This is a genomic window from Candidatus Poribacteria bacterium (assembly GCA_016866785.1).
In the GTDB taxonomy this organism is placed as follows: domain Bacteria; phylum Poribacteria; class WGA-4E.
In genome coordinates this window covers 1-46,418 of sequence record VGLH01000013.1, presented here as the reverse complement: position 1 = coordinate 46,418, position 46,418 = coordinate 1, and the positions used below count along the sequence as shown (strand labels likewise).

36 protein-coding genes and 1 tRNA gene are annotated in these 46,418 nt (G+C 65.1%); 18 read left to right on the top strand and 19 right to left on the bottom strand.

Features of this window, described 5'->3' with window-relative positions:
- The first annotated feature begins 1 nt into the window (after position 1).
- Genes FJZ36_03605 through FJZ36_03595 form a run of 3 tightly spaced genes read left to right on the top strand, consistent with a single transcriptional unit; the run spans position 2 to position 4,209 of the window.
- The gene (locus FJZ36_03605) at positions 2–2,269 is read left to right on the top strand and encodes a valine--tRNA ligase (protein ID MBM3213985.1); all 2,268 of its coding nucleotides are present in this window, start codon (positions 2–4) and stop codon (positions 2,267–2,269) included.
- 58 nt (positions 2,270–2,327) lie between these two features.
- Positions 2,328–3,278 carry a hypothetical protein gene (locus FJZ36_03600; GenBank protein MBM3213984.1) on the top strand — a complete coding sequence of 317 codons (951 nt, stop codon included), beginning with the start codon at positions 2,328–2,330 and terminating at the stop codon, positions 3,276–3,278.
- 58 nt (positions 3,279–3,336) lie between these two features.
- Positions 3,337–4,209, top strand: a complete 873-nt coding sequence (locus FJZ36_03595; protein MBM3213983.1) for an ATP phosphoribosyltransferase — start codon at positions 3,337–3,339, stop codon at positions 4,207–4,209.
- On the opposite strand, the gene FJZ36_03590 is transcribed toward FJZ36_03595, so the two are convergent.
- From FJZ36_03590 to FJZ36_03575, 4 genes are all read right to left on the bottom strand, one after another.
- Entirely contained in the window at positions 4,199–5,647 is a 1,449-nt protein-coding gene (locus FJZ36_03590) for a divalent metal cation transporter (protein ID MBM3213982.1), read from the bottom strand. The two genes, FJZ36_03595 and FJZ36_03590, sit on opposite strands and share 11 nt — an antisense overlap.
- Positions 5,648–5,686: 39 nt before the next feature.
- Positions 5,687–6,616 (bottom strand): hypothetical protein, encoded by a 930-nt coding sequence (locus FJZ36_03585; GenBank protein MBM3213981.1) that lies wholly within the window; start codon positions 6,614–6,616, stop codon positions 5,687–5,689.
- A 29-nt stretch (positions 6,617–6,645) separates the two neighbouring features.
- Positions 6,646–8,046, bottom strand: coding sequence for a hypothetical protein (locus FJZ36_03580; protein ID MBM3213980.1), 1,401 nt, complete (start codon positions 8,044–8,046; stop codon positions 6,646–6,648).
- A gap of 72 nt (positions 8,047–8,118) precedes the next feature.
- On the bottom strand, positions 8,119–9,483 hold the full coding sequence (locus tag FJZ36_03575) for a DUF4159 domain-containing protein (GenBank protein ID MBM3213979.1): 1,365 nt from the start codon (positions 9,481–9,483) through the stop codon (positions 8,119–8,121).
- A 58-nt stretch (positions 9,484–9,541) separates the two neighbouring features.
- Between FJZ36_03575 and FJZ36_03570 the strand changes: the two genes are divergently transcribed.
- From FJZ36_03570 to FJZ36_03560, 3 genes are all read left to right on the top strand, one after another.
- Positions 9,542–10,438 (top strand): bifunctional 5,10-methylenetetrahydrofolate dehydrogenase/5,10-methenyltetrahydrofolate cyclohydrolase, encoded by an 897-nt coding sequence (locus FJZ36_03570; protein MBM3213978.1) that lies wholly within the window; start codon positions 9,542–9,544, stop codon positions 10,436–10,438.
- 275 nt (positions 10,439–10,713) lie between these two features.
- Positions 10,714–11,757 carry a hypothetical protein gene (locus tag FJZ36_03565; GenBank protein MBM3213977.1) on the top strand — a complete coding sequence of 348 codons (1,044 nt, stop codon included), beginning with the start codon at positions 10,714–10,716 and terminating at the stop codon, positions 11,755–11,757.
- A 4-nt stretch (positions 11,758–11,761) separates the two neighbouring features.
- On the top strand, positions 11,762–13,903 hold the full coding sequence (locus FJZ36_03560; protein ID MBM3213976.1) for a hypothetical protein: 2,142 nt from the start codon (positions 11,762–11,764) through the stop codon (positions 13,901–13,903).
- Position 13,904: 1 nt separating this feature from the next.
- On the opposite strand, the gene FJZ36_03555 is transcribed toward FJZ36_03560, so the two are convergent.
- Positions 13,905–14,744, bottom strand: coding sequence for a hypothetical protein (locus FJZ36_03555; GenBank protein MBM3213975.1), 840 nt, complete (start codon positions 14,742–14,744; stop codon positions 13,905–13,907).
- Positions 14,745–14,850: 106 nt separating this feature from the next.
- Between FJZ36_03555 and FJZ36_03550 the strand changes: the two genes are divergently transcribed.
- From FJZ36_03550 to trxA, 7 genes are all read left to right on the top strand, one after another.
- Positions 14,851–15,729 carry an alpha/beta hydrolase gene (locus tag FJZ36_03550; protein MBM3213974.1) on the top strand — a complete coding sequence of 293 codons (879 nt, stop codon included), beginning with the start codon at positions 14,851–14,853 and terminating at the stop codon, positions 15,727–15,729.
- Between the two features lie 96 nt (positions 15,730–15,825).
- Positions 15,826–16,713, top strand: a complete 888-nt coding sequence (locus FJZ36_03545) for a phytanoyl-CoA dioxygenase family protein (protein ID MBM3213973.1) — start codon at positions 15,826–15,828, stop codon at positions 16,711–16,713.
- Between the two features lie 55 nt (positions 16,714–16,768).
- Positions 16,769–17,731 (top strand): hypothetical protein, encoded by a 963-nt coding sequence (locus FJZ36_03540; GenBank protein MBM3213972.1) that lies wholly within the window; start codon positions 16,769–16,771, stop codon positions 17,729–17,731.
- Between the two features lie 33 nt (positions 17,732–17,764).
- Entirely contained in the window at positions 17,765–18,703 is a 939-nt protein-coding gene (locus FJZ36_03535) for a metallophosphoesterase (protein MBM3213971.1), read from the top strand.
- A 172-nt stretch (positions 18,704–18,875) separates the two neighbouring features.
- Positions 18,876–20,696 (top strand): caspase family protein, encoded by a 1,821-nt coding sequence (locus tag FJZ36_03530; GenBank protein MBM3213970.1) that lies wholly within the window; start codon positions 18,876–18,878, stop codon positions 20,694–20,696.
- A gap of 8 nt (positions 20,697–20,704) precedes the next feature.
- Complete coding sequence (locus tag FJZ36_03525) at positions 20,705–22,366, top strand: DUF4384 domain-containing protein (protein MBM3213969.1); 1,662 nt, start codon at positions 20,705–20,707, stop codon at positions 22,364–22,366.
- A gap of 252 nt (positions 22,367–22,618) precedes the next feature.
- Positions 22,619–22,945 carry a thioredoxin gene (gene trxA, locus FJZ36_03520; GenBank protein MBM3213968.1) on the top strand — a complete coding sequence of 109 codons (327 nt, stop codon included), beginning with the start codon at positions 22,619–22,621 and terminating at the stop codon, positions 22,943–22,945.
- A gap of 123 nt (positions 22,946–23,068) precedes the next feature.
- Here the strand turns inward: trxA and FJZ36_03515 are convergent, their stop codons facing one another.
- The 6 genes from FJZ36_03515 to FJZ36_03490 all read right to left on the bottom strand — a co-directional run bounded on the left by FJZ36_03515 (position 23,069) and on the right by FJZ36_03490 (position 27,873).
- The gene (locus FJZ36_03515) at positions 23,069–23,818 is read right to left on the bottom strand and encodes a phytanoyl-CoA dioxygenase family protein (GenBank protein MBM3213967.1); all 750 of its coding nucleotides are present in this window, start codon (positions 23,816–23,818) and stop codon (positions 23,069–23,071) included.
- Between the two features lie 25 nt (positions 23,819–23,843).
- Positions 23,844–24,173 carry a hypothetical protein gene (locus FJZ36_03510; protein ID MBM3213966.1) on the bottom strand — a complete coding sequence of 110 codons (330 nt, stop codon included), beginning with the start codon at positions 24,171–24,173 and terminating at the stop codon, positions 23,844–23,846.
- 113 nt (positions 24,174–24,286) lie between these two features.
- Positions 24,287–25,264 (bottom strand): hydroxyacid dehydrogenase, encoded by a 978-nt coding sequence (locus FJZ36_03505; GenBank protein MBM3213965.1) that lies wholly within the window; start codon positions 25,262–25,264, stop codon positions 24,287–24,289.
- Positions 25,261–26,601, bottom strand: a complete 1,341-nt coding sequence (locus FJZ36_03500) for a replication-associated recombination protein A (protein ID MBM3213964.1) — start codon at positions 26,599–26,601, stop codon at positions 25,261–25,263. Before FJZ36_03500 ends, FJZ36_03505 begins: the two co-directional genes overlap by 4 nt.
- Entirely contained in the window at positions 26,588–27,145 is a 558-nt protein-coding gene (locus FJZ36_03495) for a hypothetical protein (GenBank protein MBM3213963.1), read from the bottom strand. Before FJZ36_03495 ends, FJZ36_03500 begins: the two co-directional genes overlap by 14 nt.
- The gene (locus tag FJZ36_03490; GenBank protein MBM3213962.1) at positions 27,142–27,873 is read right to left on the bottom strand and encodes an endonuclease III; all 732 of its coding nucleotides are present in this window, start codon (positions 27,871–27,873) and stop codon (positions 27,142–27,144) included. Before FJZ36_03490 ends, FJZ36_03495 begins: the two co-directional genes overlap by 4 nt.
- An 84-nt stretch (positions 27,874–27,957) precedes the next feature.
- On the opposite strand from FJZ36_03490, the gene FJZ36_03485 reads away from it, so the two are divergent.
- A tRNA-Arg gene (locus FJZ36_03485) sits at positions 27,958–28,033 on the top strand.
- A 520-nt stretch (positions 28,034–28,553) separates the two neighbouring features.
- Here FJZ36_03485 and FJZ36_03480 read toward each other — a convergent pair.
- Positions 28,554–29,090 carry a response regulator gene (locus FJZ36_03480; protein ID MBM3213961.1) on the bottom strand — a complete coding sequence of 179 codons (537 nt, stop codon included), beginning with the start codon at positions 29,088–29,090 and terminating at the stop codon, positions 28,554–28,556.
- A 174-nt stretch (positions 29,091–29,264) separates the two neighbouring features.
- On the opposite strand from FJZ36_03480, the gene FJZ36_03475 reads away from it, so the two are divergent.
- Entirely contained in the window at positions 29,265–31,709 is a 2,445-nt protein-coding gene (locus tag FJZ36_03475; GenBank protein MBM3213960.1) for a hypothetical protein, read from the top strand.
- Here the strand turns inward: FJZ36_03475 and FJZ36_03470 are convergent.
- Entirely contained in the window at positions 31,700–32,857 is a 1,158-nt protein-coding gene (locus FJZ36_03470; GenBank protein MBM3213959.1) for a hypothetical protein, read from the bottom strand. The two genes, FJZ36_03475 and FJZ36_03470, sit on opposite strands and share 10 nt — an antisense overlap.
- Positions 32,858–32,933: 76 nt before the next feature.
- On the opposite strand from FJZ36_03470, the gene FJZ36_03465 reads away from it, so the two are divergent.
- Positions 32,934–34,085 (top strand): ISAs1 family transposase, encoded by a 1,152-nt coding sequence (locus FJZ36_03465; protein ID MBM3213958.1) that lies wholly within the window; start codon positions 32,934–32,936, stop codon positions 34,083–34,085.
- Here FJZ36_03465 and FJZ36_03460 read toward each other — a convergent pair.
- Positions 34,072–35,754 (bottom strand): hypothetical protein, encoded by a 1,683-nt coding sequence (locus FJZ36_03460; protein MBM3213957.1) that lies wholly within the window; start codon positions 35,752–35,754, stop codon positions 34,072–34,074. The genes FJZ36_03465 and FJZ36_03460 overlap by 14 nt on opposite strands.
- A gap of 227 nt (positions 35,755–35,981) precedes the next feature.
- Between FJZ36_03460 and FJZ36_03455 the strand changes: the two genes are divergently transcribed.
- Both FJZ36_03455 and FJZ36_03450 read left to right on the top strand, forming a co-directional pair.
- On the top strand, positions 35,982–36,509 hold the full coding sequence (locus FJZ36_03455; GenBank protein ID MBM3213956.1) for a response regulator: 528 nt from the start codon (positions 35,982–35,984) through the stop codon (positions 36,507–36,509).
- A 235-nt stretch (positions 36,510–36,744) separates the two neighbouring features.
- Positions 36,745–37,662, top strand: coding sequence for a pentapeptide repeat-containing protein (locus FJZ36_03450; GenBank protein MBM3213955.1), 918 nt, complete (start codon positions 36,745–36,747; stop codon positions 37,660–37,662).
- Positions 37,663–37,684: 22 nt separating this feature from the next.
- Here FJZ36_03450 and FJZ36_03445 read toward each other — a convergent pair whose 3' ends face one another.
- The 5 genes from FJZ36_03445 to FJZ36_03425 all read right to left on the bottom strand — a co-directional run bounded on the left by FJZ36_03445 (position 37,685) and on the right by FJZ36_03425 (position 45,325).
- Positions 37,685–42,625, bottom strand: a complete 4,941-nt coding sequence (locus FJZ36_03445) for a hypothetical protein (GenBank protein ID MBM3213954.1) — start codon at positions 42,623–42,625, stop codon at positions 37,685–37,687.
- A 90-nt stretch (positions 42,626–42,715) separates the two neighbouring features.
- The gene (locus tag FJZ36_03440; GenBank protein ID MBM3213953.1) at positions 42,716–43,183 is read right to left on the bottom strand and encodes a helix-hairpin-helix domain-containing protein; all 468 of its coding nucleotides are present in this window, start codon (positions 43,181–43,183) and stop codon (positions 42,716–42,718) included.
- A 12-nt stretch (positions 43,184–43,195) separates the two neighbouring features.
- The gene (locus FJZ36_03435) at positions 43,196–43,714 is read right to left on the bottom strand and encodes a hypothetical protein (GenBank protein MBM3213952.1); all 519 of its coding nucleotides are present in this window, start codon (positions 43,712–43,714) and stop codon (positions 43,196–43,198) included.
- On the bottom strand, positions 43,711–44,553 hold the full coding sequence (locus FJZ36_03430; GenBank protein MBM3213951.1) for a DUF1028 domain-containing protein: 843 nt from the start codon (positions 44,551–44,553) through the stop codon (positions 43,711–43,713). Before FJZ36_03430 ends, FJZ36_03435 begins: the two co-directional genes overlap by 4 nt.
- Positions 44,378–45,325: a carbohydrate kinase family protein gene (locus FJZ36_03425; GenBank protein MBM3213950.1), complete on the bottom strand. Its 948-nt coding sequence runs from the start codon at positions 45,323–45,325 to the stop codon at positions 44,378–44,380. The genes FJZ36_03430 and FJZ36_03425 overlap by 176 nt, the downstream gene beginning before the upstream one ends.
- Between the last annotated feature and the right edge of the window lie 1,093 nt (positions 45,326–46,418).

Sequence of the window (46,418 nt, the reverse complement as noted above, 5' to 3'; positions counted from 1 at the left end):
CATCGGGCAACTGAAGCGCCTGGGCGCCTCCTGCGACTGGGAACGCGAGCGGTTCACGCTCGACGACGGCTCCGTTCGCGCCGTTCGTCGGGCGTTCAAGACGCTCTACGACGCCGGTCTGATCTATCGCGGCGAGGAGATGGTCAACTGGGTTCCCAGCCTGCAGACCAGCGTCAGCGACCTGGAAGTGGAGCACGAGGAACGCCCAGGGAAGCTGTACCACGTCCGGTACCCGTTGCGTGACAGCGAGAAGGCTCTGATCGTAGCGACGACGCGCCCGGAGACGATGCTGGGCGACACGGCAATCGCCGTCCACCCCGACGATCCGCGCTACCAGGACGTCATCGGCAAGGTCGCCATCCTGCCGTTGGTGGGCAGGGAGCTCCCGGTCATCGCGGACGAGTACGTGGACCGCGAGTTCGGCACGGGAGCCCTCAAGGTGACGCCGGGCTCCGACCCCAACGACTACGAGATCGGCAAGCGTCACGGGCTGCCTCGGCTGAACATCCTCAACCCCGACGGAACGATGAGCGTCGAATGTGGTGCCTACGCCGGGCTCGACCGCTTCGAATGCCGTCAGCGGATGGTTCACGACCTGCAGGAGCAGGGGTACCTGCTGCGGATCGAAGACCACGTCCATGCGATCGGCGTGCACGAGCGGACGAAAGAGATTGTCGAGCCGGTCGTCGCCCGTGGCTGGTTCATGCGAATGAAGCCGCTGGCGAAGCGCTCGATGCAGGCGGTGCGCGACGGCGAAGTCCAGTTCGTTCCCGAGAACCAGACGGCGACCTTCCTCAACTGGATGGCGAGCGTCCGAGACTGGCCCCTGTCGCGGCAGCGCTGGTGGGGTCATCCGATCCCGGCGTGGCACGCTCCGGGCGGCGAGGTGTTCGTCGCCGAGAACGCAGAGGACGCACGCGCACAGGCTCTGGAGAAGCTCGGAGACACCACGCTGGAACCCGATCCAGACGTGCTGGACACGTGGTTCAGCAGCGGCCTGTGGCCCCTCTCGACGCTCGGATGGCCCGAGGAGACGGACACGTTCCGCACGTTCTTCCCGACGGACGTGCTGGTTACGGGCTGGGACATCCTCTTCTTCTGGGTGTCGCGGATGGTGAACCTGTCGCTGAAGCTCGATGGTCGTTCGCCGTTCCGTCACGTCTATCTGCATCCGCTCCTTGCCGGCGACGACGGCAAGAAGATGAGCAAGTCGAAGGGCAATGTCATCGATCCCATCGTGCTGATGGATCGGTACGGCACGGACGCCTTCCGATTCGCCATCGCCGCCGCGATGATCGAAGCGCCGTGGATGCAGCTTCCCGAGGGGAGGATCGCGGGGTACCGGAACTTCGCGAACAAGATATGGAACGCGGCTCGCTTCGTCCTGATGCACCTTCGCGACTTCGATCCGTCGGGCGACGATCCCATGGAGTTGGAGCTCCCGGATCGCTGGGTTCTGAGCCGATCCGCTCGATTGACTGCGACGGTGAACGACTCGCTGGCGAAGTTCCGCTTCGGCGATGCGGCAAACGCGCTGTACGACTTCATCTGGAAGGAGTACTGCGACTGGTACATCGAGTTCGCCAAGATCCGGCTCTACGCGTCGAGCGATCCGGTCGCCCAGAGGACGGCGAAGCAGACGCTCTGGAAGGTGATGGATGGCTGGTTGCGTTTGCTCCATCCGTTCATGCCGTTCATTTCGGAGGAGCTGTGGCAGCACCTCCCGCATGACGGCGACACGCTCTGCCTGGCGGCGTTCCCGACTTCGGACATCGACGCCATCGACGAGGACGCCGAGCGCGAGATGGCGCTCATCATGGATGTGACGCACTCGATCCGGAACGTCCGTGGACAGATGAACGTCTCGCCGGCGATGGAGATTCGGGCGATGGCGCACTCGCCGAACGCGTGGGAGCGCGATGTCCTGACCCGGAACCGCGACCTGGTTCGCACGCTCGTCAAGGCGTCCGAGTTCGACGTCGCGGCGTCGCACGAGAAGCCGCACGCCGCAGCAGTTGCCGTCGCTGGCAACGTCGAGACGTTCGTGCCGCTGGCAGGCGTGATCGACGTCGAGCAGGAGATGGCACGGCTCGCGAAGGAGCTCGGCAAGACGGAGAAGGATTTGGAGCGCGTCGCGAAGAACCTATCCAACGAGAACTTCGCCCGGCGTGCGCCAGCGAACATCGTCGAAGCGGAGCGCGCTCGGCAGTCGGAACTCGAGGCTGTCGCCGATACGCTCCGGCGGAACCTCGCGCTGCTGCGAAGCTAGCCATCGCTCGAATGGCTCCTCTTCCTCGCAGTGCGCCGAACCGGTGGAAGGAGGAGCCATGAGCCGATTTCACCTGTCGATCATCGCCGCTGTCGCCTGCGTTCTGGGCTTCGCCTTCCTGCTGAACCGCTATGCTCCCAAGCCGGTTCCCAGCATGACAGGCAACGCTCCGGCATCGGGAGATGGGGTTGCTGCGAGCCCGGCTCCTGAAGTCGCGCGGCCCGGCGAGCCCCTCATCGTCCCATCCGAGCCGGTGGCTGTCGCTTCGGTCCGCGAGGCGGAGCCTCCACGACAAGCCCTCGTCCTGACCGACATCTACACGACCGAAGCCGCCGCTGAACAGGCGTACATCGAGCGCGTGAAGGCGGAAGCCCTCGCCCAACAGGTGTTCGGCTCGACGTCCGAGGGCGGCGCGTCCGATGGCGACGCCCGAATCCCGGAGACGTTCGCCGGTCTGTTCGACTCGTTCATCGATCCGAGCATGCTGCAAGACGAGGACGACGCTCGTCCCGACCGGCTCTGGACCGCCGAGACCGATCTGCCGTTGACGGCTCAGAGCGTCGAGCAGGCGGCGGCTGCCCAGCGCGACGTGGATCGAGTCGTGAACGGGTTCCTGCGGCTGGCGTTCGCCGGACACGATGCGGATCAGTACCTTGCCGCGCTCGATGTGGACTACCAATACACGCACAACGGAGGAACCCCCAACGACGCCTCCGATGACCGATACCATCGCGGCATCGAATACGAGGCGATCGGGATCAACCGGCTCATGGCGCGGTATACGGATGCGGCGGTTCGTCTGTCGCGACCGCAGGACTTCGAGCTCATCCGACCCGGCGTCGCCCAGGTGACGTACGACTACGACATGCGCCTGGCGAACGCCGTCGAGTCGCGGCGCGTGGCTGGCACGGCGACCTTCCTGCTGATGCGCGGCGGCACGACCGGGACGAGTCCCGACTGGCGGATCGTGGAATGGTACGACTCGCCGCTCGTCGTGCGCGCGCGCTAACATGGTGGGGTAGCGACGACGGCTCGGTGCCGCCGCGTCACTTGACGGAGCCTGTCCCATGAACGTCCTGCGCGTCGGTATCCCCAAGGGCAGTCTGCAGGAAGCCACGACGCGCCTGTTCGCCAAGGCGGGGTACCAAATCTTCGTTTCGTCCCGGTCGTACTCGATCTCGTTCGACGACGCCGAACTGACCGGCATGCTGCTGCGACCCCAGGAGATGGCGCTCTACGTCGAGAAGGACATCCTCGACATCGGGTTCGCCGGGAAGGATTGGGTCAGCGAGTGCGGCGCAGACGTCGAGATCGTGACCGAGCTCGTCTACAGCCGCGCGACGAACCGACCCGCCCGATGGGTGCTCGCCGTGCCCGAGGAATCGCCGATCCAGTCCGTCCACGACCTGAACGGCAAGGTGGTCTACACGGAGTTGGTTCGGACGGTCTCCGAGTGGTTCGCCAAACACTCCGTCACGGCGGATATCCGATTCTCGCACGGCGTCACCGAGGCGAAGATCCCGCACCTGTGCGACGCCATCGTCGATCTGACGGAGACCGGGAGCTCCATCGAGGCGAACAACCTGCGCATCGTAGACACGATGATGGAGACGGCGACCGTGCTCGTGGCGAACCGCGCGAGCTGGGCGGACCCGTGGAAGCGCGCCAAGGGGGAAGACATCGTGATGCTGCTGCAGGGCGCGCTCTCGGCAGAGAGCAAGGTGGCGCTCAAGCTCAACGCCCCGAAGGCGCGTCTCTCAGAGGTTCTCAGCGTGCTGCCGGCGATGAAGACCCCGACGATCTCGACCCTTGCGGACGAAGACTGGGTCGCCGTCGAGACGGTCGTCGATCAGTCGCAGATACGGTCGTTGATCCCGGTCCTGCACCGCGCCGGGGCGCAAGACCTGATCGAGTTCCCGCTCAACAAGGTCATCCCGTAGCGATCCGTCCGATCTCCCACACGGTCGACGCGACGGCGAAGCCGACGTAGATCAGGCTGGCGATCACCATGAACGCCGTGTGCACGGGACCCGGACGCGCCGACTTCGGAAGACGCTTCAGGTTCATGTAGAGCAGCAGCGGCACGTAGACCGCCATCGCGAACCCGCCGATGTACGCCGAGTTGAACACGAACCCCAACTCGGTGATGTTCCGCTGTTCCATGAACCACGTCAGACCCGTACCGACGACCATCCATGCGGCGGCGAAGAGGATGTACCACCAAGCCACGCCGCGCTTCCGAGCCTTTGGCACGTTGAAGTAGACGATGTCCGACAGCGACCTCGCGCATCCGTCGATCAGCGCCAACTGTGTCGAGAAGAGTGTCGCGACGCCCACCAGCAGGAAGATGGTCCGCCCTGTCTCGCCCCACACCTCCGCGAGAACCGCCGCCTCGTCCCAGATGAGCGTCCCTGCCTGCGGTACGATGCCCTGCGGACGGAGCACGCACAGCGCGCCAAAGACGAACAGCAGGATCGTCACCGTGTTCAGGAACCAGAAGAAGAGCAGCTGATCGCGGCGCGCGTAGGAGAACCAGGAGCGGAACCGCGCGGCGTTCTCAGGGTTCGCGTCGTCGTAGGTGTACCCTGGCGTGGGGGCTTTCTCGGTGCGGTCGCGCAGAGGGTTCGCCATGCCCTGGATTCGCAAGCCCATGCCGACGTGCTTGTCTCGGAGGTAGAAGGTGTAGAACAGGTTCGCGGTTCCTCCGGCGCCGGCGAAGACCGTCGCGATGAAGAGCGACTTGATGTCCATGCCGGGCTCGATTCGTCCGACACTGACGATGCCACGTCCCAGCTCGCCCCAGTGCTCGGCGGTTCCGACCCCGACCGCGACGGCGACCAATCCGCCGATGACGATCACGATCAGCACGGCGATCGTTCGTTCGACGCTCGTGTAGACGAGCTTAGGTCCGAGCAGGAGCAGCGCGACCAAGCCGAATGTGACGGCTGTCCAGAACGTGCCGGAACCGAAGCCGTCGGGTCCCACCAGCAGCGCCTTCAACGCCAAACCCGAGGCTTTGCCCCAGCCGGGAGCGATCCAACTGAACACGGTGAACAGGGCGAAGATGAGCGCAAAGCCTCGCCAGGTTCGCGCGAACCCGGAGAAGACGCTCTCGCCCGTCACGATGGTCCAACGGGCGACCTCAAAGTTGATCCAGAGCTGCATGAAGACGCCCAGGACCGCCGCCCACACCATCGATCCGCCGTACTGAGCGGCGATGCGGGGCCATACGATGATCTCGCCAGCGCCGATGGACAGCCCGACGAGAATGGCTCCGGGGCCCGCGAGCTGCCAGAACGACCTCGTCCGAGCCGGCATCTCCGCCGTCTGCAGCGGCTCGAACTCGCGCGACGAAGTCGCGCTCTCCCCATTCGCCATGCGCATTCCTCCCCATCCGTGACGCGGAACGTGTGGGCGCTACGACGCCAACAACCGTATTTCCTGCGGGGCTTCCCAGTGGAAGCGCCAGTCGGCGCCACCATCGCGTCCGACATAGAGCGTCGTCCCGACCGCCGCCCATGCCGCTCCGTCGCGCGTGAAGGCGATCTGAAAGGTATCGATGTTTCGCTCGCACGACGCCGGGAATTCGCCGACGACGGCATTCCACGTGTTGCCAGCATCTTCGGAGCGGAACAGGCGCGCGTCGCCGCCGCGTGGTCCTCGGCTCACCGATGCGAGCACGACATCGGGATCCGTCGGGTGGACGGCGAGACCGCGTCCGTACCGCGCGCTCAACCCTCGGCTTGCTTGACGCCAACTCGCGCCTCGGTCGTCGCTGACGAATACGGCATCCGCTGTGTTCGCATAGACGCGCGACGGAGCCGCTGGCGTAACAGCGACCTGATGCACGTCCGGGTGGAGCTCCGGCGTGACCGGTTCCCAAGACGCACCGCCGTCGGGGGATCGCATGATGCTGCCGACGTGGATATCGGCATAGACCCAACCGTCGCTGCTCGATGCCAGGCAGCGCACGGCAGGAGGTCCTCCCCAGGGCGTGTACCAGTCCTTGCGGCAGGCGAGCGCGTCAAACTCCGCGACGCGCTCGCCTGGTGAGCCGTCGGAGATCGAATACAGATGGGCGCTGTCATCGGTTCCGACCAGAGCACGGAACGGATCGGAGCTGCGCACCAGCAGGGAGCCTACAGGCTCGGCGATGCCGGTCGCGATGCGGGTATGGTCGGTCGAGCCGACGATGACGATCTCGCCGTTCGCCAGGGCAAGGGCGCCAAGCTCCCCGGACACGTCCGCAGCGGCGATCTCGTGGTCGGTCTCGCAGATGGACTGCGGGAGCCCTTCTTCACTATGGATGACATATGCCTGTCGCGCCAGAGCGATCAAGAGCGGCATGGGTTCCTCCTTACCCTCGACGTCGCGTGTCAGTCGTGGTGGTGCTCCTCCCAGGGCAGCTTGCCTCGCAGCCACGCGGGTTTGAGGGTCCACGTCTGCAGTCGCGCCGCCTCTTCGATTCGAGTCGTGTCCAACGACTCGGAGTGCATGCGCCAACCTCGGATGCCGCTGCGCGCCCGCTCGGCGATCTCGTCGCCGACGGACGGGTAGGACGGAACCGACGAGACGTCGAAGTGCTCCGCGTCTGGACGCAGCAGGGCTCGCGCAAAGGCGACGAGGACCTGTCCCGCCGAGAGCGTCAGGTCGGCGACAGTCGCCGTCGCCGGAATACAGCCGGTGTCTGCCAGGCTCGCGGTGACATCCGACGCGAGCGCCGTGAGTGCGGTGCGAGGTACACGTCGGGGCTCGCTCTCAGGCGGCATCGCATCGGGCCCGAAGGCGGTCGGTCGCACGAACCACGCGCCGTCCGTTCTGCCGAGGAGGACGGCGTACGCCATCATGACGAGCAGCTCCGCCGTCGAGAACGACTCGGTAAAGACGGGTCGTTCCTCGTCAGAGATGCGTCGGGCGACTTCCAACAGCGCACTGCCCGAGCATCCCGGGCTCTGCGAACTGAACCGGCGCGCCGCTTCGGACAGCGGAACCAAGCGAAGACGCGGGTCGGCAATGAGCCTCTTGCAGAAGTTCTCAAAGTTGCGCTGCGCCGTGTCGATCTCGTCCGGCGTGCGCAGCGGCTGGCGCTTCCACTGATCGCGCGGCGGATTCGCGCTGCCCTGGAAGTTGACGCCGTCCCAGAACTCATGCGAGATCACCCGCGTCGGGTGTCCGCCGAACAAGCCCTGCCAGTCGCGCGTCGAGTTGAGCGCGGATTCCAGCGCCGTCTCGAACCGAGCGATGGCGTTTGCATAGTCGCCGTCGTTGGCGAACGAGGCGTCCAGACCGCCGATGAGCTGTCCGAAATTCAGGCAGTTGCCGTACCACACCACGCTGTGTTCGCCGAAGCACGCCGGAGAGTACGCCTGCACGCCGCCGAACTGATGCATCAGCCCGCAGAGCGACGGCGTCCATGAGCCGCCGGTCGTCGCCCAGCCGATGAGACGCGTCCCGAGGATCGCCTCGGCGAGTTCCCAGCCGTCGCGCTCGCGCTCCATGAGTCGCTGCACTCCGCCCAGAAACGATGCGTCCTCGCACACCGCGCAGACGGTTGGGGGAACCGAATGCCACGTCGAGTGGAACCCGAGCTCGTGGGCCTTCAGGTGGCTGATGACGTCTTCTCTGCCGCGTTCTCGGAGCAGGCGCACTTTCTCGCCGACGAGGAAGAACGTGCCGGTGAGACCTACCGACTCCATGATCGACGCGATCCACTTCGCGGCGTCATCGCTCTCCGGCGTGACGAGGTCTTCGACATCGAAACAAACGGATGCCAGCATGCGCGTCCTCGAAGGCTTCGTCGGGAGCGGAACGACGGGTAGGTTACGTGCAACCGGGAGGAGAGGGCAAGCTCAGCGCGAGGAGTAGTGCGTCCGATCGACGTTGCCGCCGTACTTCATCGCGTAGACGAGCAGATTCGTCATGAACCGATACACGTCGGGCGAACGTCGCAGGCGGAGCATGGTGCGGCTCTCGATCTCGGCGGTCTCCATGGCGCACATGTAGTCCTTGCGGTTGTAGAGGACCGCCAGCCTGCCGTCGATGGTAATGCCCTTGTGCGAACGGAACCGCGATACTTGGGGGTTGTTCTCGGAGTTCCAGAACACGTCGCCGCCGGTGGGCGGACCCGATAGTTCGTAATACACCGTGTAGATTTCGTGGTTGTGCGGGATGTCCTGTAGGTCGTACTCGGGCAAGATGTGGCGCAGCTCTTGCCGGACCTGCTCGGCGAAGATGCCGTTGAAACCGCAATCGTCGAAGAAGAGGGTACCCTTGCGGTCGAGCAGGTAGCGACGCAGGTTCACGCGCTCGGCATCTGTCAGCCCGTCGGTTAGGGGCCCGCCGCGAACCATGTTCCGCGACACGGTGATGTCCTTGTCGTGTCCCGTCATGACGAGCAGGGGCGCGTCGAGGATTCGGTCGTCCGTGAGTGGAAGCGCGCCTCCCTCGAATTTCATGTCGGCGCGGAGGCGCGTGTTCGCCTGGATGTTCTCGATCATGCTCGCCATCGCCGTCGGGTCTTGCCACCAGTCCGACAGCGTGTGCTTGACGCGGATGATCCGAATGTGACCCGTGATGTCGCGCCCCTTGCCCTGGAGCACGGCTCCGAGCTGGGCATCCGCTAAGAGCGCCGTCGTATCGACGAACTTCGGCTGGGAGATGCCCAAGCCCTGCGTGCCGGTCGATTCGACGATGGACAAGCCCTGCCTTCCCAGCACACCGGCGGCGGCACGCGTTCTGCCCGTCTCGACGCCTCGCCCAGACGTGTCGCCGAAGGGCGTGCTCGAACGCTCTGGCAGCGTGGCGGATGCTCGGCTAGTGTTCAAAGAGGCTGCGGTTGTGATCTGCGGCAACGCGGTACGAACGGGGTGAGGGTTCACCTCGACGCTCTGTGTCAGGACGTTGCTTGAGCGCCTCACGACTTCCGGTATCATGTTGGGCGAGAAGGTCGCCATTGGCGTTGTGCGCGTCGCGACGGTGAGAGGCATCGTCTTCGTGACAGGCATCGGCTCCTTGCGAGGGAACAGCCGGCGCACCTGCTCCTGTGGGAGCTCCACCCACTCGATGGCGAGTTGGGACTCATCGGCGTACGGGAGCCGTGTCGCAACCAGGTATACCGACACCCCGACCAAACCGACCAGGTGCAGAGCGAACGAGATCGTCATCGCGCCGCGCGACCCGCGACTCAGCCCCGTCTGCACACGCCGCAAATGCATCGTCCGCCTCCCGGTCGTCCGTTCCGCCGAGCTCTGCACGACGCACTAAGGATAGCCTATGTCCGCAGAAATCATCGACGGCAAGAAGATCGCCCGCACCATTGAGCGAGAGGTCGCCAAGGAAGTCGAGTCGTTCCGAGCCGACACGGGCGTTACGCCGCACCTGACGGTAGTTCTGGTGGGAGACGACCCCGCGTCTCACGTCTACGTCAACCGCAAGGGTCAGGCGTGCGAGCGGGTCGGGATCACCGAGAAGACCATCGTGCTGCCGGCTTCGACCACGGAGGACGAGTTACTCGCGCTCATCGACCAACTGAACGCCGCCGCCGCCGTCAACGGTATCTTGGTACAGATGCCGCTCCCGCGCCAGATATCGTCGACTCGCGTCATCGAGGCGCTGGACTATCGCAAGGACGTCGACGGGTTCCACCCGACGAACGTCGGGCAAGCCGTCGTCGGGGCTCCGTTGTTCGAGCCCTGCACGCCGAGCGGCATCGTCGAGATGATGCTTCGAGCCCGATGCGAACCTGCCGGGAAGCACGCTGTGATCCTCGGCAGATCGAACGTCGTGGGCAAGCCGTTGATGAACATGCTCGTCCAGAAAACGCCTCGCGGGAACGCGACGGTTACCGTCTGCCACACCGCGACACCTGACTTCTCAGTCTACACGCGGGATGCCGACATCGTCATCGCCGCCGCCGGGAGCCCGGAGGTCGTGACCGGCGAGATGTTGAAGCCGGGGTGCGCCGTCATCGACGTCGGCGTGAACCGGGTGGCAGACGAGTCGGCTCCGAAGGGCTACCGAATCGTCGGCGACGTGCACTTCGAGTCGGCGAGCCAAGTTGCGTCGGCGATCTCACCGGTTCCCGGCGGGGTCGGTCCGATGACCATCGCCATGCTGGTGCGGAACACGATCCGCGCCGCGAACCTGCAGCACAGTCGCTCGGGCGTCTAGCCACGAGCCGCCATGCGACCCACGTTTCACGCAGCGCCGTCCGGTCCCGCATCACCGGACGGCGCTTCGCGTGCCCCGCCCTCTCCCAACGCTCGCGATTCGCCGCAACGGGACTTGACGGCGGCACGTCCTAGTACCCAGACCCACTCGACACGACGGCTGGTATGGCGCAACGGGCAAGGCAGGAGGCATCTGCCATGGTGTGCCGTATCGCTATCTTGTACGTGTTCCTCACCCCGTCCGCGCTACTCGCAGCAATCCAGGAAGGACAGACGATGGACCGTAGGACGATCCCTGGCGTCGAGCGGCTGGAGTGGGGCAAGGGAACCGAGAACACCTTCATTGGCGCGTTGACGGTCGCGTTACGCGCACTTGGCTCGGATGTCACGTACGATGACGTGATGGGTCTCTCCGGCGCGGCGTTCCGACTGCACATCCGTCAACCGCAGTGGTGTCCGAGCGCTCCCGACGCGAACGTGGGATTCAACCACGAAAGCCCAGCTCGCGTGGCGTTTGGATATGGCGGGGAGTTCTGCTCGGCCGACCTCAAGAACCCCGACGAGGTCGCGAAAGCCCGGCGGTTCATCGTCGAGTCCATCGACGCGGGACGCCCCGTGCTGGGCATCCAGCTGGTCGAGCACGCGGACTGGGGCGTCATCACCGGCTACGAGAAGGGCGGCGAAGTCCTCCTCTGCCGCGACTACTACCTCAAGACTGACCACTACGAGCCCGCCACGAAGTTCCCCTGGATCGTCGAGAGCGTCTGGGCTCCCGATGAACCGTGGACTGCCCGCAGCATCGACGCGTCGGGAGCCCATCGCCCCAATGCCGAAGCGATCATCCGGTCGCTCGAGATCGCCGTCGAGATCGCCAACACACCGAAATACGGGTCCTACGCGAGCGGATTCGCCGCGTACGATGCCTGGATCCGAGACCTGCGGAACGCGGCGATGTTCGCCAAGGCCGAGGACTCAGGGTTCCTGACGCATGTCAACGCCTGGTGCTACATGAGCCTGATCGACGCGCGTTCGAGCGCAGTGCGCTACCTGCGATCCATCGCCGGGGAGCTCGATGGAGCCGCCCGCGACGCGCTCAGAGGAGCCGCTGCCGACTACGAGCGGATCGTCGAGGCGCTGAAGGCGGGACGCGGGAACGCGCCGTTCCCTTGGCAACTCGCCGACGGGAAGAGCTGGACGCAGGAGATGCGCGACGGCGAAGCCGCGACGCTCGCACAAGCGCTCGAGCTGGAACAGAAAGCGGTCGCACGGATCGAGACGGCGCTTGACCTGCTTCGCTCCGCCCACGGCGTTCAGGAGTAATCCCATGAGCCGTACCCGACGCGGTCACGGCGGCTGCGTGTCGCTGATCGCTCTTGTGGCGCTGGCTGCCATCACTGGACACGCGGAGGCGTCAACGCAGGAGGCATTCGCCATGGACTACGGATCACTGCAACTCACGGGCACCGGCACGGACACGTTCGCCGAGTGTGTACAAGCAGCGGCGCAACTCCTGGGCGTCGAGGCGGACTACGGCGAGATCAGCGCGTTGAGCGGCGCGTGCTTCGCGCCTCGGATCAATCTGCGCGAGGATTGCACGGCGTGGTGGCATCGCGACCCACGGGACGAGGGGATCGCCGACGTCGCCGCGCGGTTCGGGCTGCGATACCGTTGGCTCGACGCGCCGGACTGTAGTTGGGACGACAGCGACGAAATCAAGGCTCGCACCATGCAGGCGCGGGCACGCGCCATCCGGGATGCCATGAACCAGGGAGAGGTCGTCCTGACGTCTCCGTGGCAGAAGACGGCTGACGGCGGATTCGTCCCGTGGTTGTGGTACGGGATCGTCGTCGAAGCGCGAGAGGACGGCACGGTACTCGGGCTGAGCCACAACGGACGGCGTGACAACGTGCCCTACCCGTGGGGCAAGCTGTTCGCGCTGTCCAAGGGCGACGTGACGCTCGCTCCGCACGACGCGGATCGTCAGGCGCTTCGTGCCGCAACCGCCGCCATCGACGGTTCGCGGGAGCCGTTCCTGCCGACGAAGGACGTCGTCTACGGGGTCCGCGCCGTGAGCGCGTGGATCGACGCGATGGAGCATACGCCGTTCTGTGAACCGTGCTTCAAGAGCGCCCCGGATCGGGTCTGGTCGTGCGCCGACGACAACGCCCGCGACCTGGTAGACCGCTCCAAGACGGCAGCGGCGTACCTGCGTTCCCGTGCCGATGCCTTCGCCGAGGCGTCGCGCCCAAGGCTGGAGCGCGCGGCGGAACGCTACGAACGAATCGTCGAGCTTCTGATCCCTGTACTGGCGCGCGACGATGAAACGGGCTACGAGCGGCTCATCGGCGACGCGGCGACGCAGCACGACCATGCGGCGACGCTGCGGCAGGTGATGGCGGAGCTCGGCGGCGTCGCCAGCGACCTCAATTGGGCGCTCAGCCAGGACAACATGCGCCAGGAGGGCGATGCGATCCGCATCGACGGCGTTCTCCATCCCCGGTTCCCCTCGAAGATGTGCACGTTCGCGGGCGCGCTTGAAGCGGCGCTCGCGCCCACCGCCTACCCCTACTCCTACACGTACCTGATGGGCGTCACGGGCCTGGCGTTCCGTGTCCGGGGCTGGAAGGGCGACGGCAAGGGCTGGTGCCCATCGACGCCGGTCGGCGAGTTCCCTGAGGAGATCTCCGCCGCGTCGTCTGGCACGGGATGGCGGCTCACCAACATCAGGGCATCGGACTGGAGCGCTCCTGCCATGGAGCGGTTCGCCGATATGGTCATCGCGTCGATCAACTCGGGGTCGCCTGTGACGGGATATGTCACGGGCGATCTGAACTGTGGCGTCGCATACGGGCACGCCGACGGCGGCAAGATGATCCTGGTGCATGGCTACTTCGACAAGGAAGAGCACCGCCGCATCCCCGCCGCGTCGATGGGGCCCACGCTCATCTTCACGCCCGAGTTCCTCGGCGCTCCTTCTCGACGCGATGCGCTGCTCCAGGCGATGCGGATCGCCGTCCATAGCTGGCGGCGGGGCATCTCGGGTTCCTACTGGTACGGCGACGCCGCGTACCGCGAGTGGATCCGCGAGCTACGCATCCTCGACCGAGTGGAGTTCACCGACCAGGAGCGCGCCAACATGCGCCACGGCTATATGTGGGCGTTTGAGACGCTCTGGGACGCCCGCCGAGAGGCTTCCAAGTTCCTGCGCGAATACGCGGATGCGCTCGGCGAAGACCATGTTGCGGCGCTGCGTGAAGCCTCCGACCTCTACCAGAAGGAGTTCGACCTGCTGGACGCGCTTCTGAACCGCGAAGAGTCGCGGTTCCATCGGTTCCACGGCGTCGATGCGTCGGGATGGACGACGGAAGGACTCCAGCCGGAGATCGAGGGCTTGGAAGCCGCGCGGGAGATCGAAGCGAGGGCGATCCGGCTCTTGGAGTCGGTCCTGCGTCAAGTCGCGGACTAGCTCATCCCCACGTGTCGAGTCCGAGAAGGCGCTTACCGAGGGGAGTCAAGACGGCGGTCGTGCCGTGCTCCTCCTCGATCCGTCGCGGGTCGCCTGGGAAGATCGGGGGTCCTGGCGGCAGTCGCCGATGCCAGAGCTCGATGCGGCGCGCGCGCGCCTCGTCGTTGGACTCGGACGCGGGCGACATGGAGATGTACTGCGCCAGTCGGGGCTTGTCAGACGTGTTGTGGCTGTTGCCGTGCGGCAGCCCGCGATGCCAGATGATGAGGTCGCCTGCCTTCCCAGGGACGTTGACAACCTCCAGACCGGCGAGATCGGGAACGCGCGGGTTCCGGTCGGCGGGTTGTGTCTTGACCCACTCCTCCAGCCGGTTGTGCATACCGGGCACGCACTGAAAGCCGCCCTGGTTCGCGGCGGTGTCGGTCAGGCAGAGCACTCCCTGAACGCCGAAGCGAAGCGGGAGTTGGCTCGTGTCGGCGTCCCAGTGGACGAAGCCCTTGTTGTCCCATTCGGGCTTGTCCGGGCGGCGCGGCGGCTTCATGTTGACGCGGTCGAAGCTGACCCACAGCTTATCGGTTCGCCAGATGTCGGCGAACGCGCCGTGTACACGCGGGCTCTGCCGGTTGTCCCACAACGCCTGATGCTGGTAGAACTCGACCATTCCCGCGCCGGGCTTGTGGGGTGGGCGGTACCAGTCGTCGGGATCGTCGGGGTCCATGCCGAGGAACTCCCAGATCGCCGCGACGGCGGCGGCTAGCTTGTCGGCTGGGGCGGCATCGTGGACGACGACGTAGCCGTTCTCGTCGAAGAAGGCGCGATCCTGCTCGGAGAGTACGGGCATCCTGCATCCTCCTTGTCCGCTGGGTGTGGACTGGGCGGCGTCACCGACGCCGAATCTATCGCGCGTCCGACGCACCGTCAACCGGGTTTCAGGAGGCAATGGGCACATGGAGACCTACACCTACAAACGTGTCGGCGATCTTGACATCCGGGCAGACGTCTACCTGCCGTCGGTCGCTCCGCCGTATCCGGTGGTCGTGTGGATTCACGGCGGCGCGCTGATCCTCGGCGACCGGAAGGCGATCCACGGGCGGCAACGCGACAGGTATTTCGCCGAGGGCTGGGCGGTCGTCTCCATCGACTACCGTCTGGGCCCGGAGACCAAACTGCCGCAGATCGTCGGCGATGTCGTCGACGCGTTCGCGTGGATGCGCCGTGAAGGTCCCCGGCTTTTCGGCACGGACCCGTCGAGGATCGGCGTCGTTGGGCAGTCCGGAGGCGGCTACCTGACGTTGATGGCTGGGTGCGCCGTCGAGCCGCGTGTGCAGGCGCTCGTGTCGTTCTACGGGTACGGAGATATTCTCGCCGACTGGTACGCGAAGCCAGACCCGTTCTACCGGACACAGCCGCTCGTGTTCGAGCCGGACGCCCGAGCCGTCGTTGGCGAGGCGGAGCTGTCGGAGGAGCCGCCGAACTCCGGGCGCGGACGGTTCTACCTGTACTGCCGCCAGCAGGGGCGATGGCTCCACGAGGTCGGAGGCGTCGATCCGGTGGCGCATCCCGAGGCGCTGGAACCGTACTGCCCGGAGCGCCAAGCCGATGCGAGCTACCCGCCGACGTTGCTGCTCCACGGCACGGCAGACACAGACGTGCCGTACAGCCAGTCCGTCGATATGGCGGCGGCGTTGCGTCGGGTTGGCGTGGAACACGAGCTCTACACGGTTGAGAACGGGGCTCACGGCTTCGACGGGAATACATCCGACCCAAGGGCAGCCAGCGCGATCGAACGCGCCGTGGCGTTCCTGAGACGCCACCTGTCGGGCTAGAGGCGCGTCCTTGTCGAGGGAACGCGCCTAACACTATGCTGTGGTCGGTCAGGTCTCGTCAAGCGGTGAGACGATGACATCGAGGAGGGATGGATCATGCTGCTCCGTATGGGCAACCGTGAGTTGGAGTTGGGCGGCAAGTACCTGGGGTCGCTGCGGGAGTCGAACGACGTGGTCGGCGATCCGTCGGCGCTTCGCGCGCGGCTCGAGGAAGACGGCTACCTGTTGATTCGGCGCTTGCACGATCCGGCGAAGGTGCAGGCAGCACGGCGCGTCTATCTCGAGAACCTGAAGGCGGGAGGCAAGCTCGACCCGGCGCGACCGATGGACGAGGGAGCCATCGCGGAAGGGCAGCGCGGGGCGTTCCTGGGCGGCGTCAAGGCGATCTCGCACAAGCCCGATTTCCTCGCGCTCGTCGAAGCGCCGGAGCTGATGCAGTTCTTCGCCGATCTGCTGGATGGACCGTCGCTGACGTACGACTTCAAGTGGCTTCGGGCGCTCGGAACCGGCGACAACTCCGGGCTCCACTACGATATCCCGTACATGGGACGTGGCACGCTCGACGTGTACACGGTCTGGACGCCCTTGGGCGATGTGCCGTACGACCACGCGCCGCTCGCGCTGCTGGAGGGTTCCCAGCACTTCGAGAAGATCAAGGAGACGTACGGCAAGATGGACGTGGACCGCGACCACGTGACGGGCAACTTCTCCAATGATCCCATCGACGTAATCGACCAATACGGCGGTCGGCTGTTGACGTCCGAGTTCCAGGCGGGCGATGCCCTGATCTTCGGCATGTTCCTGATGCACTGCTCGCTCAACAACGAACAGAAGCGCTTCCGCCTGAGCTGCGACACGCGCTACCAGCGAGCCGACGAACCGGTCGATGAGCGATGGATCGGCGAGAACCCCATCGCCCACTACGGCTGGAGCGCGGGACAGACGGTTCCGATGGACGAAGCGCGCCGACGGTGGGGCGTCTAGGAGGGTCACGCGGAAGGGGTCTCCTATGAGCGCGACGGGACATCGCGCCGACTGGATGCACGAAGCTGGCTGGGGCGTCTTCACGCACTACCTCGCCGAAGTGGTCGCGTCCGGCGCTGCGACGAGCGCCGATGACTGGAACCGGCTCGTAGACAGCTTCGATGTGAATGCCCTCGCCGATCAACTCGCGGCGACCGGCGCGCGGTATTACTTCATCACTCTGGGGCAGAACTCCGGGTGCTACTGCGCGCCGAACGCGGCGTACGACCGGTACGTCGGCATCCGTTCCAGCAAGTGCTCGCGGCGTGATCTGATCTCCGACCTCTACGATGTGCTGCATCCGCGCGGCATCCGCCTGTGCGTCTACCTGCCGTCCGGGGCTCCCGACAAGGACGCCGCCGCGATGGAGGCGCTCAAGTGGCGTCCAGGTCGGTACCCGGATTACGCCCGCCCTGCAAGCGGCATCGACGATGAGGGCAGACCCTGGGGAACCGGCGACCCTCGGTTCGCCGAGTTCCAGTTCATGTGGGCAGAGGTCGTCCGCGAGTGGTCGGTTCGCTGGGGCGAGCGCGTCTGCGGCTGGTGGTTCGACGGCTGCTACTACGCGACGGCGATGTACCTGCATCCTGACGCGCCGAACTTCGGGACGCTCGCAGACGCCGCGCGCGCCGGCAACTCCGACAGCATCGTCGCGTTCAACCCGGGCGTCCAGAACTGGCTTCCCGCCATCTCCGAGCACCAAGACTTCACCGCCGGCGAGATCAGCACGACGTTCCCGATGCCTGTGCCGCGCCGATTCGTGAACCAGGCGCAGTACCAAATCCTCAGCTATCTCGGCGAGAACTGGGGCAGGAGCCCGACGCGCTTCGACGACGACTGGGTGGTTCGCTACACGCGAAGCGTCATCGACGCTGGCTGGGCGATTACCTGGGACGTGCCGATCCTGCCGACGGGTCTGATCGACGGCGGATTCATGCCGCAACTCACAACGCTCGGCGCTGCGCTCTCCCATCGCTGACACGGTTCGCCAACCGGGAAGGAACCTGAACCCATGCGGCATCCTCTGCGGTTCCGCGAGGACGGCACGTTCACGATCGCTCAGTTCACCGATACGCACTGGCACAACGGGGAGCCAGCCGATCTCCGCACGCGCGAGCTCATCGAGACGGTTCTCGACGCCGAGAAGCCCGACCTCGTCGCGCTGACAGGCGACAACATCGCTGGTGGAGGATGCAAGGACCCAGCGGAGTCGATGCGTCAGCTCGTGCAGGCCATCGAAGAGCGGCGGATTCCATGGGCTGCCGTGTTCGGGAACCACGACGACGAGGGCTCGCTCAGACGCATGGCGCTGATCGAGGAGCAGCAGCAATCGGACATGTGCCTGTCGGAGCCAGGTCCCGCCGACGTATCGGGCGTAGGAAACTACGTCGTGCGGATCGCTCGCCGGTCGGACCATGAGACCGGCGCGGCGCTCTACTTCATCGACTCCAACAGCTACACGGAGACGTCCGTCGATGGCTACGGCTGGGTTCGGCGCGATCAGGTGGAGTGGTACGTCTCGACGGCGCGGAATCTACGCGGCGAGGCGGGGCTGATCCCGGCGCTGGCGTTCTTCCACATCCCGCTGCCCGAATACGATGACGTGTGGGACATGCATCCGTGCGTGGGGGTCAAGCAGGAAGCCGTCTGCTGCCCGCGCATCAACACGGGTCTGTTCGCGGCGTTCCACGAGTGCGGCGACGTGCTGGGGACGTTCGTCGGGCATGACCACGTGAACGACTACGACGGCATGCTGCACGGCATCCGCCTGTGCTATGGGCGCGGAAGCGGGTTCGCCACGTACGGCAGGGAGGGGTTCCTCCACGGGTCGAGGATCATCCGCCTGCGCGAGGGCGTGCGGGAGTTCGAGTCGTGGATGCGCCTGGAGGATGGCAGCCGCGAGGACCAGACGTCGGTTCACGAGCCTGAGGGACGTCCCGCGCGACGATGATCCCAGAACGGAGACGATCGGTTCAAGGAATTCAATCCGAAGATAATAATAGTTGAGATATACCCTTGACGAAGTTCACCTCGTTAGGTAATATGGTTAGGTAATACGGTATCGGGCGCGCGTCGAGCGCCTCGTGCGCCGTAAGGTCCGCCGTCGTTCGGGGAGGCATCCCATGTTGTTCTCGTCCATCGATCCGGATTTCCCGGACTTCGAGGAACCCACCCGGAACACCAAGAAGCGCAAGCCCTGGAAATGGGCGCTGCTAGGCGTCGCGGCGTTCTTTATCGTGCGGAACGGCTGCTCGCCCGTCTCTATCCACAAGCGTCCCACTGGCAACTACATCGTGACGCTCCCCGATACGACGTCGCCGTCGGATCCGAGGCTCGCGGTTCGGATCGAAGAGGAGACGCATGAGCGCGTCCGCGTCCTGTTCGCGCTGGACGTTCAGAATCCGTCGAAGGCGCCGGCTCCCGGCAGCGAGGTGATCGTTCGGGGCGTCGGGATCGAGAGGACGTACCGGACGGACGACGGTGGCATGGCGTACGCGTCGCTCATCGACGATTTCGGTCTGGCGCAACTCGGACCCGATGATCAGGTGACCTTCGAGGTCGAGGCGCCCGTCGCGTCGTTCCGTCAGACCAAAACGCTGACCGGCAAGCAGTTCTTGAACCCCTATTACGACTTCGGGCGCACCCCGCTTCGGTTGGCGTCCGGCGAATCCTCGGACGAGCAGACCGTCGAAGGCGTGGCGTATCGGGTTCTGGAGGAACTCAGTCCGACCGAGTACCGGGTCGCCATGTCAGATGGCGGCGAGCGCCTAGTCACCGCCACGAATCCGCGTCTGGTGGGCTACGGCACGTCGGCGTCGCCCGTCGACCAGAGCCTGGCTCTTTTGCCGCGTGGCGCGCCGACGGAACAAGGCGGCGTGGGCGCTCCGAGCGCTGCCCGACTGCCTGGCGTGGCTGGCAAGACCCACGTACTGCTCGTTGCGGTCAACGAATACGAGAGTTTCCCGAAGCTGACGAATCCCGTGCCGGATGCCGAAGCCGTGCAGGCGGAACTTCGCGACATGTACGGCTGCGAGACGACGCTCCTGCGGAACCCGACCCGTAACGAGTTTCGAAAGGCGCTGTTCGCGCTCGCCGACCGCGCCTACAAGCCGGATGACCAGTTGCTGGTGTTCATCTCGGGACATGGTTGGTTCGACGAGAAGCTGAAACGGGGCTTCCTGGCGATGAAGGACGGCAAGCCCTTCAAGGAAGACGCACTTCGCGACACGCTCGTGCCCCACGAGGATGTTCGCACGATCCTGGAGCGGCTCGACTGCCGGCATGTGATGCTCGTGGTCGATTCGTGCTTCTCGGGCACGCTGGACCCGGTTCTGGCGATGGCGGCGTCTGCCCGCCAGGTCGATGACGTCTACGAACCAGTGGCGCGCACGGAGTACATCCGAAGGAAGCTCGCGTTCCAGACCCGCCGCTATATCACGGCGGGCGGCAAGGAGTACGTGTCGGACGGTCGCCCTGGGCAGCACAGCCCGTTCTCGCGGCAGTTCCTGGCGGCTCTCCGGTCCTACGGCGGCGCGGACGGCGTCTTGACGCTCGAGGAGATGCTGCTGCATCTGGACAAGGTGACGCCGCAGCCTCGTTCGGGCGAGCTCATCGGCAATGAGCCGGGGAGCAGCTTCGTGCTGGTGGCGCGGACGGTGGCTTCGGCTTCGACGGAGGCTCGCGGCGATTCGCGGCAGACGGGCGAGATCGTCGTCAGCGTGACTCCAGCCGCCGCCGATGTCACGGTGCTTCCGGTGGGAGCTAAGAGCATCGCCCCGATGCGCGCCCTGCGCGTCAAACCGGACGATCCTCGGCACACGTTCCAGGTTCCCGCAGGAACCTATCGGATCACGGCGTCGCTGGACGGCTACGTGCCGTCGATCCATGAAGTGACGATAACCGGCGGCAGCCGGTCGATCGTAATCACTCTCAAGAAGCAGTAGCCGGTCCCATGAGATCATCCGCGCTTCGTCGGCGTGGGCTCCTTGCCGTCGTGGCAGTCATCGCTGCCCTTTGCGCGGCGCAATCGGCACAGGCGGAGAACTACGCCCTCCCCATCGGCATTGACGACTACCAGTTTCCGGGGCTGCGCGATCTACACTACGCCGAGAGCGACGCGCTCTTGATGCGCGATGCCCTCGTGTCCCACGCGGGCTTTCCGCCCGAGAACGTGCGCATACTCGTGGGACAACAAGCCACTCGCAGAGCTATCGCATCGGAGATGAAGGGATGGCTCCGCTCGTCGGCGAGCCCGGCGGACACCGTGCTCTTCTACTTCGCCGGGCACGGCGTGCAGCTCATCGACGACAACGGAGATGAAGAGGACGGCTACGACGAGTGCCTGTGGGCATGGGACAGCGCCCTGCTCGATATCACGTTGATCCGCGATGATGACCTGAACCGCTGGCTGTCCGGCATCGACGCGGCTCGCAAGATCGCCGTGCTCGACTGCTGCCATTCCGGCACGGCATCGCGCCACCTTGGCGGAAACGCGCTGCGCGTCGCCGATGTGGATCGCGACTCGATCCGGCTGTCGTCCCGCGAGACGCGCGCGGAGATCGAACGCAGCTTCGACGCAGGTCTCGGATTGCCCGATGGCGCTTCGGAGGCGCTGCTGGATGTGGGCGACCTGTCCGCGTCCGGCGTGGGCGGTGTCGTCGAGTTGGCGGGTTGCCAACCGGATCAGGTCGTCGTCGAGGCTCCCCAGCTTGAGCACGGAGCGCTCACCTACTTCCTGGCGGAGGGAATTCGGGGCATCGCGGACAGCGACTTGGATGGATTACTCACGCTCGCTGAGCTCCGGCAGTACGCCGCCCGGCGCATCCGCGAGTTCGGCTTCGCCCAGGACCCGATGCTGTCCGGGCCCAACGTCTCGTTCGCGCTCAACGTCGGCGGCGAGGCGGTGGCGCAAGCGCCAAGTTCGGTTGCGGACCCAGGGGAACCGCAGGTGCGCATCGGCGTCGCGGCAGAGCCCGCCACATCGCTTCGGGTGTTGGTGAAGTCCGACACTCCCTCCGAAGCGGCGCGTGCGATCTCCGCGCTGTCGCTGCCGGAAGCCGTGTTCACCGGCGCGAAGCCGCTGGACCGCATCGTTCGCGTTCGCTATGACGCTTCTGCGGATCGGACGACGCTGGAGATCAGCGATCCGATGTCGGGCACGTGCGAGCTTGCCATGTCATTCCAGTCCGACGAACTGGCGAGCGCGATCGACGCCGTTTCGGAGCACTTGGCGGCAGCGGCAGCGTCCAAAGCCCTGGCTGCGGTGCGCAACACCACGACGCCCGTGCGCATCGGTCTCGACGGACCTGCCATCGTGGCAATCGGCGAATCGCTGTCGTTTCGTGTCACGCCGAACGCGGATGGTCGGCTGTTCGTCGTGAACCTGTCGAGCGACGGATCGCTCTTCGTGCTCTACCCCAATCGGCTGGACGAAGACAACCGGGTCCGTCGCGGCGAGACCGTGAGCATCCCCGCCGGCGGCTGGCGGATCGAGGCGGCGGGTCCCCCGGGTGTCGAGAGAGTGAAGGCGGTTCTGACGACCTCCGACAGGGAGATCGCGTCTCTCATTGGCGACGTCGAGGGAGAGGACGATCCGTACGCGCTCTCCGCGTGAGAGTCGGTCGGCGCGGTGCGGCGTCTGCTGGACTATGTTCGCACGCTCAATCCCGCGACATGGACTGAGGAGTCGCTAACCGTGGTCGTACGGAGCCCTTGACGATTTCGGTTCGACAAACGTGCGCCGAATCGACCACCATATAGCAGTGGCATCAGTCGATGCGAGGGCACGTCCCTTGCATCTTGTTGTCGCGGACTTCGGCATTGTGTTCGACGGCGGAAAGCCGACCCAAGAACAAGGAGCATTCCCGTGGCTGATATTCTGGAGACTGGCGAAGCGAAGTTCGACGCCGACGTGATTCAGAACGCGTTGCCCGTGCTGGTCGATTTCTGGGCGCCGTGGTGCGGACCGTGCAAGATGGTCGCCCCCGTCGTCGAGGAGATTGCCAAGGACTACGCCGGACGCCTGAACGTCGCCAAGGTGAACGTCGACGACAACCCGTCGCTGGCGATGAAGTACGGCATCCGTGGCATCCCGACGCTTCTGATCTTCAAGGAGGGCAAGGTCGCCCAGCAGATCGTCGGGTTCCTGCCGAAGGCAGCGCTCGCGCAGAAGGTCGACGCTGCGCTCGCGTGAGGAACGTCGCGAGGTCGCAAGACGCACAGTCATCTTGCACGGAGCCAAGCGTGGCGATGTCCGTCGGGGGCGCGCCATTGCTTGGCTTCGTTTGCTCAGGACACGGCGCTGGCGGGACGTTCGTCACGCCGGCAACGCTGGAACCACTTCCTGAACGTCGGTGCGAAGCAGCCAACTCTCGGCGGCGATGTAGTGGACGGCGAACGCGGGTCTTGGGCGATCCGTCGAACGGTTCGCGAAGGACCCGTGGATCGTCATTCCCGTGAAGAAGACGCCTCCGCCTCTGGGAACCGTCAGCTTGGCGATGGACGCCGGATCGAGGTCGTCGATCTCGAACGAAACGAGTCGCTGCGTCCATTCCTTGCCGCGTCGGTCGCGCATCCGGTGCTCGGTCTCCCAGACGGCGTGTTCCCTGGGATCGCGCGCCTTGTGCGTCGACCGCAGCCCTTCGTGGTGGCTTCCCGGCACGACGCACAGCCCGCCGTTGTTTCCATCCGTGTCCGTGAAAGCCAGCCAGCACGCCATCAGCGTGTTGGGTTCGCTGGGGAGGTAGTGCGTGTCCTGATGGAGCGCGATGCCGGTTCCGCCGTTCGCGGGTTTGTTCAGGAACATCGTCTGGACGATCATCGGCTGCGAGTTGAGGAGCTGCCGCGCGATCCCGGCGACGCGCGGATGGGTCGCCAGGTACCGCCACTGAGGGTCTGCCGTGTGGGTGCGGAGCCCCAGATGCCACTCGGACGGCTTCGGCTTCGACTCGTGGTCGAGAAAGGCGCGCACTTCGGCGTCGGTCAGCAGGTCGTGGACGACCAGATAGCCGTCGGATTCGTACCGCCGAACTTGATCGTCATCGAGCAGACGTATATCGTTCGACAATCGGTTGCCTCCTCACCGGTGTGTTCTAGCGCTGGTTCAGCGGCGCGGCTTCGTCCTCGTCGAGCTGATCGGCGACCGTCGGAGTGGGCGCGCCGCTGAACCCGATCTGCTCGAGCTGCGCGGTCAGGCTATCGCCTGCGAGGACCAACCGATGTCGCAGCAGGTCGAGGATTCCGCCAATTCCCTCGAACTCCTCTTCGAGCGCGGCGAACTCCTGGTAGAACTCGGTCGCGTTCTCGCGGGTCAGGTCCGCCAGGTCGAGCTGCGCCAGCCGCTGGAATCCCCGAATCGCCCGCCCAAGTTGGTTGCGTATCTCTTCCTTGTGCTCATCGAACTGGGCGATGGGCCCGTTCATGCGCGGTTCCTCCGTCTACGCCCGCCGCCGAAGCAGCGCACGGAACGCCGCCGCCACGACCACCGGAACGACAACCCCCGCCAGGACTCCGATGCCGACGAGCGCGGGCATGCTCATGATACCACCTGTTTCAGCCGCTCCGGTCGGTTGACGGGATACCGGGGCTCCTCGCCCTTGAGCACGCGCAGGATGTCTTCGGCGACGAGCGCCATGCGCCGCATCGATTCCTCGGTCTGACCCGCCTTGTGCGGCGACAGGATCACGTTGGGCAGAATCAGGAAGGGCGAATCGGGCGGGATCGGTTCCACGGCGAAGACGTCGAGCGCTGCGCCGGCGAGACGACCCGACGTCAGCGCCTCGACAAGCGACGGTTCGTCGACGACCGTACCTCGCGATGCGTTGATGAAGAACGCCCCCGGTTTCACCAGACGGAACCGTTCCCGGTTCATCATGCCGGATGTATCGGGCGTCGATGGGACATGGAGCGTCACGATGTCCGAAGTCGTCAGCAGTTCGTCGAGCGTCACGCGCCGGGCTCCCAGGTTCTTCTCGGCGTCGGGTCGCGCGACCGCGTCCGTGTAGAGCACGCGCTGCCCGAATCCCAGCGCGCCGATGGCGGCGACTCGGGCTCCAACGCGTCCCATACCGACAACACCCAACGTGAGCCCGTGGATCTCGAACCCGTGGTCGCGGTTCCGGTACGCCCAGTCGCCGGCGCGGACGGCGGCATCGCCGGCGACGATCCGCTTGCTGAACGCTAGCACGACGCCGAACACGTGTTCCGCCACGGCTTCGGCGTTCGCTTCCGGCGTGTTGACGACCCAGATGCCGCGAGCCGTTGCCGCGTCCAGATCGACGTTGTCGACGCCAACGCCGTGTCGACCGATGACACGCAGGCGCGGGGCGGCGTCCATCACCTCGGCTCCCACGAAACCTCGCGCTCGGAGGATGAGCCCATCGATATCGCGGACTTCGCGCAGGAGCGTCGTGTCGTCGGGAGCGGACGAGAGCCGCCAGTCGGCGACGGGTTCCAACAGATCCGTCCCGATTCGGTGGATCGTCTCGGTGATGAGCACACGCCAGCGCTTCATCGTTTCGTCGGCTTCCTCTCAGAGGCGCGTCGGCGACGCCAGTCGTCCAGTCGCGCGCGGATGTCGGCTTCGGCTCCGATGTCCTTCGGCTCGTAGAACCGCCGGTCCGTGAGTTCGGGCGGCAGGTGCTCCTGCGGCAAGTATCCGTCGTCGGCGTCGTGGGCGTACTGGTAGCCTTCGGCGTAGCCGAGCTCGCGCTGAAGAGCGGTCACGGCATTGCGCAAATGAAGCGGAACCGGGTAGAGGGGCTGCTCGCGAACCACCTGGCGCGCGCGCAGCAACGCCGAATAGGCGGCATTGCTCTTCGGCGCTGATGCCAGATACGCCGTCGCCTGAGCCAGCGCGATCTGCGCTTCGGGGAGCCCGACGTATTCGACGGCGTGCGCCGCAGCGTCCGCAACAGTCAGCGCCATGGGGTCGGCGTTCCCGACATCCTCACTGGCGGAGATGACGAGCCGTCGCGCGACGAATCGGGCATCCTCGCCGGCTTCGAGGAGACGGGCGAGCCAGTAGATCGCCGCGTCGGGATCGCTGCCTCGCACCGACTTGATGAGCGCGGAGATGAGCTGGTAGTGATTGTCGCCTCTGCGATCGTGTGGGATCGCATGGCGCTTGAGGACCTCTGCGAAGTGCTCGGTCCTGACGACATGGCGGTCGTCCTCGACGGGAGCCATCAGGACGGTGGACTCGAGCAGGTTGAGCGCCGTGCGTGCATCGCCGTCGGCGATCTCGACGATGCGATCCAGGACCTCGTCCTCAATGTCGGGGTTGAGGGCGTGGAGCCCGGCGTCCGCCGTCAGGGCTCGTGCGAGCAGCATGCGGATGTGTCTCGGCTCGAGCGGTCGCAGCACGATGACGCGAGCTCGCGACAGCAGCGGCGCGGTCAGCTCGAACGACGGATTCTCGGTCGTGGCGCCGATCAAGATGACCGTACCCTCCTCGACGTGCGGGAGGAGCACGTCCTGCTGCGCCTTGTTGAACCGGTGAATCTCGTCGATGAAGAGGATCGTCCGCCGCTGATGGTACTTCCGGCGTTCCTCCGCCTTGGCGATCAGCTTGCGGATTTCCGGCACTCCCGACGTGGCGGCGTGGAACGGCTCGAACTCCGCTTGGGTGACTCTCGCGATCACACGAGCGAGCGTCGTCTTTCCGCAGCCCGGCGGGCCCCACAGCACCATCGACCTCAGCGCGTCCGCCTCGATCTCGCGCCGAAAGGGCTTCCCAGGAGCCAGGATGTGCTCCTGACCCAGCAGATCGTCCAGCGCGGCGGGTCGCATCCGAGCCGCCAACGGCATGCCGTCGCTAGACTTCTGCGCGAGAGCGTCAAACAGATCCATGGATGCTGTCGCCGCCGGAACGAACTTGGGACTTGTCGATGACTGCGCTGATTGCCGGCTCCAGGGCGCTCCACTCGAACAGCGCTCCGCGAGAGATCCGCACGCGGAGAGGATCGAGGATGACTTCGGCGACCCCGTGGACATTGAACAAGGCTGCCGCCAAAGGGTTCTGTTCTGCCGGTCGGCTTCCTTCATAGACTTCGCGTCTGCCGGCAAGCGTTGCGTCGGACGGTACCTCGAACGCGCGCGACCGCTCCGATCTCTCGCGGAGCGCCGGTATCGCGTCGATGCCCGCCCATTCGCAGATGCCCGGTTCCACGGCTGCCATGAAGTCGAGCGGATCCTTATCCCGAGGTTTGCGTATTGCCCAACGATAGCGGGTCACATGCACGCTCTCTGCGCCGCAGTCGATGATCCCCGAGAAGGGCTGGCGAGCGGAGTCGAAGCCGACTCGATACGCTTCGACGATCTCGCGCGTCTGCGGCACATCGACGTGGTAGAGAACGATGTTCGGGTTCAGCGGAACCTCCCGCGCCACTCTCACCGTGCATCGCCTCTCAGTCGCGCCGACGCGGACGCGATCACGTGTCGATCCTCGAATTCGCACTCATCGTACAGTGGGCACGTTCCGCACAAGGGCGTTCGCGCCTTGCAGACGCGCCTGCCGAAGCGCACGAACAGGACGTGGAACGCGTACGCCTTGCCCGGCGGAACGAGCGGCTGGAGCGCCTCGTGTGTCGCGTCCGGCGAGGCAGTACGCACGAGTCCCAGCCGGTTTGCGACGCGGTGCACGTGGGTATCCACAGGGCAGATATCGCGACCCAGCGCGAACAGGAGCACGCATGCGGCAGTCTTGACGCCGACGCCCTTGAACGTCGTCAGTCGTGCGATGTCGGCGGCATCGTCGCCATCGAGCCATCCGCTCAACGACGGCTCTCCATCCTCCACACCGATCCCGCGCAGTATCGCCTGAATGGTGGCTGCCTTGGTCTCGGCGAGCCCGCCGCATCGGATCGCCTCGATGACGTCGTCGATGTGGGCGTCGCGAGCCCGGCTCCACCGAGGGAACGCCCGGCGGAGGGAATCGTAGGCGCGATGGCTGTTCACGTCGGACGTGTTCTGCGAGAGCACCGTGGCGATGAGCTCTTCGAGCGGCTCGCCGGAAACCTCCACGGGCGGCTCGCCAAGCTCTGCCGCCAGCAAATGGAGGACGCTGCGAGCCTTAGCAATCAGTTCCGTCGACACCATGTTCCTCAACGGATGTCTCGACACGGCGGCAGGTCCGCAATCGCCTTGCACAAGGCGAATCCGTGCGGTATCGTTCCAGGTGTGGGCAATCGCCCTCTCTCAGTCGGTGTGCCTGTAGCTCAGTGGATAGAGCGTCAGACTCCGGATCTGAAGGCCGCGGGTTCGACTCCCGCCAGGCACGCCACCCGTTGTTAGGTTCCCAGCCAGCGCCAAGCACGCGTTGTATCGTCTTGCGATACGATGCCAACGCCATGTTCTCTCCCCGGCACATGCCCTAGCGCCGACACGCGCCGGGCGGCGGTTCCTCCCGTCGTCGAATCCTCCATGGCTTCCGTGTATGCGCCTCAGTCTGCCCGGACAAGGGCGAAGCGAATGGCAGTGGCTTCGCGTCTGCCAATCCCTTGCCATCATACCATCGTGCGATGACGAGCGGAATCGCTCGGGAGCTTCGGATGCTCTTCGTGGACGCTGGTTTTCGGTATCGCACGAAAACCTGGCAGCACTCCGGGTTCGACGGACCCCCTTGCCGAGCAGCTTCCAGAGATCGCCAGTGGGCGTCATTCGTTCGGATGGAACCGTTGGCAGGAACCACACCCTTGCTGCGCCAGCCACGTGTAGAGCGACACGGGCCCGAGCACGGACCGTTCGCGGAGCTCAGCGGCTGGTTCAGAGGACGCTGAGCCGTGATCTAGCGGCGCGTTCAGTCAGTCGGTGTCTCGGTCTGGGGGTTGCCCGAGTCGGTCCAGGAGGGAGTCTACGTTGGCTTCGATGGACGACAGTCTCCTTGGATTCAGGAGACGCGCAGCTTCCTCGAGGCTTACGAATCTTTCGTTCTGGATCCGCTGCCTCTCGATAGCGAATCGGATCGTGTGCAGCAGCCGCTCTTGGTCGATGTGACCCTTGAGCAGGTAGTCCTGAGCTCCTGCCTCGACGGCATTTGCGAGCAAAGACTCCTCGTCGGCGCCACTCACGACGACAATCGGCAAACCAGGCGCGACTGCATGGAGTTGCGAGACCGTCTCCAGCCCCGAGCTGTCGGGTAGGTACAGGTCCAACAGAATGACGGTCGGCCGAAACGTTCGCAGGTATCGAAGGGCTTTCCCGAGGTCCTCGACGCACGTGACGTCAACAGCGCCACCGAGGGCCTCCCCAAGCAACTCCTTCATGTACGTCGCATCGGGAGCGCTGTCCTCGACGTAAAGAACAGCCATCCGGCCCATCTGGGGCTGTGCTGCAAGCATCACCCGCCTCCTCGGCCGTGCGCTTCGCGATCTGATCGAAACGCCAAGTCAGGCGCCGAACGATCCAATCCATAGTATAGCTGCGCTCCTAGGCTCATGCAACGAAGAAGCGCCAACCGCTACGCCGCGCGTTGCCGACGCGGGAGCCCGGCATAGTCTGCGCCATGATACGGCGTGGTCCCTTCCATGGTGTCCGACTCGATCTCTGGACCATCGTGTGGAGGCGACTCTATGTCCGTATCACAACCTGGGATACTTGCCACGCCCAGCAGCGAGAGCTGCGAGCACGGGGCCTCGCATCACGAGCTGTATCGTCTCGGGCAGAGCCTGTCGCAGCCTGACGCCGCGCTGAGGCTAGCGTCGGCAGAGATGAGTCTGTACGAAGCCAAAGCCCTCTACGACCCCGAATGGAACGATAGCGCCGCGCGAGACCTCGTCTGGGCGGCGCGTGGATCGTTCGACAGATATGGTCCCGTGCCCGTGACGGACGAGTACGACGCCAAGTCGTCCGTATGCCTTGTGCGAACCACATTCACATGCCACACGGCGCACGCAGCCCTCCCGATGGAGGAGTGGTTCACGATTCGGTTCGTGCCGAGCGACGGGCTGCCTCACGGCAACGCCGACCTGAACAACTGCATCTGCAAGGATCAGCCAGTTGGCAACGTGATCGAGACGGCTCTTCTCGGCTCCGACAGATCGGGGCTATCCGGTCTCGTGTCCATATCGCGGATGTCGGCGATTCCAGCCTATACCGTGGGAACCGAGGCGGGAGATGGGAAGGCGAACTCGCGTCGGGCGCTTCGGTACAGCGCCGCAGCATTCGCGATGGCGCATGGATACGTGATGCGGAGATACGGGGGTTCGTGGCGGTATCTCACCGGTTTATGCCATCCCAAGCTGCTTGCGTCGGCGTTCTCAGTACGGAACGCAGACGGGAGGGTGGTGCCGCGGTATACGACTGGGGCTGATATGCTCGGCCTTGCTTCCGTGCGAGATGTGAAGCTCGACCGATCCGCAGAGGCGTACCATTACCCCGGGTACTTCCTGGATGTGCGCCAACTGGCAAGGGTGCTCGGCGATCTGCTGGCGCAGGGCGTTTTGACTCGCGCTACGCTGCGGCACTACCTCGGACTCGACGACGTCGAACTGGGCAGCAACTTAGTGCGACTCACACAATCGAGACAGCTCGGAAGCCTGTTGACAGCGCGTGGCGAGCTCGTGGGTGCGAGGATCACTGGGGAGCGGCTGCGGGCATATCTCGACCGCGTCGTTGAGGACGAGCCTGTTCTGTACATCTTCGATGCCCGCGCTTGGAGCGACGAAATCGACGGCATGCTGGAGGAGGTGGAGCGCCAGGCATACGCGAATCTCCCCGGAAAGCCTCGGCTGTTCGACGCGCCAACAGCCCACCGATTGGGTCAAATATCCTTCCAAGCGGACGGCACTGCCGTGATTCGTCACGAAGGCGGACGCACGTCGTGCATACCGCCATCGAGCCAATACGATGTGACGCAACCGACCATGTTCGGACTCAACGAGCGACTCACCTCTTCAGTCATCTCGCCGGTTCTTGGGTCGTCTGAGACGCTGCGGGACCGGTTCAACTCGGAATGGGAGCGCTACTCGGACGCCGTCCTCCGCGCCGGCGACGGGGCGATAGATTATGGAACCTACGCGTACTACGCCGACCGGAACGAGCTTGTCCGCTACTGTTCTCGATATTGGCACCGCGTCGTCGCCGTCGCGAGCAACTCCAAACTGGTGACCGATCCACGTCGAGAGATGACGTGGGAGTCGATACAACGTGTCTTCGAGAACACAACCGTCGCCGTCGCAGGCGGGAGCGTCGGCAACAACATCCTGCACAGCGTGGCGATGGACATGCGACCGAGCCATCTGAAAATCGCCGACAAGATGGTCTTCAAGATGGAGAACGTCAACCGAGTCCGACTGACGTATTCCGACCTGGTTGATGCCAACGATCAGCGCCCCAGTCCTCTTACACCGGCTCTCAGGAACAAGGCGCGCGTCGCTGCCTCGCAGGTCTACTCGATCGATCCGTATGTGACGGTCTACGTCTATGACGAGGGGATCACCGAGGAGACGATCCGCCGGTTCATCCTCGGGAACGACGAGGAGCCGGCTGCCAGCGTCGTCGTGGACGAAGTCGATGACCCGAGAACGAAGGTTCGGCTCAGGGAGGAATGTCGCTCGAACGGCGTCCCGTTGATCATGCTGACGGATATCGGATCGTGCGTGCAGTTGGACGTGCTGCCGTACGACAGGAACCCCGATTTCCCGCTGGCGTTTGGCGTGTCAGACGACGACGTGTACCGCGCTCTCGACCAACTCGAGGACAATCCGAGCGACCGTGCGTGCTTCTTCGCGTTTGCGGATGCGCTCGTCGGTCCAGGGTACCGCAGCGACGAGCTCGGCGATATCCTCGCCGGACGGAGTGAGGTGCCGACGGCGACGGTCGTACCGCAACTCGGATCGACGGCTGCCATGGCGGGTGCGATTGCCGCAGAGACGATTGCTCGCTTGCGACTTGGCGCCGTGTATCCGCCGCGCGCCCGTATCAACAAACACACCTTCCAGGCGTGGACCTACTCCTGAGAAAGGTCGTCTAGCATGACGCGGTCGATGGGTTGGCGAGGGCTGTAGGGGCGCCTCGCATGCTCCGAGTTACGCGCTCTGCCGGCTCGTACGACGCAGACCAGCGCACCATCGGCTCCTGCCCAACGGAACATGCTTCGGATGAGCGGTACTTCCGCCACGGCAGCGTGGATGGCGGCGTGGAACCCTTCACGTTCCAGGTCGAGTAGTGCGCACTGCATCGCCCGACCCGCCTTCAGCCACTCCACGACCTCGTCTCGCGGCACGACCACCAACAAGACGAGTGGCGAACTGTCGATACCGCGCTTGCCAGCCAAGGAGAACTTGAGACCGTCTTCCGGGCGCAGCGGAATCCGCCCAGCCAAGCCATCGTGGATCCGTCGCGCTTCGTCGTCGTTGAGTCCGAACCCGATGCCAGGCATGCCGACATCCAGGTGCGTGTCGTTGGGCAACAACCACGACGCAAGCTCCTGTCGGAACGTGCTCGAGTTGATGACGAACGCGTCTGCCTGCCCCTGAAGCTCCGCCAAGAGCCGCTTTGCGACGCTCGACGACGACAGCGCATGGATATGGGCGAAGCCATCGAGCGATCGTGACGTGAGCGCTTGGACGAGGGACGGCGGCACTGGCGTGGACGCATCCATTTCGGCGCGGACGATTCTGCGCGAGATCATGGCTCGGATGCGCGGATCGTCCGCGCCCAACGGTTGAAGCTCAGGAGCCCGCTGTACCTGAACCGTCGCAAGATGGACCAACGGATCGGGTTGGTCGTCCTCAAGCGGTCGAATCGTATCCCGGTCTGGCTGACACAGGCTGACCCCTGACGCCAAGCCATAGCACTCCGCTGCGACGACGAGACTCTCAAGCGCGCAGCCGACGCTGATGGTCGCCTGCCTGCCCTTGGGATCGGATTCGGGCAATACGGCGACGCGGTCGAGGTATAGCTCGATCGATGCGCGTCGAGGGTCGATCCGAAACCGCCAAGGCTGCGTGTTGTGTGTGCTTGGCGCCAGATGCGCCACTCGGCACAGGTACAGCGCCTGTTCCTCGAATGGCAAGAGCGAGAACGCAGATGGGGTGGGAAGAGGCACATGCCTGGCGCTGAGATCGGGAGCTCTACCGGCGTCGCCTGTGGACGGGTCCGCCATCGTGTCAAGCCTTCCTGTTGGTTACCAGGGCTGTTTCACGAATGGTTGAGCGATGGAAGAATCGTGATGATGGGTCATGGGTGAGAAAGGAATCATCACGATGCAACGACTTCCATCGCTCGCAGAGAGATTAGCGCTTGTATCGGATCCACGCCAAGCGTCGAAGGTGCAGCATCCTCTGGCGGCGATCCTGCTGCAGTTGTGCTTCGCGGTTCTTTGTGGCGCGCAAGGTCCTCGTGCGATCGCGGAATGGGGACGGCTGCACGCCGAGTATACCCAAGCCTTGGGATATGAGCGATCCGAGACGCCCTGTGCGGCGACGTTCTCCCGAGTGCTGCGCCGACTCGATTGGGAAGCCTTCGCAGGTATCCTCCACGCTTGGGCTCGGGAGTGGACGGACACCAAGAGCCATTCGCCGACGGCTCTGGCGATGGATGGCAAGACGCTCCGGGGCAGCAGGAAGCGGGGCGCCCGTGGCTGCCATATCCTCTCGATGGTGCTGCACGACATCGGGCTGGTCTGGTCGGAAGCGGCGGTGGACGACAAGACCAACGAGATTCCCGTCGCCGAGCAGTTGGCCAAGGGGTTGCGGCTGGACCACTGTGTGGTGACCGTGGACGCGCTCCTGACTCAGCGTGGCTTGGCGCAGGCGATCCGTGACTCGGGAGGCGACTACCTGATGCCGGTCAAAGACAACCATCCGGCGCTTCGACGAGAACTGATGCGTTTGTTCGAGGACGCAGACGGGCTGGCGATCACACGACGATCCGCCCAGACCATCGAGCGGAACCGAGGACGCTGGGAGAGGCGTCGGCTCACGGTCAGTCCGGAGCTCGGCGACTACATCGCCCACGTCTACGATTGGCCCAATGCTACGCAAGCCTACCACCTCCAGCGGGAAACCACGCGCCATGGTCAAACGCGTCGGCAGGTAGAGGTAGGTCTGACGAGTCTGGACGCGACAATCGGTTCTCCCGAAGTGCTGCTTCGCCTCCGCCGACAGCACTGGCACATCGAGAACCGCAACCATCGAGTCCGAGACGTCACCTATGACGAGGATCGATCCCAAGTCCGTTGCGGAGCTACGCCCCGCGTCTTGGCGACGGTAAGAGCCTGTTTGCTGGGATTCCTGCGCCTCAACGGAGTCGACAACGTCGCCCGAGCGACTCGACGATTCGCAGCCAAACCCCAGCAAGCATGGCAACTCAGAGGACTCATACATTCGTGAAACAGCCCTGGTTGGTTACTCCATTGAGGTCAGCCTGAGCTGAGGGCTCGACCGCACACTGCTCGCCGGGGATTCGATCCGGGATGGTGAACAGGAACGTCGATCCGCGTCCGATCTCCGACTCGACCCAGATCCGTCCACCGTGCCGCTGCACGATCTTCTTGCACACTGCCAACCCGATGCCGGTGCCTTCGTATTCTTCGTGCGTGTGGAGTCGGCGGAGCGTCTCGAACACCTGATCGTGGAAACGCGGGTCGATGCCGATCCCATTGTCGCGCACGCGGAAAAGCCATGCATCCGAGAGGCGCTCCGATGAGACGATGACCAGAGGCGGTCCGGGTCCACAAAACTTGAGCGCGTTGGCGATCAGGTTCTGAAAAACTTGTGCGATCTGTGTGGGGTCGGCTCGGATCATCGGGAGTCGGTCCACGCGGATTTCGCCTTGTGTCTCAGCGATCTGCACGGACAGTGCGTTGCGGACATGATGAACCACTTCGCCAACATCCGTATTGACGAATGTCCCACCACGCGTTTCGACGCGCGCCAGCGTCAGCAGGCTTTCGACAAGCCGCTCCATACGGCGCGCGCCGCCGACCAGAAAGCCTAAGAACTCGATGCCGGCTTCGTCCAAAAGCCTGACGTAGCGTCGCTCGAACAGCTCGCCATAGGCAATGACCGCCCGAAGCGGTTCCCGCAAGTCGTGCGACGCGACGTGCGTAAAGCGCTCCAACTCGGCGTTGGAGGCGGACAAGCGTTCATTGGCGTGACGAAGCTCCTGTGCGCTCTGCTCGAGCCTGGATCGATGACGCGTCTCCGCGTGGAATGCTCGAATCAGCAGCGTTCCTGTCACGACGCATCCGATGAATACGACCGAATCCATTGCCATCCCGGAATAGGACTGGTTCGCACTGACGTTCGCCACGGCGAGTATGAAGAGCATCGCCAGCAAGGCGTAGATGGCTGCCAAACGGATGCCGAACAACTGATACTGCACGATCGCATACGTGACGCAGACGACGAGCATGACGAACGACGGCGGTCCCAGGAACACAAACCGTGACGTGTTGAACGCGATGATGGCGACGTTGGTCGATGTGAACATGCAGGTGAACGTCGCGACGATCCCGATGAGGAGGAGACGGTATCGAGCGCGTTCGGCGTCCCGACGCCTTCGGTATCGAAGTCCAAGGACCACGAATGTGATGATGAGGAGACCCCCGGAGTTGAGTACCCAGACTGGCATGCCAGGACCGGGTACGGGGATCGCCTCGGAGTTGGCGTAGGAAAGCGATACGAACACGAGTGGCGTGAGCGATAGCGCGCCGCTGGCAGTCATCAAGGCGATGAGCGGCACTCGCATCGACCACGGCATGTCTATTTGAGCGCCGGGGAATGTGTGCACGAACAGCAGGAGCGTCGGGCAGATGAACGACGTGGCAAACATCACGGCGCGGATCCAGAAAAGCTGGTGTCCGCCCGTAAGCGACGGATGCAGAGACAGGAAGTTCAGGACGGTGTAAATGCAGATCAGAGACGCCAGGACGGCAAACAGGCGATTCGTCCAGCTTCGCGCGTTCCGCAGGAGCACGATCCATCCGAGTACGCCCGTCGAGATGAGCGTTCCCACGCCCAACGCGACCTCGAGCGGCATCCAGGATGCGTGGTCCATCGCCCGTTGCGGCTCCGAAGTTCGGGGAAACGTCTGCGCTCAGTATCAACGGCGGTCGCCGATCTCCACCGTTGTCGACCAGCCCGGCGACCCATGCACGGACAAGATTGCAGCGACCTCGATGCAACCCATGCCATCTTCGGTAAGCATCGTACAGGCCGCTGATGTCCAACGCGAGACGTATCTCCCAGTTATGCTCCCTGTAGCACATAGATGCAAGATGAAGTATGAAGCGTCACCGCACGGAATGCCCTCAAGTCGCTGAGATAGCAGCGCCAATGGAACGCTTGGCATATGTTACCGTGGCAGACAAGTGCTCTTCTATTGCATCGCTCAGGGACCGTCTAAGTCGGATCCTGCTTGTCGACGACAGCCGATCTGACACGGTGCTCATCGGTGAAGCTCTCCGTGACGCAGGTTTCACAGGCGACATAGATACCGCACACGAGCCAGCCGCAGCGCTGGCTACAATCGCGTCAGCAGCCACTCCCGTCAGCGTCATGCTCCTTGACTTGCACGTGGGTAACGGCGACGGACTCGCGTTGCTCAGAAGGATGAAATCTACGCCATCTCTGCGCGAGATCCCGGTCGTTGCTATGACCGACGGAGAAGATGTCGTCACAATCCGACAAGCCTATCAGGAGCATGCGAACGCATGTCTCGTCAAACCGACTTCCTACGTCGGCTGCTTGTCGCTTGCTGAGAGCCTGGTACGATTCTGGATCCATACCGTCTGGGCGCTGCCCAAGCCGTGACCTCACCTGGACTGCCTCGTCTCGTTCCCTTTCCATGCGCTGACACAGTGACGTGAGGTCGATCACAGTCTTCTGCCGTATCTCATCAGTGAACGTGATGTGTCTTGACCACGGCGCCGTCCATAGCATTCGACAGAGATGCGGGCAGTGTTCCGGGGCGGGGCGAGTGGACGCGCGGTGGGTTAAGCCGGAGTCGAGGGGGTGATCTCCGGACACATCTGGTGTGGCAGAAGCAATGAGTGCAAGAAGAACGAGCCTTCGGCGAGTCAACGCCCAAAACGCGGACCTTGAAGAGGCGGACCTTCGGGGCGCCGACCTAGAGGGAGCTGATCTCCGCAGCGCCAATCTACGTGGTGCCAACTTGACAGGCGCCTCGCTTCGAGGTGCCGATCTCCGTGGCGCATGCCTCGACGACGCCATTCTCGCGGGTGCGCAGCTTTGTGGCGCTCGCTTCAGCGCGGATGTGGAGAACCAAGAACCCTCGCATCCGAAGACGACGGTTCTCGACGCGGCGCTCGAACCTACAGAAGGCGCGCAGGAACCCTTCGGTACGGCACGCCCAATGGCAGAGCGACCGATGTCAGAGCTTGGACTCCGGCGCGGCGCCAGCCCTGTTGGCGACGAGAAGCACCATACGTTCCGCAAGGAGGGTGGGGACTACTGGTATCTGTGCTTCGGCGAAGAGGAGGCGCGGATGCGGGATCGGAAGGGTTTCACGTACATCCACACCCTCATTCTGAACGAGGGTAGATGGGTATCTGCCGCGGAGCTGCTGGCTCTGACGGATCCAGACGCCGTCTCGCAGGAAGAACAGAAAGCGCAGCAGGTACGTCGCGACTTGTTGGACGCACAAGCCGATGCCCATGCCTCGATCCGCTACGTTCGCTCGCACCGGGGGTCATCGCCCGCGGGCAGCGACCTCGACGCAACTGCCTTCTATGTGGAAGAACTGACGCGTGCCAGAGACCAAATGAAGAAACTGAACAAGAACCTCTACGCTCGTCTCGCCAACAGCCTACAGCGCGCATACGAGGCTCTCGACCAGTCTGTGCCGACGTGTGTTGCACACCTGCGTCGGCACGTCTCCTATCGATCCGGGGAATGGCTGTACTTGCAGAGCGGAGAGAGGAAAACGCGCTGGGAGCTCTTCTGAATCTACCTCGACCGAGGCGGCTCTAGCGCTTCTTGGCTGGCAGCGCCGTCGCGGTCGTTGCGATGATGAGCACGCCGTCTCCTGGGCGCATGCGCCGATTGTCCGGCGAAGTCGGGTCCGACAGCGGCGTGAACGTGACGAACCTGCTGTTGGTCGTGTCCATGTGGACAACCGCTGAGATCGAGTCGCCCAGAGCGAGCGCGATGTCCGATACCCGCTCGTACCCGGAGTCGGCGACAAGACCGACGAAGTTGACGCCGCGAACCAGGGGAACCGCCTCTTCGCGCCAGGGCGTTCCCTTGATGTCGAGCGTCGCCGCGCCCTCCATCATGACGAGATAGGCAGCTCCTGCGCGGATCGCCGCGTTGCTGGCGGACGTCGTCGGCGCGCCGCGCACGTAGGATACGGTCTGCTTGCGGGTCGTGTCGTAGGACAGCACGAACGCCGCCCGTGTGCCGAGCCGCGCGATGAGATCGGAAGCCTTCTTGAGCCCGGGGTCGTCGACTGGCAGCGAGATGAGGTTGAGTCCCTTGGCGAGGTTCAGCGCATACGCCGTCGCCCGGATGATCGTCACCTTCGTATCGGCGACGAGCGTCTTCCGGTTCCCCGACGCGTCGACGAACGCCACGGACAGGGCGCCATCCGTGACCCGGTCGGCTTCCTTCGCCGTGTAGGAGCCCTTGTAGGTTCCAGCGGAGGACTCGGTCATGGGCACGTTGGTCGCGACCCCGGCGATGGAGAATGTCGCGGTTCCGCCCCGTTCGCCGGTCGCTGTCACGGCGATGGTTTCCCCAGACGTCGCAGGAGACCCCGTCACGGATCCGACTGTAATCGTAATGACGGCGTCGATGGTGACGCGCGTCGTCGTGCTCCGGCGTCCCTTGTTCCCGCCGAGGTCGGTCAACGTGACATCCACGGCTCGCGCCGCCACGGATGCTCCTTCGGGGATCGTCACGGTCGCTGTCCAGACGCGCGTCCCATCGGCGTTCGTCTTGGACTCCGTGAGCGCCCCGGTCACGGTTCCGATGGAGTAGGTCGCTTCGGTGATCTTCTCGGGATCCGCGCTCTGAACGACGGTGATCGCCAACACGTCGCCGGTGATGAGCGTTTTGCCCTTGCTGTCCTCTTCGACGCTCAGGATCGTGGGTGGGCGCGAGTCGCGGAAGGTGAACGCCTTCTCTCGCACGACCGTGAGATCGGACGCGAGCCCTACCGCCGTGACGTCCAGGGCGGCATTCGGCTCGATCCCGGCAAAGGTCTCGTTGACGCGGAACGTGCCAGAGGCATCCGACTCGCTCTCGCCGAGGAGACTGGACCCGATCTTCACGCGCACGATCTCGCGGGCACCGAAGCCGGAGCCCGTGACGAGTACCACGGTTCCCTGCGCGCCGCTGGACGGCTTGGGAACGTCGATCACCGCGAGCGCTCCGACGGCAGCGGTCAGGGATACGGTCTCGCCGCTGCTGCTCCCCCGCACTGCGACATCGTGCAGCCCCGTCGGAATCGCCGGCATCGGTACGGTCGCGTTCAGCGAGCCGTTCGCATCCGCCGCCAAGCGTGTGCGCGGAACCACGGGCGTGCCGCCGACCGTTGCCGTGAGCTCCTCGTTCATCTCGAAGCCATCGCCGATCAGGACGAGATTGGCTCCGGCGGGGAGCTTGCCGTCCACGACCGCTTTCGGATCCGGCTCGACCGCGCGGAGCACGGGTCTCACGCGGAGCTGGACGGACGCAGCGCTCACGTTGTCTGACGCGACGACGCGCGTGATGCCGCCGGGACCTGCCGGCACGACGACGGAGAGGCTGAACGAGCCGTCGGAGCGCGACCGCAGCACAGTCGGAGTGCGCGACGATCCGATGGCGATCGTTGTCGTTCGGTCGCCGCCGAACCCGTCACCCGCGATCGCGACGCGTTCGCCCGGAGTCGCCGTCGTCGGGCTGATCGAGACGGTCGGCGTGACGGCGAACGTGGGCGCGGTATAACCAACCGGTAGAGTGCCGACCACCACGACATAGCTGCCGCCCGGCACCGACGGCACGACGAACTCGCCTTCCCACACTCCAGCCACCGACTGGCTGTTCAGCAGCAGTCCCAGCGACTGCGATCCGAACGTCACCGTATTGCCCAACGCGCCGCGAACCTTGACGGTCGTGCCGGCTCTGCCGCTCGCCGGCGTGATCGCCAAGCCCGGAGTGCTGAACCGGAGCGATTCGGAGGACGCGCGGGTCGAGCCGACGGTCGCTCGTATCGCGCCTGTGACGGGCAGGGAACCCGAAAAGACCGTGAACGACGCGATGAACGTGCCGCCGACCGACGTGACGTTCGATGGGCTCGGAGTGAGCGCGATGCCGTCGATGTCGAACGCCACGGGTCCATCGGGGAAGCCGGCTCCACGCACCGTGACGGACAGCCCTGTCGTGACGATGGAGCCCGGCGGCGGCGATAGCAGTGTGAGCTTGGGAACGATCTTCAGAACTGTCTCGGCAATCGTGCCAGACGCGAGTCCTCGGACCTGTAGCGTTTGATCACCGCCGGACGTCGGCTGCACGAAGTACGGTAGGTTCACGATCTGCCCGTGCTGGTTCGCCGAGCCGAGGAAGCTGGTACCCGAGGAACCCAACTGCACCTGTGGCGTCTCGAACGGCTGGAACCCCGTCGCCTGGATGAACACGGAGTCGCCGGAGCCGACCGTCGTGACCCGGTTCCCAGCGGCATCGGTGACACGGACCGACGCGGCGAGATTCAGAGGGGCGGCGATTGCCGGGGCTCCGCTGGTCGCCTTGGGGAACTCCGCCAGCACCTCCTTCTCCCCGGCTCGCCCATCAGCCAGCAGCGGTGGCACGGCGACGACGACATCGAACGCGCCGTTCGGGTCGGCGAGGATGAGATCGCCGGATCGCGTCCCGGCGACCACTTCGACGACGGGGAGCACCTGCGGCGACAGGCGGGCGTCGAGCTTCGTGTCGAGCAGGATACGCCCGACGATATGGTTGTGTCCGAAGCCGAGCCCGACGATATGGATCGTATCGCCTTCCGCCGCCGTCGCAGGGATCGAGCGGATGGAAGCCGTCGCGAGCACGTTGGAGCTGGGACTGGAGAGCAGCACGGTCGTCTGCGCCGTGTTGGACTTGTCCCGCGCGCGCACCACGACTTCGCCGACTCCGGCGGGAAGGTCGACCGGAAGCTGCCTCAGCACGATCGCGGCGCGGAAGCTGCCGGATGCGTCGCTCCGGGTCGTCTGGACGTTCGATAGGCTCCCAAGATCGAATGAGATGGTCTCGTTGGCGACGAATCCGGCTCCGTGGACGACGAGGATGGTTCCCAGCGCTCCGATCTTCGGCGACGAGCCGCCCTCCATCGCCCAGTCCGTGATCCGTCCGGCGACCGTGAGGCTCTTGTCGCTGGCGGCTGCGGTTCCCGTGCGGACGGTCAGCGTCTGGGGACCCGACGGCTGCGCGGGAATCGAGAGGCGCACGTCGATCTCGCCGAAGGAGTTCGCCTTCGCCGTGACGGGCGGCACGGCAACCGCGCCGAAGGTCGCTGTCACGGCGGCGTCGGCGAGGAACCCGGTTCCGGTGACGCGGACGGTCTCGCCAGGAAGGACGACCGAGTCGCCGCCCTCCGGCGTAACCGCCGTGATGGTGGCGTTGGGGACGTAGACGAAGGGAGCACTGGCGGCGACGAGCCCAGGCGCGCGAACCATGATCGGGATCGCCGCGCGTTCGCTGCGGGGCACGAGCGTCGTTGTGATCGGCACGGTGAAGGAGACGGTTCCTCGCGTTCCCACGGTCTGCGTGCCGGCGACCTGCCCATTGACGAGGCAGTCCGCCTGCTGACCCGGCGCGAAGCCGCTCGCAGCGATCAGGACGTTGGTTCCCGCAGGGCCCATCGGTGGCGTGACGGTCGTGATGCGGGGCTGAACGGTCAAGTTCGGTCGGTAGGCTTTCAGACGGGACGTTCGGCCCTCGACGACCAGTTCCGCCGGTCCCACGATCAGGTCGTTCGGCAGCCCGATCTGCGTGGACAGCTTGCCTTGTGCAGTCGCCTGATCTCCGCCGAGGATCGTCGTCACGGCGACGCCCTGGATCTGGAACGTCACCCGCTCGGACGCCCCGAAGCCCTCGCCGCTCACGCGTAGCACGTCGCCGGGACCGACGAACGCAGCGGTCGCCTCATCCAACGTGGGCACGATCTGGAAGCGCGTCTCATACCGGCGTTTCGACTCGACGCCTAGGAGCACGATCGGACGTGCGCTCGCCGGTGCGTCCGGTATCTCAACCGGCGCGAAGAGCACCTGCCCTGAGGCGTCGGATCGTGCCGGCGCTCCGATGTCCACGCCGTCGAGCGTGATCTGGACATCTTCATTGGGCAGAAAACCCGCCGCGGAAACGGTTGCCACGGTCCGAGGGGGTCCGCTGGATGGGTTCAGCACCATGCCAGCGCCGACGGAAACCGACAAACCCTTGGTCTGAACGCGCTCGGAGCCCTCGACCAGCACGCCCGACTTCGTGACCAGCGTGATGCTGCCTGCGTCGAGACCCATCGTCGCGATCCCTGCCCGAGCTGCGCGGAAGCGGATCGAGACGAGCACGCCGTCGCGGAACACCTCGGAGTCGCCGACGTTGCGGCTGGTGGTCAGCGCGAGCGTCCCGCCCGCCTCGAGCACGCTGATCAAGGGCGGGAAGCGAGCCGCCGTCAGGAAGAGCTCGCCGACCTCAGCCGCGATGTACTCCAATCGTGAGCTGTCGTACGTGAGCTTCGCACTCGCCCCAAACAAGGGCGTTGCGTCGGTGACCCGAAGATTCACGCGGAAGGTGTCGCCCGCGTTCAGCAGCGGCAGGTCCGTCTGAAGCTCGACCAGCGGCGTCGCTGACCGCGCGAAGCCGACCTCGAAAAGCCATCCGAGGGCGGCGAGACAGGCGATCAGGAGTCGGGCGCGAGTTGCCTGTTTCTGGTACGCCAAAGTCTGGCTCCTGCTAGAAGCGATCCGCTCAGCGCAAGCAAGCCGTGTCATGGGATCACGATACCACGGCGAAGTGACACGCGAAAGGCGTCAGGGCTCCACCGTGACCAGGTCGCGGAGCTTTCCGAGCGTCTTGGGTCCGATGCCGCGCACATCGATCAGGTCGTCCACGCTGTGGAACCCTCCCGCCTCCTTGCGATACGCGATGATCCGCTCGGCGAGCACGGGCCCGATGCCCGGCAGCGTCTGCAGGGTGGCGCTGTCCGCCGTGTTCAGGTTGACGCGCGTGGCACGATCCTGCACGGCGTCGGCGGCTGAAGGCGCAGGCGCGACCTGTGTCTCGGTCGGCGCGGATGGCGGCTTTGGAACCGGCGAGGCGGGCTCCTCGGCTGCCTCGCTCTCAACCCCGTTCAGGGGCTCGTCGAGGACGAAGTCCGGGGGTCCGTAGAACCACTCGGGGCGTGCGCGACGGGCAAGGCTCACTCCGGCGCCAATGAGCGTCACGACCATCAGGGCTGCCAAGATGCGCTTTTCCCCGGCTGTGAACTGGTTCCACATGGGTCTTCTCGGTCACGAGTCGAGTCGCACGACATGGCACTCGAAGGGTCGGAGCTCGTACCGAACGCCCTCGTTGGGGCTGTCCGGCACGCAGATCAGCGCCACCACGCCGCGTCGCGCGTGCTCAGCAACGCGGGGAATGAGCGGCACGGCATAGACATGAAGCAGCTCGATGGCATCGAGAACCACTGCATCGGCACCAGAGAACGCCGACTCCAAGGCGTCGGCGAGCGCGATCCGCAGGAAGACGCGCGTCTTGTCGGGATCCGCTGCGAAATCCGCGAGATCGCCCTCGCGCTTGAGCGCGTCGAGGAGCGCGCGGTTCAGCGCATGGACTCTCCGCTCCGGGTCGTCGAAATGGCTTGCTAGCCAGTATCGGGCGAGCGTTGTCTTGCCCGAACCAAAGTCCCCGATGATGCAGATGGGCATGTTCGGGGGCCCGGACGCCAGGATCGACTCGATCTGGTCGAGCGCCCGTCGCTGCCCCGAGGTCAGTTCGATCGATCCCCACGGATGGGCTGACGGCGTCATCGTCCGAGTCGGAGGCTGAGGAGCCGCTTCAGGTCGGCGGTCGGTTCGGGGTGGTCATCGGATCGGATGTCGATGTAGCGATCGTTGAACCCGGCGTACCCGCCGTGGGCGCGCACGACGAGCAGCGCAGCCGATTGCTTCCCCCGCGAGTCGCCGCCGACCCGATCCCCCGCTTCGAGAGCGGCGAGGAGCCGTTCTGCCAACTCGCCCTGCGCGGCGTCAAAGGCTGCCGTCATCGCGTCGATGACGACGGCTCCGACGAGGATGTTCCCCTGTACGGCGCAGTTAGGACGGGCGTTGCCGCCCGCCCAACCCGTGCACCCGTCGCCGGTGAATGTGGCAGACCTGCCCTGGGCGTCGACGATGCCGACCTGCCGGAGGCGGGATTCGGGATCGCTCCGGGCGAGTTCGGCGAGAACCAGTTCCGGCGGCGCTCCGCCCGCGAGCAGGTTCAGCCCGGCAGGACCGTAGGACGTGTTCGCGTGGGACTGCGTGGCGATTGCGCCCACACCAGCCCGCGCCCAGGGAACCACCGAGCCCACGGCGAAGAACTTCGATGCCACAGCCACGCCGAGGTCGCCGTTGGATGGGTCCCGCGCCGCAATCGAGAACGTGCCGAACGGAAGCCAGTCGCGGTTCACCGACGGATCCCTTTCTACGTGTCTACGTGCGCGGCGGACAGGTGCGCCAGAGCTCGAGGGTTCCGTCCAAGTCACGCAAGCCCGGTGTCGTGCCGATGGCGGTGACGCATGCCGCTCCGGCGCACGTCCCAAGCTGAGCGCATTGCTCCATATCCCATCCCATGGCGACCCCGGCGAGGAACCCGCCGACGTAGGCATCGCCCGCGCCGGTCGTATCGACGACGGACACCTGCAGCGACGGCATCCGAACCGTCGCATCCGCGTTGCGGACGTAGCTGCCGTCAACGCCCAGCTTCAGAACCGCCGTACCCACGCCCAAGTCGAGGAGCGCTTCGGCGACATCTTCGACGTCGTGCAGTCCGGTCATCGCGCGGGCTTCCTCGATGCTCGGCAGGAAGTAGTCGACGTAGGGGAGCGATTCGCCGATCTTGTCGAGCCACGCGCCGGATGCGTCCCACGTCGTGTCGTAAGCCGTGACGATGCCGTTTTCGCGCGCCCAGTGCATCAAGCGAGTGGTCGGCGCGCCGTCGAGCTGCGGCATCAGGTTCGCTCCGGCGACGTGCATGACCGTGGAACCGAGGATGGTGTCGCGGTCGATATCGGTCTCCGAGAAGACGCCGTTGGAACCGATGGTGTGGTAGAAGGACCGCTCGCCGTCGCTAGAGACCACGACGAACGTGAACGACGTGCTCACTTCGGCAGTCCGGGACATGCCGCTGGCGTCAACGCCGTTTTCGTGAAGGTTCTGCACGACGAAGTCACCGAACGCATCGGAGCCCACCTTGCCGTACGCTGTTACCGGCACTCCCAGCCGCGCCAAGGCGATGCCCGTGTTGTTGGCGCATCCGCCGGTGTGGAGCGCCAAGCTGTCGAACAGCACCAGCTTGCCTCGTTCGGGAGCGCTGTCGATGGGTCGCCCGAGGGCGTCCACGACGTAAATGCCGACGCATGCGGCTCTACCGGTCGTCATTCCGTGTCCTTCGCTGGGCTCGGTGCGATGTTCGGCGTCTCGATCCGGTCGGCTGTTATATCAAGCGGCACGATGACGAGCAAGGCATGCGCGGGAGCGGAGCTCGCGCGCATGCCAACCACGGACGCCCCCCGCACCCACCCTACCCAATACGTCGTGTCGCCGGTCATCAGAGCATCCAGGAGCCCCTCGCGAGACCAGTAGCTGTGCAACGGCGTCGGCAGGCTGAGCTGAGACCAGAATGAGCGCCGCGTCTCGACGGCAGCGAACTCAATCGGGCGGTTCTCCCCCTCCCGCAAGCCGTCGACGAAAGCGGCTGCGCCCCCAGCGACCACGGCCCCTCGCTCGAAGGCGACGTTCATGTGGTTCGTGAGGCGCAGCGAGCCGTCGGGAGAGTCGGTCTCAACTGACAGGCTGCCGGGCGACGGCACGAACGCCTGCGCCTCCCAATGCCGCGCCTGATTGGGACCGGTGGACACGTCGCGGATCGTGCCGCCCGCGCCCCGGATGTCCGCAACCCAGACTCCCGATGGGCCCCCCGATAGCGCGGTCGGGTTCGGGTTCGTCGAAAACGGCATCACGAACGACGTGGCGTCGACCGGATCGACGGTCAGTGTCCCTCGCCAGTAGGCATCGCCGGATTCGGGATAGACGCGGAGGACACCCCATTCCTGGGCGGGTATGGAGCGATTACGGCTCCGCCATACGATCGGCGCTGCGGTGGCGCATACCGACAGCGCCAGCGCAACGCCCACCGCCCATCGGCGACGACGAGCGAAGAGCATCGCGAGTGCGCTGATACAGACCACCCATACCACTGTGACGAGGGCGAGTCGTCCGGAACGCGCCGGAGCGCTTTCCGGCAGGGCGTTGAGCCGGTCGACGAGACGCTGCCGTTGCGCGGGATCGAGTCGCTCCCAGGGGGCGAGCGGCTGCCTACGCACGGCGCCGAACACGTCGCGCCACAGGGCTGCCTCCATCGTCGGCGTGCACGCGGCGAGCGGAACCCCGACGTAAAGCGCTCGACCCATGCCGATGTCGCGGGCGGCGATGAGGGGGTTACCCTCGACGGTCAGGACGGATCGGGCCCCCG

Coding starts and splice junctions, on each gene's coding strand:
- FJZ36_03510 (MBM3213966.1), bottom strand. CDS start 24,173: ATGAACGGGCCCATCGCCCAGTTCGATGAGCACAAGGAAGAGATACGC.
- FJZ36_03545 (MBM3213973.1), top strand. CDS start 15,826: ATGCTGCTCCGTATGGGCAACCGTGAGTTGGAGTTGGGCGGCAAGTAC.
- FJZ36_03585 (MBM3213981.1), bottom strand. CDS start 6,616: ATGCCGCTCTTGATCGCTCTGGCGCGACAGGCATATGTCATCCATAGT.
- FJZ36_03470 (MBM3213959.1), bottom strand. CDS start 32,857: ATGGCGGACCCGTCCACAGGCGACGCCGGTAGAGCTCCCGATCTCAGC.
- FJZ36_03435 (MBM3213952.1), bottom strand. CDS start 43,714: ATGACGCCGTCAGCCCATCCGTGGGGATCGATCGAACTGACCTCGGGG.
- FJZ36_03575 (MBM3213979.1), bottom strand. CDS start 9,483: ATGCATTTGCGGCGTGTGCAGACGGGGCTGAGTCGCGGGTCGCGCGGC.
- FJZ36_03550 (MBM3213974.1), top strand. CDS start 14,851: ATGGAGACCTACACCTACAAACGTGTCGGCGATCTTGACATCCGGGCA.
- FJZ36_03525 (MBM3213969.1), top strand. CDS start 20,705: ATGAGATCATCCGCGCTTCGTCGGCGTGGGCTCCTTGCCGTCGTGGCA.
- FJZ36_03460 (MBM3213957.1), bottom strand. CDS start 35,754: ATGGACCACGCATCCTGGATGCCGCTCGAGGTCGCGTTGGGCGTGGGA.
- FJZ36_03425 (MBM3213950.1), bottom strand. CDS start 45,325: ATGACGACCGGTAGAGCCGCATGCGTCGGCATTTACGTCGTGGACGCC.
- FJZ36_03505 (MBM3213965.1), bottom strand. CDS start 25,264: ATGAAGCGCTGGCGTGTGCTCATCACCGAGACGATCCACCGAATCGGG.
- FJZ36_03480 (MBM3213961.1), bottom strand. CDS start 29,090: ATGCTTGCAGCACAGCCCCAGATGGGCCGGATGGCTGTTCTTTACGTC.
- FJZ36_03600 (MBM3213984.1), top strand. CDS start 2,328: ATGAGCCGATTTCACCTGTCGATCATCGCCGCTGTCGCCTGCGTTCTG.
- FJZ36_03535 (MBM3213971.1), top strand. CDS start 17,765: ATGCGGCATCCTCTGCGGTTCCGCGAGGACGGCACGTTCACGATCGCT.
- FJZ36_03500 (MBM3213964.1), bottom strand. CDS start 26,601: ATGGATCTGTTTGACGCTCTCGCGCAGAAGTCTAGCGACGGCATGCCG.
- FJZ36_03430 (MBM3213951.1), bottom strand. CDS start 44,553: ATGCCTACGTCGGCGGGTTCCTCGCCGGGGTCGCCATGGGATGGGATA.
- FJZ36_03555 (MBM3213975.1), bottom strand. CDS start 14,744: ATGCCCGTACTCTCCGAGCAGGATCGCGCCTTCTTCGACGAGAACGGC.
- FJZ36_03450 (MBM3213955.1), top strand. CDS start 36,745: ATGAGTGCAAGAAGAACGAGCCTTCGGCGAGTCAACGCCCAAAACGCG.
- FJZ36_03595 (MBM3213983.1), top strand. CDS start 3,337: ATGAACGTCCTGCGCGTCGGTATCCCCAAGGGCAGTCTGCAGGAAGCC.
- FJZ36_03580 (MBM3213980.1), bottom strand. CDS start 8,046: ATGCTGGCATCCGTTTGTTTCGATGTCGAAGACCTCGTCACGCCGGAG.
- FJZ36_03530 (MBM3213970.1), top strand. CDS start 18,876: ATGTTGTTCTCGTCCATCGATCCGGATTTCCCGGACTTCGAGGAACCC.
- FJZ36_03540 (MBM3213972.1), top strand. CDS start 16,769: ATGCACGAAGCTGGCTGGGGCGTCTTCACGCACTACCTCGCCGAAGTG.
- FJZ36_03570 (MBM3213978.1), top strand. CDS start 9,542: ATGTCCGCAGAAATCATCGACGGCAAGAAGATCGCCCGCACCATTGAG.
- FJZ36_03455 (MBM3213956.1), top strand. CDS start 35,982: ATGAAGCGTCACCGCACGGAATGCCCTCAAGTCGCTGAGATAGCAGCG.
- FJZ36_03440 (MBM3213953.1), bottom strand. CDS start 43,183: ATGTGGAACCAGTTCACAGCCGGGGAAAAGCGCATCTTGGCAGCCCTG.
- FJZ36_03560 (MBM3213976.1), top strand. CDS start 11,762: ATGAGCCGTACCCGACGCGGTCACGGCGGCTGCGTGTCGCTGATCGCT.
- FJZ36_03465 (MBM3213958.1), top strand. CDS start 32,934: ATGGGTGAGAAAGGAATCATCACGATGCAACGACTTCCATCGCTCGCA.
- FJZ36_03565 (MBM3213977.1), top strand. CDS start 10,714: ATGGACCGTAGGACGATCCCTGGCGTCGAGCGGCTGGAGTGGGGCAAG.
- FJZ36_03590 (MBM3213982.1), bottom strand. CDS start 5,647: ATGGCGAATGGGGAGAGCGCGACTTCGTCGCGCGAGTTCGAGCCGCTG.